Annotated in this window: 49 protein-coding genes and 1 pseudogene (1 of these 50 only partly in view); 32 read left to right on the top strand and 18 right to left on the bottom strand. The window is 63.8% G+C overall.

The annotated features are described in order from the left end of the window. On the bottom strand, positions 1-43 hold the start of the coding sequence (locus ACVWY3_RS25955; protein WP_456840997.1) for a DUF2231 domain-containing protein. The gene continues 476 nt to the left of window position 1, outside the view; only the first 43 of its 519 coding nucleotides appear in the window; its start codon is at positions 41-43; its stop codon lies beyond the left edge, outside the window. Between the two features lie 513 nt (positions 44-556). Between ACVWY3_RS25955 and tolQ the strand changes: the two genes are divergently transcribed. The 12 genes from tolQ (at position 557) to ACVWY3_RS25895 (ending at position 15927) form a co-directional block, all read left to right on the top strand. Then, positions 557-1273 carry a protein TolQ gene (gene tolQ, locus ACVWY3_RS25950; protein ID WP_027561063.1) on the top strand — a complete coding sequence of 239 codons (717 nt, stop codon included), beginning with the start codon at positions 557-559 and terminating at the stop codon, positions 1271-1273. A 43-nt stretch (positions 1274-1316) separates the two neighbouring features. After that, positions 1317-1769, top strand: coding sequence for a protein TolR (tolR, locus tag ACVWY3_RS25945; protein ID WP_456840996.1), 453 nt, complete (start codon positions 1317-1319; stop codon positions 1767-1769). 4 nt (positions 1770-1773) lie between these two features. Then, positions 1774-2733 (top strand): protein TolA, encoded by a 960-nt coding sequence (locus tag ACVWY3_RS25940; protein WP_456840995.1) that lies wholly within the window; start codon positions 1774-1776, stop codon positions 2731-2733. 41 nt (positions 2734-2774) lie between these two features. Beyond that, complete coding sequence (gene tolB, locus ACVWY3_RS25935; RefSeq protein WP_456843462.1) at positions 2775-4121, top strand: Tol-Pal system beta propeller repeat protein TolB; 1347 nt, start codon at positions 2775-2777, stop codon at positions 4119-4121. Between the two features lie 255 nt (positions 4122-4376). Continuing rightward, the gene (locus ACVWY3_RS25930) at positions 4377-6713 is read left to right on the top strand and encodes a putative bifunctional diguanylate cyclase/phosphodiesterase (RefSeq protein ID WP_456840994.1); all 2337 of its coding nucleotides are present in this window, start codon (positions 4377-4379) and stop codon (positions 6711-6713) included. A 180-nt stretch (positions 6714-6893) separates the two neighbouring features. After that, positions 6894-7625, top strand: a complete 732-nt coding sequence (locus ACVWY3_RS25925; RefSeq protein ID WP_456840993.1) for an N-acyl amino acid synthase FeeM domain-containing protein — start codon at positions 6894-6896, stop codon at positions 7623-7625. A gap of 280 nt (positions 7626-7905) precedes the next feature. Further along, on the top strand, positions 7906-8394 hold the full coding sequence (pal, locus tag ACVWY3_RS25920; protein WP_271672528.1) for a peptidoglycan-associated lipoprotein Pal: 489 nt from the start codon (positions 7906-7908) through the stop codon (positions 8392-8394). A 186-nt stretch (positions 8395-8580) separates the two neighbouring features. Beyond that, a complete protein-coding gene (ybgF, locus tag ACVWY3_RS25915) occupies positions 8581-9648 on the top strand; it encodes a tol-pal system protein YbgF (protein ID WP_456840992.1) in 1068 nt (355 codons plus the stop codon). Positions 9649-9791: 143 nt separating this feature from the next. Continuing rightward, positions 9792-10862 (top strand): tRNA lysidine(34) synthetase TilS, encoded by a 1071-nt coding sequence (gene tilS / locus ACVWY3_RS25910; RefSeq protein ID WP_456840991.1) that lies wholly within the window; start codon positions 9792-9794, stop codon positions 10860-10862. A gap of 293 nt (positions 10863-11155) precedes the next feature. Then, positions 11156-13078 carry an ATP-dependent zinc metalloprotease FtsH gene (gene ftsH, locus ACVWY3_RS25905; protein ID WP_456840990.1) on the top strand — a complete coding sequence of 641 codons (1923 nt, stop codon included), beginning with the start codon at positions 11156-11158 and terminating at the stop codon, positions 13076-13078. A gap of 304 nt (positions 13079-13382) precedes the next feature. Next, entirely contained in the window at positions 13383-14588 is a 1206-nt protein-coding gene (locus ACVWY3_RS25900; protein ID WP_456840989.1) for an ABC transporter substrate-binding protein, read from the top strand. Positions 14589-14829: 241 nt separating this feature from the next. Then, positions 14830-15927 carry a trypsin-like serine peptidase gene (locus ACVWY3_RS25895; protein ID WP_456840988.1) on the top strand — a complete coding sequence of 366 codons (1098 nt, stop codon included), beginning with the start codon at positions 14830-14832 and terminating at the stop codon, positions 15925-15927. A gap of 220 nt (positions 15928-16147) precedes the next feature. Here the strand turns inward: ACVWY3_RS25895 and ACVWY3_RS25890 are convergent, their stop codons facing one another. After that, complete coding sequence (locus tag ACVWY3_RS25890; RefSeq protein ID WP_456840987.1) at positions 16148-17569, bottom strand: DUF5939 domain-containing protein; 1422 nt, start codon at positions 17567-17569, stop codon at positions 16148-16150. Positions 17570-17909: 340 nt separating this feature from the next. On the opposite strand from ACVWY3_RS25890, the gene ACVWY3_RS25885 reads away from it, so the two are divergent. Together ACVWY3_RS25885 and ACVWY3_RS25880 are read left to right on the top strand one after the other, a co-directional pair. After that, complete coding sequence (locus ACVWY3_RS25885) at positions 17910-18365, top strand: cupin domain-containing protein (protein WP_456840986.1); 456 nt, start codon at positions 17910-17912, stop codon at positions 18363-18365. A gap of 313 nt (positions 18366-18678) precedes the next feature. Further along, positions 18679-20139, top strand: coding sequence for a DUF5939 domain-containing protein (locus ACVWY3_RS25880; protein WP_456840985.1), 1461 nt, complete (start codon positions 18679-18681; stop codon positions 20137-20139). Between the two features lie 346 nt (positions 20140-20485). Here the strand turns inward: ACVWY3_RS25880 and ACVWY3_RS25875 are convergent, their stop codons facing one another. Beyond that, positions 20486-21970, bottom strand: coding sequence for a hypothetical protein (locus ACVWY3_RS25875; RefSeq protein WP_456840984.1), 1485 nt, complete (start codon positions 21968-21970; stop codon positions 20486-20488). A gap of 407 nt (positions 21971-22377) precedes the next feature. Between ACVWY3_RS25875 and ACVWY3_RS25870 the strand changes: the two genes are divergently transcribed. Then, the gene (locus ACVWY3_RS25870) at positions 22378-22542 is read left to right on the top strand and encodes a Flp family type IVb pilin (RefSeq protein ID WP_014492421.1); all 165 of its coding nucleotides are present in this window, start codon (positions 22378-22380) and stop codon (positions 22540-22542) included. A 235-nt stretch (positions 22543-22777) separates the two neighbouring features. On the opposite strand, the gene ACVWY3_RS25865 is transcribed toward ACVWY3_RS25870, so the two are convergent. Beyond that, entirely contained in the window at positions 22778-23935 is a 1158-nt protein-coding gene (locus ACVWY3_RS25865; protein ID WP_456840983.1) for a hypothetical protein, read from the bottom strand. Between the two features lie 605 nt (positions 23936-24540). Here ACVWY3_RS25865 and ACVWY3_RS25860 point away from each other — a divergent pair. Continuing rightward, positions 24541-25227: a helix-turn-helix domain-containing protein gene (locus ACVWY3_RS25860; protein WP_456840982.1), complete on the top strand. Its 687-nt coding sequence runs from the start codon at positions 24541-24543 to the stop codon at positions 25225-25227. Between the two features lie 20 nt (positions 25228-25247). Here ACVWY3_RS25860 and ACVWY3_RS25855 read toward each other — a convergent pair whose 3' ends face one another. Then, positions 25248-26597, bottom strand: coding sequence for a SagB/ThcOx family dehydrogenase (locus ACVWY3_RS25855; protein WP_456840981.1), 1350 nt, complete (start codon positions 26595-26597; stop codon positions 25248-25250). A gap of 120 nt (positions 26598-26717) precedes the next feature. Then, positions 26718-28958, bottom strand: coding sequence for a TOMM precursor leader peptide-binding protein (locus tag ACVWY3_RS25850; RefSeq protein WP_456840980.1), 2241 nt, complete (start codon positions 28956-28958; stop codon positions 26718-26720). Positions 28959-29418: 460 nt separating this feature from the next. Here ACVWY3_RS25850 and ACVWY3_RS25845 point away from each other — a divergent pair, with 460 nt between their 5' ends. Both ACVWY3_RS25845 and ACVWY3_RS25840 read left to right on the top strand, forming a co-directional pair. Beyond that, the gene (locus ACVWY3_RS25845; RefSeq protein WP_456840979.1) at positions 29419-29790 is read left to right on the top strand and encodes a hypothetical protein; all 372 of its coding nucleotides are present in this window, start codon (positions 29419-29421) and stop codon (positions 29788-29790) included. Next, complete coding sequence (locus tag ACVWY3_RS25840) at positions 29787-30746, top strand: VOC family protein (protein WP_456840978.1); 960 nt, start codon at positions 29787-29789, stop codon at positions 30744-30746. The genes ACVWY3_RS25845 and ACVWY3_RS25840 overlap by 4 nt, the downstream gene beginning before the upstream one ends. A 68-nt stretch (positions 30747-30814) precedes the next feature. Here ACVWY3_RS25840 and pyk read toward each other — a convergent pair whose 3' ends face one another. Together pyk and ACVWY3_RS25830 are read right to left on the bottom strand one after the other, a co-directional pair. Beyond that, a complete protein-coding gene (gene pyk, locus ACVWY3_RS25835; protein WP_456840977.1) occupies positions 30815-32251 on the bottom strand; it encodes a pyruvate kinase in 1437 nt (478 codons plus the stop codon). After that, complete coding sequence (locus ACVWY3_RS25830) at positions 32248-32844, bottom strand: DUF1036 domain-containing protein (protein WP_456840976.1); 597 nt, start codon at positions 32842-32844, stop codon at positions 32248-32250. The genes pyk and ACVWY3_RS25830 overlap by 4 nt, the downstream gene beginning before the upstream one ends. Before the next feature lie 170 nt (positions 32845-33014). Between ACVWY3_RS25830 and ACVWY3_RS25825 the strand changes: the two genes are divergently transcribed. Together ACVWY3_RS25825 and ACVWY3_RS25820 are read left to right on the top strand one after the other, a co-directional pair. Continuing rightward, positions 33015-33320: a DUF1244 domain-containing protein gene (locus ACVWY3_RS25825; RefSeq protein ID WP_456840975.1), complete on the top strand. Its 306-nt coding sequence runs from the start codon at positions 33015-33017 to the stop codon at positions 33318-33320. A 229-nt stretch (positions 33321-33549) separates the two neighbouring features. After that, positions 33550-33822, top strand: coding sequence for a DUF2312 domain-containing protein (locus ACVWY3_RS25820; RefSeq protein WP_018641571.1), 273 nt, complete (start codon positions 33550-33552; stop codon positions 33820-33822). 146 nt (positions 33823-33968) lie between these two features. On the opposite strand, the gene ACVWY3_RS25815 is transcribed toward ACVWY3_RS25820, so the two are convergent. The 3 genes from ACVWY3_RS25815 to ACVWY3_RS25805 all read right to left on the bottom strand — a co-directional run bounded on the left by ACVWY3_RS25815 (position 33969) and on the right by ACVWY3_RS25805 (position 39935). After that, entirely contained in the window at positions 33969-35600 is a 1632-nt protein-coding gene (locus ACVWY3_RS25815) for a DUF882 domain-containing protein (RefSeq protein WP_456840974.1), read from the bottom strand. 273 nt (positions 35601-35873) lie between these two features. Further along, positions 35874-38078, bottom strand: coding sequence for a L,D-transpeptidase family protein (locus ACVWY3_RS25810; RefSeq protein ID WP_456840973.1), 2205 nt, complete (start codon positions 38076-38078; stop codon positions 35874-35876). Between the two features lie 360 nt (positions 38079-38438). After that, complete coding sequence (locus tag ACVWY3_RS25805) at positions 38439-39935, bottom strand: sigma-54-dependent transcriptional regulator (RefSeq protein ID WP_456840972.1); 1497 nt, start codon at positions 39933-39935, stop codon at positions 38439-38441. A 128-nt stretch (positions 39936-40063) separates the two neighbouring features. Between ACVWY3_RS25805 and ACVWY3_RS25800 the strand changes: the two genes are divergently transcribed. From ACVWY3_RS25800 to ACVWY3_RS25755, 10 genes and pseudogenes are all read left to right on the top strand, one after another. Beyond that, on the top strand, positions 40064-41968 hold the full coding sequence (locus tag ACVWY3_RS25800) for a M3 family oligoendopeptidase (protein WP_456840971.1): 1905 nt from the start codon (positions 40064-40066) through the stop codon (positions 41966-41968). Positions 41969-42151: 183 nt separating this feature from the next. Continuing rightward, a complete protein-coding gene (locus tag ACVWY3_RS25795) occupies positions 42152-45139 on the top strand; it encodes a cell division protein (protein WP_456840970.1) in 2988 nt (995 codons plus the stop codon). 140 nt (positions 45140-45279) lie between these two features. After that, positions 45280-45432 carry an aa3-type cytochrome c oxidase subunit IV gene (locus ACVWY3_RS25790; protein WP_008136857.1) on the top strand — a complete coding sequence of 51 codons (153 nt, stop codon included), beginning with the start codon at positions 45280-45282 and terminating at the stop codon, positions 45430-45432. A 145-nt stretch (positions 45433-45577) separates the two neighbouring features. Further along, the gene (locus ACVWY3_RS25785; RefSeq protein WP_456840969.1) at positions 45578-46705 is read left to right on the top strand and encodes a Re/Si-specific NAD(P)(+) transhydrogenase subunit alpha; all 1128 of its coding nucleotides are present in this window, start codon (positions 45578-45580) and stop codon (positions 46703-46705) included. Positions 46706-46716: 11 nt separating this feature from the next. Next, positions 46717-47034 (top strand): proton-translocating transhydrogenase family protein, encoded by a 318-nt coding sequence (locus ACVWY3_RS25780; protein ID WP_014492434.1) that lies wholly within the window; start codon positions 46717-46719, stop codon positions 47032-47034. 39 nt (positions 47035-47073) lie between these two features. Then, a complete protein-coding gene (locus ACVWY3_RS25775; protein ID WP_456840968.1) occupies positions 47074-48471 on the top strand; it encodes an NAD(P)(+) transhydrogenase (Re/Si-specific) subunit beta in 1398 nt (465 codons plus the stop codon). 223 nt (positions 48472-48694) lie between these two features. Further along, a pseudogene (locus tag ACVWY3_RS25770) lies at positions 48695-49500 on the top strand (alpha/beta hydrolase). A 55-nt stretch (positions 49501-49555) separates the two neighbouring features. After that, on the top strand, positions 49556-50653 hold the full coding sequence (locus ACVWY3_RS25765) for a calcium:proton antiporter (protein ID WP_456840967.1): 1098 nt from the start codon (positions 49556-49558) through the stop codon (positions 50651-50653). 27 nt (positions 50654-50680) lie between these two features. Next, positions 50681-50965, top strand: coding sequence for a cupin domain-containing protein (locus ACVWY3_RS25760; protein WP_456840966.1), 285 nt, complete (start codon positions 50681-50683; stop codon positions 50963-50965). A 94-nt stretch (positions 50966-51059) separates the two neighbouring features. After that, complete coding sequence (locus ACVWY3_RS25755; protein WP_456840965.1) at positions 51060-51959, top strand: hypothetical protein; 900 nt, start codon at positions 51060-51062, stop codon at positions 51957-51959. Between the two features lie 27 nt (positions 51960-51986). Here ACVWY3_RS25755 and ACVWY3_RS25750 read toward each other — a convergent pair whose 3' ends face one another. Next, a complete protein-coding gene (locus ACVWY3_RS25750) occupies positions 51987-52637 on the bottom strand; it encodes a tetratricopeptide repeat protein (protein WP_456840964.1) in 651 nt (216 codons plus the stop codon). Between the two features lie 226 nt (positions 52638-52863). Then, a complete protein-coding gene (gene rpsU / locus ACVWY3_RS25745) occupies positions 52864-53160 on the bottom strand; it encodes a 30S ribosomal protein S21 (protein WP_027545547.1) in 297 nt (98 codons plus the stop codon). Positions 53161-53421: 261 nt separating this feature from the next. On the opposite strand from rpsU, the gene aqpZ reads away from it, so the two are divergent. After that, positions 53422-54144 (top strand): aquaporin Z, encoded by a 723-nt coding sequence (aqpZ, locus tag ACVWY3_RS25740; RefSeq protein ID WP_456840963.1) that lies wholly within the window; start codon positions 53422-53424, stop codon positions 54142-54144. 49 nt (positions 54145-54193) lie between these two features. Here aqpZ and ACVWY3_RS25735 read toward each other — a convergent pair whose 3' ends face one another. After that, entirely contained in the window at positions 54194-55300 is a 1107-nt protein-coding gene (locus tag ACVWY3_RS25735) for a 5-(carboxyamino)imidazole ribonucleotide synthase (RefSeq protein ID WP_456840962.1), read from the bottom strand. Continuing rightward, positions 55297-55785 (bottom strand): 5-(carboxyamino)imidazole ribonucleotide mutase, encoded by a 489-nt coding sequence (gene purE / locus ACVWY3_RS25730; protein WP_456840961.1) that lies wholly within the window; start codon positions 55783-55785, stop codon positions 55297-55299. The genes ACVWY3_RS25735 and purE overlap by 4 nt, the downstream gene beginning before the upstream one ends. Before the next feature lie 141 nt (positions 55786-55926). Between purE and ACVWY3_RS25725 the strand changes: the two genes are divergently transcribed. Continuing rightward, positions 55927-56643, top strand: coding sequence for a GGDEF domain-containing protein (locus tag ACVWY3_RS25725; protein WP_456840960.1), 717 nt, complete (start codon positions 55927-55929; stop codon positions 56641-56643). A 2-nt stretch (positions 56644-56645) separates the two neighbouring features. On the opposite strand, the gene ACVWY3_RS25720 is transcribed toward ACVWY3_RS25725, so the two are convergent. The 3 genes from ACVWY3_RS25720 to ACVWY3_RS25710 all read right to left on the bottom strand — a co-directional run bounded on the left by ACVWY3_RS25720 (position 56646) and on the right by ACVWY3_RS25710 (position 57485). Then, positions 56646-56897, bottom strand: a complete 252-nt coding sequence (locus ACVWY3_RS25720; protein WP_456840959.1) for a hypothetical protein — start codon at positions 56895-56897, stop codon at positions 56646-56648. A gap of 22 nt (positions 56898-56919) precedes the next feature. Further along, positions 56920-57138 carry a hypothetical protein gene (locus tag ACVWY3_RS25715; protein ID WP_456843461.1) on the bottom strand — a complete coding sequence of 73 codons (219 nt, stop codon included), beginning with the start codon at positions 57136-57138 and terminating at the stop codon, positions 56920-56922. 140 nt (positions 57139-57278) lie between these two features. Beyond that, on the bottom strand, positions 57279-57485 hold the full coding sequence (locus tag ACVWY3_RS25710; RefSeq protein WP_456840958.1) for a YdcH family protein: 207 nt from the start codon (positions 57483-57485) through the stop codon (positions 57279-57281). Positions 57486-57671 lie beyond the last annotated feature (186 nt).

The following is a 57671-nucleotide window of genomic DNA, read 5'->3' as shown; positions in this document are numbered from 1 at the left end:
GATGATCGCCGATCGCGGCGGTCGTCTTGGGATTGATGCTCATGGCAATGACTCGCTGAAAGTGATTTTCGGGACAATTTTTTGGGGCGAGCGCTAGTTCCCTCAGGTCAACGCGGCAGACCCGATGCTCGCCTTGCAAGGAAGTCCAGGGTGAGGCTGCGCGGCCGACTGCGCTCCCTCTCCCCTTGCGGGGGTCCGCCGGGCCGGCCTGGCCCCAGGGAGCCGCCGCACAATGCCTCCGCCGCGGCAAGACGGCCATCCCCCTGCGCTACCGACCTTTCCCGCAGCCAAATTTGCTCCTGGTAACCCGGCGTTAACCATCGGCGGGCTCTGGTATTTATGGACAATCGCGCCCAAAGCCCGAGGTCGAGGCCCATAGTTTTGACATCTTGGCAGGGAAATGCAGGCAGCCGGCTTTGGACCAGCCCTTGCACCCCAGAAAGATGAGGCTTTGAGCGGGCTTGCCGCTGCACCGGTTCCGGCGCGGCAGTTGGGAACCGGCAGCCATTTGCTGTCACGGACATCAGGTAACGATCGCCTTGAGAGGATACTGCTTATGAATCCGGCCGACGTGGCTCAGTCAGCCCTTCCGGTTGCCGCTTCCGCGGACGTGTCGCTGATCGCGCTGTTCTGGCAGGCTCACTGGATCGTGAAAGGGGTCATGCTGGGGCTTCTGTCCTGCTCTGTCTGGGTCTGGGCGATCGCCATCGACAAGATCTTCCTGTTTTCCCGCACCCGCCGTTCGATGGACCGCTTCGAGCAGGCTTTCTGGTCCGGCGAATCGATCGAGGAGCTCTACCGCACCCTCTCGGCCAAGCCGACGCATTCGATGGCCGCCTGCTTCGTCGCCGCGATGCGCGAGTGGAAGCGCTCGTTCGAAAGCCACGCCCGCTCGGTCGCCGGCCTTCAAATGCGCATCGACAAGGTCATGAACGTCTCGATCGCGCGCGAGGTCGAGCGGCTGGAACGCCGGCTCCTGGTGCTCGCCACCGTCGGCTCCGCCGGCCCCTTCGTCGGCCTGTTCGGCACGGTCTGGGGCATCATGTCGAGCTTCCAGTCCATCGCGGCGTCGAAAAATACCTCTTTGGCGGTGGTGGCCCCCGGTATCGCGGAAGCGCTGTTCGCGACCGCGGTCGGCCTTATCGCCGCCATTCCTGCCACTATTTTCTACAATAAGTTCACGTCCGAGGTGAACCGGCAGGCGCAGCGGCTCGAGGGCTTCGCCGATGAATTTTCAGCCATCCTGTCGCGTCAGATCGACGAGCGGGGCTGACGGACGGCATGTATAGTGTGAAGGGCAATTTGGGCACCAGACCATGGGCATGAACGTCGCGAGTTCGTCCGGAGGCGGCGGCCGCCGCAGCCGGCGCAAGCCGGTCATGGCCGAGATCAACGTCACCCCGATGGTCGACGTGATGCTGGTGCTGCTCATCATCTTCATGGTGTCGGCACCGCTGCTCACCGTCGGCGTGCCGCTCGATCTGCCGCAGACCCAGGCCAAGAGCCTCGAGCAGAACGACCAGAAGCCGATCCAGATGTCGGTCGACGTCAAGGGCAAGGTGTTCATCAACGACCAGGAGATCGCGATCAACGAGCTGGTGCCGAAGCTGAAGGCAATCACGGATGCGCGCGGCGGGCTCGAGGAGCGGATTTATCTCCGCGCCGACAAGAAGGCGGATTACGGCACGGTAGCCAAGGTGATGGGGCTGTTGTCGGGAGCCGGATTCAAGAAGCTGGCGCTCGTCACGGAAGCGGATCAGGGGTCTTAAGGCCGTGAAGGTGAAGGTCGACAAGACACTCGTTGCGTCGATTGCCCTCCATGTCCTGGTGCTGGGATGGGGTCTCGTCACCTTTAGCAGCAGGGCCTTCGTCGCGCCGGAAGAGTCGCTTCCGATCGACATCATCTCCTCCGATCAGCTCGCCAAGATGATGGCGGGGCAGAAGACCGGCAAGAAGGAAGAGCTGAAGCCCAAGGTCGAGAAGATCGCGGAAGCCAAGCCGGAAGAAGATGCCGTCGGCAAGGTCACCGAGAAGAAAGAGCTGATCAAGACCAACTCGACGCCGGAGCCGCCGCCGAAACCCGTCGAGAAGCCGGTCGAGAAGAAGCCCGAGCCGCCGAAGCCGGTTGCCGAGACGAAGCCGAAGGAGGAACCGAAGCCGCAGGAGAAGAAGCCTGATCCGGCCAAGGAAGATCCGATCGCCGAGCTGCAGAAGAAGTTGGAAACGAAGAAGCCGCCGCCCAAGCCCGTGGAGCAGAAGATCGCCGCGGTGCAGCCGCAGCAGCAGCCCAAGCCCAAGGAGCGCACCTTCGATCCTGCGCAGATCCAGCGCGATCTCGACAAGCGCGCCGCGACCCGGCACGAGCTTGCCGGCGCGGCGCTGAACGCGTCGGCATCTCTGGGAGCGGCCACCGGGACCGCCGCCAACAATGTCGCGACCTGGCGCGGCGCGTTCCAGGGTGCGGTCAAGCGCTGCTTTACACCCACCTATAACGGGCAGGATGCGGATCTGTACGAAGCCGACATCGACATCCCGATGAAGATCGACGGATCGCTCGCGTCCGAGCCTATCGTCGTCGCGGTGAGGGGACCGTCGCGGTCGATCGCCCAGGCGGTGGCCGAGAGCGCCAAGCGCGCCATCGTGCAGTGCCAGGTATATTCCTTCATGCCGAAGCAGCAATACGAGAGCTGGAAGCTCATTCCGATGACTTTCGGCCTGAAAGACATGTTGTGACATCCGAACAAAAGAATTTTGCAATGAATGACGCTCGATCGATGAACCGCCGCCGCTTCATGACCCTGACCGGGTCGACGCTCGCGATGCTCGGCGGCGGACACGCCTTCGCGCAAGGCCAGCCGCGCATCCGCATCGATCCCACCGAATTCCAGCCGATCCCGATCGCGATCTCCAATTTCCTGCCGGGTTCGCCGTCCGACGGCGACGTCGGCAACGGCGTGACGCAGGTCATCACCAACAATCTGAAGCGCTCCGGCCTGTTTGCTCCGATCGACCAGGCCGCTTTCGTCGAGCGCATCAGCAACATCGACGTCGCGCCGCAATTCCAGAACTGGAAAACCATCAACGCGCAGGCCCTCGTCACCGGCCGCATGACGCGGCAGCCGGACGGCCGGCTCAAGGCCGAATTCCGCCTGTGGGACGTGGTCTCCGGCCAGCAGCTCACGGGCCAGCAATATTTCACGTCGCCGGAATACTGGCGCCGCATCGCCCACATCATCTCCGACCAGATCTATGAGCGGATGACCGGCGAGAAGGGCTATTTCGACAGCCGCGTCGTGTTCGTCGACGAGACCGGCCCGAAGGAGCGCCGCGTCAAGCGGCTCGCGATGATGGACCAGGACGGCGCCAATGTGCGCTACCTGACCCGCGGCTCCGATCTCGTGCTGACACCGCGCTTCTCGCCGAACTCGCAAGAGATCACCTATATGGAGTTCGGCCAGGGCGATCCGAAGGTCTATCTCTTCAACATCGAGACCGGCCAGCGCGAGATCGTCGGCAACTTCCCCGGCATGACTTTCGCGCCGCGGTTCTCGCCGGATGGCCAGCGCGTCATCATGAGCCTGCAGCAGGGTGGCAATTCCAACCTGTTCGTGATGGATCTGCGCTCGCGTTCGACCACGCGCCTCACCGACACGCCGGCGATCGACACGTCGCCTTCTTACTCGCCGGACGGCACCCGCATCTGCTTCGAATCCGATCGTGGCGGCCGGTCGCAGATCTATGTGATGGGCGCGGGCGGAGGAGCGGCGCAGCGCATATCCTTCTCCAAGGACGACACCAACGCCAGCTATTCGACGCCGGTGTGGTCGCCGAAGGGCGATTACATCGCCTTCACCCGGCAGGGCGGCGGACAGTTCTCGATCGGCGTCATGAAGCCGGACGGCAGCGGCGAGCGGCTGCTCACCTCCGGCTTCCACAATGAAGGTCCGACGTTCTCGCCGAACGGCCGCGTTTTGATGTTCTTCCGCGATCCCGGCGGCAATGCCGGACCGTCGCTGTACTCCGTCGACATTTCCGGCCGCAACGAGCTGAAGGTGCCGACGCCGGGCTTCGCCTCCGATCCGGCATGGTCGCCGCTGCTGTCCTCGACCGCGGGCCAATGAGGACACGCGGCTAAAACATCGCGCGTTCAGACGCGCGATGTTTTCGAAAAAAAACGCCGATTTTTTCGCGCCCGGCGTGCAAGGCAAGTGTTCCTTTACCTTGTACCCGGCAAGGCTTGCCTAGCTGATTGATATATAAGCGGAAATCGGTTCGTTATTGCCGAAAAACAACTCGACTTTAACGATGTTCCCTCAGAAAGGCTTCACCTGGTCTGGGTAAAAGTACGCGTCAAACAGGACGCGCGTACAAACCAGATGCAATTCGCAAGCCAGACCGGAGAACCCGATCGGGGACAGGCCGCGCCGAAGGCGTCGACCGCGCAGATCGATTCTCTCTTCGAGGCGCCCGGTCCGCTGCTTGCTGGAATCGTCTTCGTCGCCATCGGAGCGGCCATCACCGCGTTGAGGACCGGGCAGATCCTGACCTGGGCAACGGTGGGACTGATCATCCTCGCCGGAGCGATCCGGTTGTTCGATCTGCGACGATTCCTGCCTCGCAAATCGAACCTGACCGCCGAAGAGGCTGCGATTTGGCAGCGGCGCTATCTGATCGGCGCGCTGATCCAGGCTGCCGCGATCGGGATATGGTGCTCGCTGGCTCTGGTGAGCACCAACGACGCCGTGGTTCACATGATCGCCCTGTCCGTCACGACGGGCATCGTGGGGGGTGGTGCGGGCAGGGCTTACGGCCGGCCGTCGATCTATCATCTGCAGGCCGCGCTGATGTTCGTCCCGTCGGTTATCGCGCTGGCATCGCACGGCACGCCCTACTACGTGGCGATGTCGGTCTTGAGCGCCGCATTCCTGCTGGCGATCATGCAGCTCTCCGCCAATCTGCACAAAATCTTCATGCGGGCGGTCATCGCGCGCGAACGCGAGGCGGCACTCGCCGGCCAGTTCGATACCGCGCTGAACAACATGCCGCACGGCCTGTGCATGTTCGGCGTCGACAGGCAGCTCGCGGTGATGAATCACCGGTTCGGCGAAATGCTGGACCTGCCCGACACGCTCGTTCGCAGCGGCGTCAGCGCGCGCGACATCGTGGCGGCGTGCGTCTCCTCCGGCTCCATCTCGGCTGCGAGCGGCGAGACCATCGTCGCCGAGATCGAGAGTTCGCGGGCGAAGGAGATCGTCACCGTCGATCCCGACGCGCAGAGAAACCGGTCGTTGTCCTGGACCGTGCAGCCGATGGCGGACGGAGGCGCGGTTGTGCTGCTCGAGGACGTCACCGAGCGGCGCAACGCCGAGGCCAAGATCACCCATCTCGCCCGCTATGATGAGCTGACGGCGCTGCCCAACCGCGTTCATTTCCGCAACGAGATCGAGTGCCTGCTGGCGGCTTCGCATTCGGCCGAGCGTCTGTCGGCGCTGCTGTTCATCGATCTCGACCAGTTCAAGCAGGTCAACGACACGCTCGGCCATCCCTGCGGCGACCAGCTGCTCTGCGCCGTCGCCAATCGCCTGCGCGAGATGCTGCGTCCGGAGGATTTCGTCGCGCGCTTCGGCGGCGACGAGTTCGTCGTGTTCCAGCAGAACCTCAATGCGCCCGAGGACGCGGCGGCGCTCGCGCGCCGTATCGTCGAGCGCCTGAGCGAGCGCTACCGCATCGACAATCATCTGGTCGAGATCGGCGCGAGCGTCGGCATCGCGCTGACCTCGCCGGAGGGGGCCAGCGCGGATACGCTGCTGAAGAACGCCGACATGGCGCTCTACCGCGCCAAGGCCGACGGCCGCGGCACCTTCTGCTTCTTCCGCGACGAGATGGCGGCCACCGTCGAGGCGCGCCGCATCCTCGAACTCGACCTGCGCAAGGCGCTCGCCAACGAGGAGTTCGAGCTGTTCTACCAGCCGCTGGTCAACCTCAAGTCCGGCAAGATCACCACCTGCGAGGCGCTGCTGCGCTGGAATCATCCGGTGCGCGGCACGGTCTCGCCGGTCGACATCATCCCTGTCGCCGAGGACATGGGGCTGATCGTCGATCTCGGCCGCTGGATCCTGCGCCGCGCCTGCATGGAATGCATGAAGTGGCCGGACGGCGTCAGCGTCGCCGTCAACTTCTCGCCGCAGCAATTCCACCAGCGCGACGTGCTGAGCGAAATCCGCTATGCGCTGGAGGTCTCAGGGCTTCCGGCGCATCGCCTCGAGATCGAGATCACCGAATCCTCGCTGCTGCGCAACACCCAGCTCACCCACGACATCCTGTCGCAATTGCATGCGCTCGGCGTGCGCATCTCGCTCGACGATTTCGGCACCGGCTATTCCAGCCTCAGCTATCTGCATAATTTCCCGATGCAGAAGGTCAAGATCGACCGCTCCTTCCTGGAAGGAATCGACACCGACCGTCCGCTGACGCTGCTGCGCGGCGTGGCGCGGCTGTCCGCCGATCTCGGCATGTCGGTCGTTGTCGAGGGCATCGAGACCAACGAGCAGCTCGAGTTGATCAGCGCCGATGGCACCGTCTCCGAAGGGCAGGGCTACCTGTTCAGCCGGCCGGTGCCCGCGATCCGGATCCGTCAGCTGCTCGACGCCTCGCATGGCCGCCGCATCGCGGACGCCCAGATCGTTTCGATCTCCTCGCGCTCCTTCGCCTAGCGGCGCGCACGCAGCCCCTCCTTTTTTCTCCTCTCCTTCCAGGATGTTTCTGGCGCTCCCCCGGAGTCTTGCGGGCCCCCGAAGTTAACCGTAAAGGGCCTAATCCTTTGCAATTTTATTAAGGAGTCATTAATCTTCCCTTGCACTCGCGGAAGTTGTTTGCAGTGTCGGGAGTACCAGATGAAGTCAGGAGCCGAACCGCGAGCACCGCAGGACATGCGGGGGGCAGGGCTGTTCGACCGCGTCGACTACCGTCTCATCGAGACTCCCGAGGAACGAGATGCCGTCTATGAGATGCGCTACCGGGCCTATCTCCACGGCGGATTGATCTCGCCGTCGCAATCGCAGCGGATCGTCGACGTCTACGATGAATCGCCCAACGCCTGGATCTTCGGAATCTATCTCGACGGCGAACTCTGTAGTTCTCTTCGCCTTCACGTCCTGACGTCGGAGCAGCGGATGTCCTACACATCCGAATTGTTCGGCGACGTTCTTCATCCGCGCCTCGATCGCGGCGAGGTTTTCGTCGATCCGGCGCGCTTTGCCGCGGACCCCGAAAAGAGCCAGCGCTTTCACGAACTGCCCTATTTGACGCTGCGACTGGCCTATCTGGCCTGCGATCATTTCAAGGCCGATCTCGGCCTCGCGATGGTGCGTACGGACCACCAGGCGTTCTATCGCCGCGTCTTCCTGCACGAGACCCTCACGGAGCCGCGGCCGTTCCCGGGCTGGCATTCGCGACAGGTGGTCCTGATGGCCTCCGATTTCGCCAAGCTCCGCGAGCGGGTCCTGACCCGCTTTCCGATCATGCGCTCGAGCGCTTTCGAGCGCAGGATGCTGTTCGACCGTGCCAGCCAGCGCCAGGCCGTGTCCCGGCCGATGCTCGTTTCAGCGCCGCTCAGCCCGGCTTAAGCCCAGGTCGCTGGGCCAACTTGGGGGCCTCACGGCATTCCGTGGCCGCGTGGCCTCTGCTGTCCAAAATTCCAGCAAAACCCGGCATTTTGGCTCCGGCGCGGCTTGCCTTCACCCTCGCGCCACATTTACAACCCATTAACCATGATGGGTGCTTTTCGCGGGTTGGGGGCATTTGACGGTGTGAGGCAAGGTTCCGTCAAGGTTGACGGAACGTTCGCTTAACCAACCCCCTGTAGACCGGACAGCAGTGGACGAACGTGAGCGTGGAGGCTCCGGAATGAAATATCCTATGCGTATCCTCCAGGGATTGAAGCTGGCCGCGGTGGTGGCAATCGCGCTGTCGATGGGCGCCTGCGCCAAGCAGAACGGGGGCCTGGATGCAAATGCGAGCGCGGCGACGCCGGGCAGTCAGCAGGACTTCGTCGTCAACGTCGGCGACCGCGTGTTCTTCGAGAGCGACCAGACCGATCTGACCCCGCAGGCGATCGTGACCCTGGAGAAGCAGGCGCAGTGGCTCCAGACCTATCCGCGCTACTCCTTCACCATCGAGGGCCATGCCGACGAGCGCGGCACCCGCGAATACAACATCGCCCTCGGCGCCCGCCGCGCCCAGTCGGTGCGCTCGTTCCTCGCCTCGCGCGGCATCGATCCGAACCGCATGCGCACGATCTCCTACGGCAAGGAGCGGCCCGTCGCCGTCTGCAACGACATCTCCTGCTGGTCGCAGAACCGGCGCGCCGTCACCGTCCTGAACGCGAGCTCGTAACGACCAGTCAGCGGCCGTTCAGCTTCGGAAACAGATGATCCGGCGCCCTCCTGGGCGCCGGTTTCGTTTCAGCGATCTGTGACAGAAACCCCTTTGTAGCAGTCACATTTTTGGCGTACTCCACTTCAATGTGTGGCGCGTCGAAGGTTCCGTCGCAGGCCATTTCGCTTTTGTCGTCAGGGCAAGATGTCATCCAGATTTAAGGCTTTTACCGGCACCGCGGCGACCGCCGCGCTGCTCTCCTTGTGCTCGCCGATGGTCTTGAGCTCGCCCGCCTTGGCGCAGTCGATCCTGGCGCAGTCGGATGACGATCCCGAGATGCGGATCGAACGGCTGGAGAACCAGCTGCGCCAGCTCACCGGCCAGAATGAAGAGCTGCAATATCGCAACCGCCAACTCGAAGAGCGCCTGCGCGCGCTCGAGGGCGGCGCGCAAGCCGCGCCCGGACAGGTGCCGGTCCAGCCCAATGTCTCAGCCGCGCCGCCCGCGCCGGCCTATCGCCAGCCGCAGCATGCCGCGCAGCCGGGTTACGAGCAGCCGCAGATCGCATCGCCCGCGCCGATCGTCCAGGAGCAGCCGGCGCCCGGTGCCCCCGGCACGCGCCGCCGCGGCGATGCCTTCGACCCGAGCCAGAACCCCAATGCGCCCGGCGCGCCGCGCGCGCTCGGCGGCGGCCAGCAGCCGGTGCCGGCCACCGGTCAGGTCGGTGCCCCCGGCGGCCGCAACGCCGGCGAGCCGCTCGATCTCGCCAACACCAGCCCGCGCTACCAGCAGGGCGTGCCGCCGGCCGCACAGCCGGGCTATCCTCCGGCACAACAGGGCTATCCCGCGCCATCGGGCGGCACCGGCCTGACGACGCTGCCGCCCTCGGCAACGCCGCGCGACGAGTTCGACCTCGGCATCGGCTACATGCAGCGCAAGGACTACGCGCTCGCCGAGCAGACCATGAAGAACTTTGCGCAGAAATATCCGAACGACCCGCTGCTCGGCGATGCGCAATACTGGCTCGGCGAAAGCTACTACCAGCGCCAGCAATATCGCGATTCCGCAGAGGCCTTCCTCGCCGTCACCACAAAATACGACAAATCGGCCAAGGCGCCCGATGCGCTGCTGCGGCTCGGCCAGTCGCTCGCGGCGCTGAAGGAGAAGGAGGCCGCCTGCGCCGCGTTCGGTGAGGTCGGCCGCAAATATCCGCGCGCCTCGGCCGGCGTCAAGGCCGCGGTCGATCGCGAGCAGAAGCGGGTGAAGTGCTAGAGCATGATCCGGACCCGAAGGGCCGCGTTAGCGCAAATTGTGCAGCGGTTTTCCGAAAGATCATGCTCGAACAAGCGCGGTCGCTGACAAGGCGGACGGCGTTGCGCTAAACAGTCGATCCATCCGCGGACGATTGCAGCGTCATGTCAGACGACGACGATTCACCGATCTCGGCGCGCGAGGCGAAGCAGCTCTTCGCAGAGCTGAAAAGCGCCCCCGCGCTGGTGCTCGCGGTCTCCGGCGGGCCCGACTCCGTTGCCCTGATGTGGCTCGCGGCGCGCTGGCAGCGAAGCCTCGCACGCGGGCCGCAGCTCACCGTCGTCACCGTCGATCATGGTCTGCGTCCCGAAGCCGCGCGCGAGGCGCGCGAGGTCAAGCGGCTCGCGACCGAGCTCGGCCTGCCGCACCGGACCCTGCGCTGGCGCGGCGAAAAGCCGAAGACGGGTCTGGCCGCGGCGGCGCGCGAGGCCCGCTACCGCCTCCTCGCAGAGGCCGCGCGCAAGGCGGGCGCGAGCCATGTGCTGACCGCCCACACCCGTGACGACCAGGCGGAGACGCTGCTGATGCGGATGCTGCGCGGCAGCGGATTGGCCGGATTGTCGGCGATGGCGCGGCTCTCGAGGCGCGACGGCATCGTGCTGGCCCGCCCGCTGCTCGACGTCCCGAAGTCAAAGCTGATCGCGACGTTGCGGCGGGCGAAGATCGGCTTCGCCGACGATCCCACCAACCGTGATGTGAATTTCACCCGGCCGCGGCTGCGCGCGCTGCTGCCGCAGCTCGCGGCCGAGGGCGGCGATGCCCGCAGCCTGGCGCGGCTTGCAGGCAGGCTCGCCCGCGCCAATGCGGCGGTCGAGGTGCTCGCCGACGGCGCCGAGCGCTTCCTTCGGCTGAGGGATCGCGGCGATGCGTCGCAGGCAGCGGGTCGAAGCTTCGAGGCGTCGGCCTTTGCCCTGCTTCCAGAGGAAGTTCGGCTGCGGCTCCTGCTGCGGGCCATCGACGCGCACGGCCATGAAGGGCCGGCGGAACTCGGCAAGGTCGAGACCCTTCTGGCCGCGCTCGATCGGGCCATCGCCGCCGGTCTGGCGGCCAATCGCCGTGCCCCCGCAAATGGCCGTGCGATCCTGAAGCAAACCCTCGCGGGAGCCTTGATCAGCCTTGCCGGGGGGCGTATCCACATCGCGCCGGCGCCGGCCCGGCGATCCAAAGGCGGGTGAGAGCGGATCATGACACCGGCCGTTTCCGCCGTGCCGCGTCAGGACACCTTAACCAGGCAGGAGAAACCCCGGCCAGCTCGCCATTATTTCAGCGGGAATCGCTCTAAGATGGGATAAATAGTCCCATCTCGTTCCCTTGGCAGCGACGGGGGCGGCACCTAAATTGTAGACGTCTAACGACGGGGATTCCTTGAGGATTTCCTCGCATTGCCCACGATAACTGGGCCAGATAAATGGGCAAATAGCTCCCGAAGGACCAGGGCCGCGATCCGCGCGACCACGAAGGAAGATCGATGAACGCCAATCTGCGCAATTTCGCCCTCTGGGTCATCATTGTCTTGCTGCTGTTGGCGTTGTTCACGCTCTTCCAGAATCCGGGCCAGCGCGCCTCCTCGCAGGACATCGCCTTCTCCCAGCTCCTGAGCGAAGTTGACCGCGGCAATGTGCGCGATGTCGTGATCCAGGGGCCGGAGATCCACGGCACCTTTACCAACGGCTCCAGCTTCCAGACCTATGCGCCGAACGACCCGACGCTGGTGAAGCGCCTCTATGACAGCAAGGTCCAGATCACCGCGAAGCCGCCCGGCGACAACGTGCCATGGTTCGTCTCGCTGCTGGTCTCCTGGCTGCCCTTCATCGCGCTGATCGGTGTCTGGATCTTCCTGTCGCGGCAGATGCAGGGCGGCGCCGGCAAGGCCATGGGCTTTGGCAAGTCGCGCGCCAAGATGCTGACCGAGGCGCATGGCCGCGTCACCTTCGAGGACGTTGCGGGCGTCGACGAGGCCAAGCAGGACCTGCAGGAGATCGTCGAATTCCTCCGCGACCCCGGCAAATTCCAGCGCCTCGGCGGCCGGATTCCGCGCGGCGTGCTGCTGGTCGGACCTCCCGGTACCGGCAAGACGCTGATCGCCCGCGCGGTGGCTGGTGAGGCTAACGTTCCCTTCTTCACCATCTCGGGATCTGACTTCGTCGAGATGTTCGTCGGCGTCGGCGCCAGCCGCGTCCGCGACATGTTCGAGCAGGCCAAGAAGAACGCGCCCTGCATCATCTTCATCGACGAAATCGACGCGGTCGGCCGTCACCGTGGCGCCGGTCTCGGCGGCGGCAATGACGAGCGTGAGCAGACGCTGAACCAGCTGCTGGTCGAGATGGACGGCTTCGAGGCCAACGAGGGCGTGATCCTGATCGCCGCCACCAACCGCCCCGACGTGCTCGATCCCGCGCTGCTGCGTCCCGGCCGCTTCGACCGTCAGGTCGTGGTGCCCAATCCCGACGTCGTTGGCCGCGAGCAGATCCTCAAGGTTCACGTCCGCAAGGTGCCGCTGGCCCCCGATATCAACCTCAAGACCATCGCGCGCGGCACCCCGGGCTTCTCCGGCGCCGACCTGATGAACCTCGTCAACGAAGCTGCGCTGACCGCTGCGCGCCGTAACAAGCGCATGGTGACCCAGGCCGAGTTCGAGGAAGCCAAGGACAAGGTGATGATGGGCGCCGAGCGCAAGTCGCTCGTCATGACCGAGGAAGAGAAGCTGCTGACGGCCTATCACGAGGGCGGCCACGCCATCGTCGGCCTCAACGTGCCGGCGACCGATCCGATCCACAAGGCGACCATCATCCCGCGCGGCCGTGCGCTCGGCATGGTCATGCAGCTGCCGGAGCGCGACAAGCTGTCGATGTCGCTGGAGCAGATGACCTCGCGCCTTGCCATCATGATGGGTGGCCGCGTCGCCGAAGAGCTGATCTTCGGCCGCGAGAAGGTGACCTCGGGTGCTGCCTCCGACATCGAGCAGGCCACGCGCCTGGCCCGCATGATGGTGACGCGTTGGGGCCTGTCCGAAGAGCTCGGCACCGTCTCCTACGGCGAAAACCAGGACGAGGTCTTCCTCGGCATGTCGGTCTCGCGCACGCAGAACGCCTCCGAGGCCACGGTCCAGAAGATCGACTCCGAGATCAAGCGCCTGGTCGAGGAAGGCTATCAGGAAGCGACCCGCATCCTCACGGAGAAGCGCGCCGATCTCGAAGCCTTGGCCAAGGGCCTCTTGGAGTTCGAGACGCTGACCGGCGACGAGATCGTCGACCTGCTCAAGGGCAAGAAGCCGAACCGGGAGTCCGTGCTCGAGCCGACCACCCCGCGCGCCTCCGCCGTGCCGCCGGCCGGCAAGTCGCGCCCGCGCCCCGATCCGGATCCCGGCCTGGAGCCGCAGCCGCAGGCGTAACGCACGGCAGGACAAATTGAAAAACGCGGCGGAGCGCCGCGTTTTTTTGTTGCCAGGGTTGACGCAGTTGCGCCCGAAACTCAGGTCTCGTGCCCCGGACGCGGTGCGGTGCGAAGTGCCGCTCCGCAGAGCGGGGGCCCATGCCCCCGCATCCTCCACGTCGCTTTGTGGGGCCCGGCTCTGCGCGCTTTACCCACCCGACAATCTGGCGCCATAATGATTGGAGTTCGCCGCGATGTCATGGCATGCTGCCTTCAAATAAGGGTGCGGCGCGATCGCACGAACAGAACGGGAGGGGAGGCGGATGCGCTTTGCGAGAGCATTGGGCGTGCTGTGCGCCGTTGCATTTGTAACATTGTCTGCCCCGTCCATCGCTGCCGAGATGCGCGGCGTCACCGCATCCGAAATCAGAATCGGCCAGACCATGCCCTATAGCGGGCCGGTGTCGGCCTTTGGCGCGCTCGGCAGGGGCGAGGTGGGCTATTTCAAGATGCTGAACGAGAAGGGCGGCATCAACGGCCGCAAGGTCAACCTGATCTCGCTGGACGACAGCTATGCGCCGCCGAAATCGGTCGAGCAGACCCGCAGGCTGGTCGAGAGCGACGAGGTCGCGCTGATCTTCTCCTCGATTGGCACCGCCCACAACACAGCGATCGCGAAATATCTTCAGTCCAAGAACGTGCCGCAGCTGTTCATCGGCTCCGGCGCCTCCAAATTCGCCGACATCACGCAATATCCGCAGGCCACGATGGGCGTGCAGGCGCCGTTCCGTTACGAGGCGCGGCTCTATGCGCGCTATGCGCTGGCGAAGAACCCGAATGCGAAATTCGCGGTGATCTCGCAGAACGACGATTTCGGCCGCGATTATCTCGCCGGCCTGAAGGACGTGCTCGGCGAGAAATACGATGTTGTCGTCACCAATGCGACCTACGAGATTCAGGATCCGACCATCGATTCCCAGATCGTGAAATTGAAAGCGTCAGGCGCCGACGTGTTCGTGATCGCGGCAACGCCGAAATTCGCCGCGCAAGCGATCCGAAAGTCCTTTGAGATCGGCTGGCGTCCGATGACGTTCCTCTCCAACGTCGCAGTATGGATTTCGACGGTGATGGAGCCCGCAGGGCTCGAAGCCGGCACCGGCATCCTCTCCACCGCCTACGTGAAGGACCCCGACGATCCCGCCTGGAAGGACGATCCCGGCGTAAAAGGCTGGCGGGAGTTCATGACCAAGTATGTGCCGGACGCCGACCAGCACGATACCAACTACGTCAATTCCTACAACAGCGCGATGGCGCTGGAGGCGGTGCTGAAAGCCTGCGGCGACGATCTGTCGACCGAGAACATCCTGAAGCAGGCCTATGCGATTCGCGATCTCGAATTGCCGATGCTGCTGCCGGGCATCAAGGTCAACACCAGCCCGACCGATCATGTCCCGGTCGACCAGATGCAGTTCATGCGTTTCAACGGCAAGAGCTGGGAACGTTTTGGCGAGTTGCAGACGGGGAATTGAGGGTAGGGCGTGTACTCAAAAATCCGAGCGTCCGCTTTTGGGCCATGAGGCGACCAAGCTCGGGTCAGTCCGGGATGCCTGATCGTAACCCAAAGCGGACGAGTTGTCCGAAAGACAATCGCGTGGTCAGTCGAAGTATTTTGAGACATTTAGATGTGAGCTACTTCACGTCTCTGAATGCCGAAGAAATGTACTTTGGTCCTCTGGTCATGTCCCTGGGAGACATCATGAGGAGAGCGACATGTCGAACCAGTATCGTCCTATGACAAGGGAAGAACTTGAATCGTTGCGTCCCATCAAGGCGACCAAAGAAAACCCCTATTTGCAGTCAAAGCGCGTTTTCGAGGGGGCGTATGTTTATGCTCCGGCAGGCACCGAATTCACTTCGAAAGTGAGCCGCCAGCGTATCGGCGAACGAGCCGATGGACAGATTTTGTGGAAGGTCGGAATCGAGATTGCCGGTGGGGCCGCTCCTGCATTTCCTTTGGGCAATACGGTCCAGAGACATGAGCGAACCAGGACAGCGGGGAAGATTACAGGCCATTCATCGTACCGGCCTGAGTGGATGGATGTGAATTTTTCCCCCAAGACTGGCGTGCGCCCGCCGAAGCCCAAAATTCGCGATAAAAAAGGCCGCAAGGTCACACCGCTCACCGTGTTCCCCGGGGACGGGCGCCACATTCTATTTGACACGAGTTGGCCGTGGCTCCTGACCGGAAAAATCATCACGAGTGACAATGACACGGGTTCCGGCGTGCTGATCGGCGATCGGCTTGTCCTTACCGCCCGTCATCTCCTGCCCTGGAATAGCATTTCGACCGGGAGCTGGTGGATGAAATTTACGCCGCACTACTTCGATGGGACAGAGCCGTTCGGTTCTTCGTTCGTTAGTGACGCGCGCCACTACGGAACTGACGACACCGAATTCAATCTATCGCACGATTACGCGGTTCTGAGGTTGTTCGAACCTCTCGGGCATCAGCTCGGCTATATCGGCACGACCTCCTTCGATGACGATTGGCGAAATCTCAACGTCTGGTCCAACATTGGCTATCCTTTTGACGTCGGCGGTGGGGAACGCCCCGCTGTACAAAACTTCCAGCCAATGGAAGACGACTACGAAGATGATGATGGGCAGACCCTCGAAACGGAGGCCAGTCTGAACCATGGCAATTCCGGCGGGCCGTTTTTTGCATGGTTCGAAAATGGGACGCAGGTGCGCGCGTGTGGAGTGGTATCAGGCGAAGTGAGTTTCAATGGCGACGTCGACAATTCTGTATCCGGTGGCGACAACCTGGTGAACATAGTGGACTGGGCACGAGCGAACTGGCCGTTATAAGGGATGGCAGAATACTTGCGCGCTTAGTTCTTGTATCTCCGAGTCGGTTGAGCGAGATACGCACTTCGCCATCGCGACAAACTCGGCATGGCGTGTCGATGTCGGCGATGAGGGGCAAGGGCGATGCGGCGTCGACAAGCCGACGCGATTGACCGAAGCGCTCAGTCCAACGGCGCGGCTTGGTTCGCAGTGGCCGAGACGACTAGTTGTTTCATTCCCGTTACGGAATCTCAAAGACCGTCATCTCCTCAGCGATGCCGCGCAACGCCGCTCCCTTAGCGACTGGTTTGAGATTGTTGGCTTCCAGCAGCATGGACGTCTGCAGATTCTCGACCACGCGTCCAGTGACTACAATCGAGCGAGAGACTGCCAGCTCCTGCACGCGAGCGGCGATATTGACCGTTTGACCAAAGTAATCCTGGCGACCGTTCTGGATGACTGCGAGGCATGGCCCTTCATGAATCCCTATTTTGAGAACGAGATCCTCCCTCTTATGCTCTACATTAAGGCTCAGCATAGCCTCGCGCATGCGGAGCGCCGCAGCGACCGCCCGATCGGCGGTCGGAAAAGTCGCCATCACTGCGTCACCGATGGTCCGTACGATTGCGCCGCCGTGGGCGGCGACGATTTCTGTTAGGACGTGGAAGTGCTCGCGGACTAGATGAAATGCAGCCAAATCGCCAAGGCGTTTGTAGAGCGCCGTGGATCCCTTGAGATCGGTGAACAAAAACGTGAGGTTGGTAATTTGTAGTTGCTGGTCGGCGTCAAGCGTTTCGGTACCGTAAAGGTCTCGGAAGGTCTGGTTACACAGCAGACGCTTTCCAGTTAAAAAGGGTTTCCGGTGGGCAAGGAGATTGTGGACCGCGGTACCCATAACCCACACTGTGGGCAATATCCGGAAATTGGTGCGATTCTCCAGCAAAAGATGCAATGGCCCTGGACGAAGTTGTATAACCTCGGTTGGGGCTCTCACATTGTTGTAAACGACCGAAACGTTCTGGCGCTCGCTCGTGGGCTCGCCGCTCACGTCAAGGAATTGGGCTGCATGTATCACCGGCTCAAAGACAACCACATATGCCGCTGGGATCGGCAAGGATAGCTGAGCCCTTTCGCCAGCCGGCAGCTCGACTGAATCAAGTATAGCGTTCTCCATTACCTGCTCAAAAGCTTCGGGGAGATCGACTCCCGAACTCCAAAGAACCTGTCGGTAATACTCCCAAATGGGAAGTGTTTCCGGACTGTGCCCCGCAATCCTGCGCACGCGCGCGGACACCGTGAACGCCACCTCGACCAATTCATCGAGTGTGAGCTTGAATCCCGCCGCACACAGTTCACATGCGTATTCTTCACGGCGCACGGTCCTCAGCGTGGCGTGGGTGTTGAGAACCCCTCCGCAGGCGGGGCAGAGCACGTTCCAAGATAGCTCGAATATGCCCATCTGCGTGGCATGCAGAAATGCTGCAATGGCACGCTCCTCATCGAGGCCGGCCTTCGACGCAAAATCCAGCACGTTGATGTGGCATAGCTTGTGGTCAGGAGCCTCACGGATGAGCCGCTCAATAGCATCCATCGCGTTGCCATCAACCGACTGCCGCAGCTCGTTAAGCAGTGCATGAGTTTCGCACGCCATCAGCACGTCCATCAGACGGAGACACTAGCGACATCTATCTCGTTGAGTCCGGTGATAATGCCGCCGGCGAGGTATTTGCCTTGCTATTCGATCGAACAAACGTAAGGAGAGTGTAACATGGAACTCTCCGTTACCAGACGCGTCCTGCGGACTACCTCGTCTGCTTGTACTACATTGTGAATTAGGCCCCACCGCCGCGGCCCAGCCGAATGCCCGTTGGGGCGTCGGCTGTCGGGCGTCGAGCAGAAGCTGATCGCGGCAGTCTGGAGCTCGTAGGTGTTCAAACTAGACTCCGGTAGCGCGCAGGAGTTCTAATGGTGCCTTGATCTACTTCACAATGGGAGGAACTCACATGAGGGAACTCTTGGTGATGGCAGGCTTGGTCGCATTCTCACTGCCGGCGACGGCACAAGACACGCCGATGCGGGTCACGCCAGAGGCAATTACGTGGGCCGAGAACCCGATCTTCCCGAAGGGCGTCCAGACTGCAACTCTCGTGGGCGACCCGACGAAAGCAGGGGATGTGGTCGTCATACGGATCAAGTTTCCCCCAAACTTTCAAATGCCGCCGCACACTCACCCCTATTCCGAAGTTGTGACTATCATCAGCGGCAACGTCGGGACTAGCCACGGTGAAAAATTTGAGAGGAAAGGCGAGCCGTTAAAGCCGGGCTCGTTGTGGGTCTATCCGGCAAAACACGCTCACTACGCTTGGACCGGAAATGAGGAGGGGATTCTCCAAGTTCAATTCGTCGGTCCTGGAGGCATCGATTACATCAACCCAGCGGACGATCCGCGCAAGAAGTAATGGCAGACGCAGCGTCTGGTGCGACTCGGCGCTTCCGAAATAGAGGGTGTGCAAACAGCGGGCTCACGTCGGTTCGGGACCCTTCTGCGAAGTTGCCCCGCGTTTGCCGGAGGTCGGCTCACCGCTCCAGAGCGGACCATATTTGCTCAACCTGAGTTCTTCGCATTTTGACCCATGGGCGATATGGGCCGGATTGAATCATGCAGTGCAGCAGGAGAAGCTCCCATTGTGCTATAAGTAGCCCGGCAAGGGCGGCGGATAGCTCGCGACACCCGGCGGAAGCTGGTAGGTTGTTGCCGTCAGGAGCTTGGCGATGACATCCATCGACGAACGCCTTCTCGAAAACAAGATGACCCAGATCGAGCAGGCCCGTACGTGGAGCCCGCGCGTCATCTCCAAGTTTGAAACGCTTATCCGCAGCGGCGACGAGGTCAGCCTCTACCGTGCCAACCCCCTGGCCTTCGCACGTGATCGCGGTGTGACCGAGCCGGAATCGATCGATCTCTTCCTCCACGCTGCGCGCGCCGGGCTGGTCGACATGCATTGGGACATTCTCTGCCCTCATTCGGGCCTGGTGCTGGAAAGCTTCGGCAGGCTGCGCGCGCTCCGGAGCCATTTCGTCTGTGGGCTGTGCGATATCGACGGTCAGACAGACCTGGACGACTTCATCGAGGTTTCCTTCTCCGTCTCGCCGCAAGTCCGACGCCTTGCCTTGCACGACGTGGACAATCTCTCGATCGAGGACCTGCACTGGAAGCTGAAATTCGCCAGCGGCGGTCGGCTGCCCGGCGGACAAACCCGGTTTGTCGATGTCCTGCGCGGCCTCGTCCGCGGAATGACCTATCTGCCATCCGGCGTGGTGACCACTGTGCAGGCCGAAATTGGGCCCGGCGCGCTATCAGGCGTCAACGTCCAGACGCAGGCCGGCTTCACGATTTCAGTCGTGGACCCCGCTGCCGTAGCGATGCCCAACGCTCCGACGATTGTCCGGATCGCCTATGATGGGCAGCGTTTCGCGCCCGCGGTTTCGATCGTGCCATCGGGGCCTGTGGTCTTCGAGATCAGCAACACCGGCCCCAAGCGCGGTTCGCTGCTCCTGATCAACTGGCCACCCGAGATCGTGGCCATGCCGGAGAAGCCGACGCTCGAATTCGACCCCTACGTCTCCGGCGGCATGCTGCTGACGCGTCAGACCTTCCGCAAACTCTTCCGCTCCGAGCGAGTGGATGAGGAGGAAGGTCTCGGGATCAGGCAGGTGACGTTTCTCTTCACCGACTTGAAGGGTTCAACCGCGCTGTACGAGCGACTCGGAGACCTCAATGCCTATGCCCTGGTCCGGCAACATTTCGCGCTTCTCGACACGGTCGCCCATCGGCATGCCGGTGCCATCGTGAAGACAATCGGCGACGCCGTAATGGCGGCGTTCTCCCGGCCGATCGACGCCGTGGCAGCGTCGCTCGACATCCTGCAGGAAATCGGCCAGTTCAACCGCGAGCACGGCCAGCCCGCCATCATTCTCAAGATGGGCGCCCACTGCGGCCCGTCCATCGCCGTCACTCTCAACGAGAATCTCGACTATTTCGGCCAGACCGTCAACATTGCAGCGCGGGTGCAGTCATTCGCCGGCGCCGGCGAAATCTGTCTGACGGAAGCGCTCTACACGGCGCCCGGCGTTCGCCAACTGCTGGCAGGCCACGATGTCGAGGAGTTCGACGCCCCCCTGCGCGGCGTCGAGGGCGACGCGCGAGTCTATCGCACTACTGGCCGATCGTAGCATTGGCTTGCGTGGAGGAGCACCGGCGGTTTCAATCGTGAATGTCAGCCTTTGTGCCCTTAGCGGTCCTCAGTCTTCGAGGACGTGATGTCTCCCTTCAGAGATGGAACAGTCTCGTGCTGGAATGATAAGGACAAACCTAGCTCGTCGTGCCCGGGGTTGTCCCGGGCATCCACGTTCTCTGTGCTGCATCTTAAGGCGCGAATGACCGGGGACAAGCCCGGCCATGACGACGTATTCCAGCTTGCTATGGCGGGCAAAGGTGCGTAGGCGCCGTGCCCACCATCTCTCTCGGCAATCCCGCTGGAAGTGGTGGGCACGCTTGCGCTTTGCCCGCCCTACGATCTCACTTCGCCGCCGCTGCCTCGTCCGCCTTCTCCCTTACATGCACCACCGCGACATCGTCCGCATAGATCCGCTTCCAGCCCCTGAGCTGGTCGAGGATCTGCGGACCCGGCGCATCGGCGACCAGGATCGTCGCGTCGATCTTGGATTCATCGAGCAGGCGCGGCAGCAGCTCGGGCTTCTTGCCTTCGGTCGCCTTGAAGAAATCCATGATGAACTTCTCGCCATAGAGCTCGGCGCGGCCGTCGACATAGACGGGGATGTCGCGCGAGATCAGATAGCCGCCGAATTGATAGGCGTTGAAGATGCGCTTGGCGCCCACCTTCTCGATCAGATCCGCTGCCGCAACCGGTGTCTGCGTCATAGTGAAGATGAAGCGATGGTGGTCTATGTAGAGCGCGGTCGTGGTCCAGCTCGCGGCCGCGATCATCAACGCGCCTGCTACAGTGACATAGCGGGCCGGCCAGCGGGCGGCGCCGGCAGCATCGGCGGGCGGGCGCGGGAACATCTCGCCGAGCGGTTTTGCCAGCACCAGCGGTACCAGAAAGGCGAAAGCCTCGATGCTCCTGACATGGCTCAGCGCGCTCCAGGTCAGGAACAGGATCAGGAAGATGCGCGGCGCCGAGAGCACGAGGCCGCGGTAATAGCCGAGCGCGATGAGGCCGAGCAGGGCGCCTTCGAACGCGGTGAAAGTGGCAAAGTTCGCCGGCATCCATTCGAAGATCACGGTGAGCAGCTCGCCGAGGCTGAGGATGTTGGTCGCGCCCATCAGTGTGCGCCAGCCATAGGGCGTGGCACAGCTCGCGATCAGCGCGGCGATGCCGAACAGCACCCAGCGCATGAACAGTGAAAGCCGCTGTCCCTTCTCGGCATGCTCGACCGCCTCGAGCGAGATCGGGCCGATCAGCGCGAGGCCGAGCACGAAGCCGCCATGCAGATTGGCCCACAGCGCTATCAGCGGCAGCCAGGTCCACGACGGCGCGCTCCTGCGGTCGGCAGCGGCCATCAACAGGCCGACCCACGCCACCATGACCGGCAGCGCCAGGATATGCGGCCGCGCCAGCACGTGATGGATCGACAGCATCAGCGCCAGCATCGCGAACAGCACCGCGCGTGGCGCCGCGATCTGCGCGTCGAGCAGATGGACGAACACGGCGACCGTCAGCGCCATCCCGATCGCTGTCAGCATCACCGGGCCGGCCCAGTCCCATTGCGCATAGGAGAAGGCGAACAGGACCTGCGACAGCCACGACGTCGAAATCCACGGCGCACCGGTCCGCGTGAAGGAATAGAAGTCGGTGTACGGCACCGCGCCGTGATCGAGGATCCATTGCCCGATCTTGATCTGCCAGAACGAGTCGGAGTCCTGAAGCAGCGTGTCGCCGACATAGAGGAAGAACAGATAGGCTCCGGCGCCGGCGCACAGCGGCACCAGGGCGCGCGCGCGGCTCTGCACCGCGATGCTGTTGGCGAAGGAAAGGGACATGCCGCCTCGTCGTCCTGCTTGTTCTTGTCGGCTGGAGCATGATCCGGCCCCGACGGGCCGCGTTAGCGCAAAGTGCGTAGCGGTTTTCCGGGAAGATCATGCTCGAACAATAACCTGAAGCGCGATGAGCGATTAATCCATCGCGCGCCAGGCGGCATTGGACCACGGCCGGTCATAACTTGGGGTAAATCTGTGAGGCTGGCTTCGCTGCGAATGCGGACAATTTAACCGATCGTTTTCAATTCCCCTTTACCATCCGCGAATACGCGCAAACCGCTCCGTGTTTACGCAGCCGAGTTAACTGCGACGCAAGTCTTTGCCTCTACGTTCGGTTCCATGGTCGGGCGGCGCTGGGAAGCCGGGAAGACCAGATCAGTTGTAGCCTCGTGTACTCTTTGGAGCAGTCTATGAAGAACCTCGTTTCGCGTTTCGTGAAGGACGAATCCGGCGCCACCGCGATTGAATACGGCCTGATCGCTGCTGGCATCGCGCTGGCGATCATCACCGTCGTCAACAATCTCGGCAGCTCGCTGAACACCAAGTTCGGCTCGATCTCGTCCAGCCTGAAGTAAGATTGGACGACCTGGGAATTTGAGAGCCCCGCCCTGGCGGGGCTCTCTTCTTCTGGAGCTGTTGCACTCGAACGATCTCGACCCGCACGGTGCGCCGGCGATGCAGGGCATCGCCCTTGGCGACCTCTTCACCATGAGGGGCTTATCTCGCCGCAAAACACGACCTCGTCCAGAGGCGGCATTTTTCTTCGTATGCGTGTCCGGGGTCCGCGAGAGCTGGCGGCCTCGTGTTGACTCACCGTGACTGAGAAGGAAGCTGCGCCGGTGCGTCGTCGCGGACGTGAACCACAGCGATATCGTCCCCATAGAGCCGCTTCCAGCCTGGCAGATGGTCCATGATTCTGGCGACGGGGGCGGTGGTGTTCAGCAGCGTCGCGTCGATCCGGTAGGTCTCGAACAGACGCAGCAGAGTCTCCACGTTCTTGCCCTCGACGGCGTCGAAATAGTCGAGCACGAACTGCTCTCCATACAGCTCGGCCCGGCCATCGATGAACGTCTTGATGTTGCGGGTAATCAGATAGCCGCCGATCGGAGCCGTGCTGAATATGCGTTGCGCGTGCCGCCGTTCGAGCAGGTCGACTGCGGCCGCAGGAATGTTAGTGCCGGAGAAGGCATACCGGTACGGCGTGGCATAGGAGCGTGTGATACCCCAGCCGGCCGCGACGACCGCGAGCGCCGCGATTGCGGTCATTGACAGGGAGGACCGCGCTTGTTGCGCCACGGCTCTCGTCAATCGCAATTGTTCTGCGATCGGCTTCGCGACCACGAGCGGGGTCAAGAGTGCAAAGACCTCGATGTTTCTGACGTGGGTGAGTGCCGCCCACGTCAGGCCGAGCAGCAGGAGAATGCGGGTCCATGGCAGCACCAGCCCGCTGTAATAGCCGATGGCGATCAAACCCAGCAGTGCGGCTTCAAACATGCTGAACGAGCTGAAGTCGGCTGGCGTCCACTCCGAGATCAACGAAAGCACCTTGCCGAGGCTGAGGATTTTCGTGGCTCCGAGGAGTGTTTCCCAGCCGTACGGCGTGCAGCAGCTCGCGGCAACCGCAGCAAGCCCGAACAAGGCCCAGCGCGCTGCCAGTGCAAAACGGTCCTTGCGATCGGTGGACGCGATCGCATCGAGGCCAATGGGTCCAATCAATACCAGCCCGAGGACGAAGCCGCCGTGAAAATTGGCCCATAACATCATCAAAGGCAGCAACAGCCAAGAAGGCGCGGCGCGCCGATCGGCGGCCGCCAGCAGCCCGCCGACAAAGGCCAGCATGACGGGCAGGGCCAGCATGTGCGGGCGGGCAAGAAAGTGGCCCACCGACATCCAGAGGATCGGGATGACGAGCAGAAAGGCGCGCACGGGCTCCAGATAGGGCTCGAGCAGGTAGACAAAAATCGCCACGGTCGCACCGATCGCGAGCGATGTCAGGATGACTGCGCCCGACCAGTTCGATTTCTCGTAAACAAAGCGCGAACAGGACTTGCGAGAGCCACGAACTCGAGATCCAGGCCTCACCGGCTCGCGTGAACGAATAGATATCGTTGTAGGGAAGTGCGCGGTGTTCGAGAATCCACTGGCCGATCTTGATCTGCCACCACGTGTCGGTATCGCGCAGCATGACGTCGCCGATGCCCAGAAAGAACGCGTAGACAATGGCACCGATGCAGAACGGCATGAGCCAGCGTGCAACTCCACGGACGGGAACGCTGCTTGTAGCGGAAATCGACATGGGACTCTCGGGAGTTGAACGGCCACGCGGAACAGTGCGACAGCACGTGAGCATGCTCTCCTTTAAGTTGTAGTAAACCGGGCCGGTTCGCCGTGGCACGCGGTGCAAGGTTTCGTTTACGCGTTGCTCGCGGAATCGCGTGGCGCCCGTATGCTCATTTGCATCTTGTCATTCATCCTGAATAGTTGTTCAGTCTTTGCGGGGCGATTTGCATCTTTGCGTGACGAAGCGTTTGGCCGCAGGGCGTGCGGCCGGCGTGTGGGACAGGAAGCGCGCCATGGTTTATCGGCGGACGCATCAAGTGGTTAAGCGCCTGGCGGCGCGACGCAGCGCGATACTGGCCGCAGCGCGCGAGGCGGCGGCGGAAGGCGGCATGGCGGCAGTGCAGATCGCGCCGGTCGCGGTCCGGGCCAATGTCGCGGCCGGGACCGTCTACCGCTACTTCCCCTCCAAGGCCGAGCTGATCTCCGAACTGATCGCCGAGGTCTCCCGGGACGAGCTGGCGGCGATTCGCCGGGCGGCTGACGCCGCGCCGGGCCCGTCCTCGGCGTTGGCCGCGGCCGTCACCACCGTGGCAGTCCACACCCTGTCGCAGCGCCGCCTGGCCTGGGGCATCCTCGCCGAGCCGGTCGATGTCGATGTCAGCGCCTCGCGCCTTGCCAGCCGGCGCGAGATCGCGGGCGAGATTGCCGCCAGGATCGATGCCGCCGTCCGCGCCGGTCATTTGCCGGCGCAGGATACCGCGCTCGCCGCAACAGCCCTGCTCGGCGCGCTGCATGAGGCCCTGGTCGGGCCGCTCGCGCCCGACAATCTCGAAGATCCCGTGAAGATGCGCGATGCGGTGCAGACCGTGACGCTGCTGGCGCTGCGCGCGGTCGGCGTCATGGACGCCCGGGCCCGGGGTCTGGTGGTGCAGCAGACGCTGCTGCCGACAACCAAGGCACTGGTCGGGGCTGCCGGCTGAGCCGATCGATCGGAAGTGCTCTAATCTCGGATCGGCAGTTTTGCGCCGCGTCCCAGCGCGAATTGACCGACCGGCCCCTCGACGTGGAATTCGAGCCCCGTCATTCTTGCAAACAGGTCAATATTGCTGGTGCCGATGGCGCAGCCGCCAAGGCCCATGTCAGCCGCCGCAAGGTAGAACGTCTGGATCATGCAGCCGACATCCTTCAGAACCAGCGAATATGCGATCGAGCTGTATTTCCAGGAGATCCGCCCGAAACGCGCGGCGATCGTCATCAGGACCTGCGGCGGCCCGGATGCGTCCATGGAAAACTCGGCCGCCGCGAGAAGCTCCCGGAGCTGCTCGGGGGAGGCGTCGAGCGTGACCAGCGCGTGGCCCCCGGCGTCGTAATGGTAAAATCCGCGTGCCAGGCCCTCGCAGTTGGAGACCGCCAGATACAACTCCAGCTCATACGCACTGCCGGCCGCTGGATACGGCCGTGAGGTGTAGGTGACCTCGGAGCCACCGCCGGAATCGTCCCCGCTCTTCCATTCCGACAGCACGCGGGCGGTCGTGCCGAGAAACTGCGCGAGCTCGGGAAGCGTGACGGGATTCTGGTCGTCGAAATCCCGTGTCGAACGGCGGGCGCGCAGCAGCTTGGCGAGCGGTGACACTGGCGCGACCGAGGCGAATTTGTCGAGGGAGATCATCTTGCCGGGCCAAGGCGGGCGCAGCGCGGGCAGGGACGGAACGGCGGCGGCATAGGCGTATGCACCGCCAACGGGTTCGGTATGCCGGCCCTCCGTGCTCCGCGTGTGAAACAAAAGATCATGGAAATCCCAGAGAACGAGATTGCCGTCGCCTTCGTTCACCCGGAGGCCGTCTGCGTCTTTCGTATCGAGCTTGATCAACATCCCGCCGTTGAGCAGCAATCCGAGCAGATCGAGATCCAGCGCAGCTGCCTGCCTGCGCAGATTGCCGATCTTCTGAGGACGTGACAGGGCAGCGAGCGTGGCGGCGATGGCAGGATCGCAAATCCGGAACAGCGCGCCAGCGCGCGGCGATTCCAGCACCATTTCGTTGCCGCGCCGGCGCAGATAGGCAAAGCGCGACAAGGCGAGGGTATCGCCATTCGACAGCTTTGCCGGCTCCGGCCAGTATTCGGCAATCTGTGGCTCGATGATCACCACGTCTTGCATGTTACGCGGCGAGAACAGGCGATAGTCGAGGAGCCTGTGCCGCGCCAGCCGCTGCACCAGAGCATGAACCTGCCTCGCGACGATGCTCCTGTCGGCAAGTGAGGCGAGCGGCAGGCCGGTGGCGAGGGAGCCTGCGCGTTCGATCGCCGCGCGACTGTATTGTCCAAGGTTGAGCGACGTATCGCCGGACACGGCGGGCAACGCTTCCGTCGGCCTGCATGTGCAGGGAGAAGCGGCCGTTCAGCCGGGCGGCGATGACAGGTGGGTCTTTCCTGGCCAACTTTTTCCGCGAGGTGCGCACGGAGGCAGCCTTCAAGTGTGTGGCAGGAACGGGGTCAGCTCGCTTTCCAGGCGCGGGCGATCCAGTAGCCCAAGCTTCACCGGCACATCGTAGAGCCGGCCGGGTCCGAAGCGACGATAGAAATGCCGCAAGCCCGGGACGAGCACTCTGACGACGGGGACCTCGACGTCCGGCCGTGTCTGGTCGAGCACGAGGAAGTCGTATCCGGCGCGGACCGCGATCTCGACGCAGGCATTGACCTGGTCGCGCGTATTGTCGTGAAGCTGGATGTCGGGCGCCGGCGGGACGACCGGGTTGTCGCTCGGGATCAGAAACGGATAGTCCTCGAGCCGCAGGGGCGTGATACCGTCGAGCGACGGCTTCTCGCCGCTTCCGCCGCCCATCAAGCCAATCGACATGAATTGGGTCAGCTCGGTGAGCGAGCGCAGCAGGGCGATGCGGCGATCGAAATGCGCGCCGGACCCGAACTCGATGTTCTCGTGCCCATTTTGCATCCAGTGCATGATCGCAACATAGGAGGGAATGCCGAGATCGCTGGTGATGTCGAGGACCCAGAGCCGGCGTCCAGCATCGGCAAACTGGCGCTGCAGATCCCGTACGTAGGAATCCTCGAATTGCGTGAGATCGACTGCCGCACGTTGCACGCGATTGTACCACCAGATCGCATAGGCATCGCGTTCGACCAGCTCAAGAAAGCCCTGAACGATGGCTTCCTCGCGCGTGTTACCGGCCGCGCATCCGTTCGAATCCGTGTGGAAGCCGCCATAGAAGAAATACAAGAGGCCAGTCGGAAGATATTTGAAACGCTTGTCGCGCAGCGACCAGACCGGTGACCATTCGGTCCTCGTCGAGGGATCGAACGGCTCGGGGACCGGATGTGAATCGTCAGGCAGAGGGACATGCCTGTTCTGGAACTGCAGGTCGCTGAAGAATTGGACGTCGTTGGGCAGCAGCGCGTCGCCAGGAGCGAAGTCGGCGAAGCGTCGCGTCGCCCTGATCTCGTCACCCTGGAAAATACCGGAGTAGCGCTCGATCGCTTCCATCAGCGCGCTGGCCTCGCCCTGCTCGGCCGTGGAGCCCTTGCCAAAACTGCCGCCGCTCAGGCCGGACCTGAGTTGGTCGACATTCCACGCCGGCGCAGAGAAATTGTGGTAGGCGAAGAAATTGGTGTTCATCGGCAGATCGACCTCGATCCGCTCGAGCCTGGACACCACGCCGGTCAACGGACTGACGTGTTTGCGGAATCGCGCCACAGTGGCTCGCGACGTCACGGTCCGGTATCCGCCGCTGGTCATGACGAGACGTTTGCCTTCGGCAATCTCGATCGGCGCTGCTGCTCGCCGCGGATTCCTCAGTTTCTTGCTGCCACAGGTCCGGCATTGCGGACGTTTCGCAACGTAGTGCTTGGCGATCGCGGCCCCGGTGAGGTCGACGCTTGCAATGTGGTCGCTGAGATCAGTACGAAATCCGGTGGCGATCGCCTTCGCGATTTCAATGGCAGCGAAGTGGACCGCGGTCTGCCCGACACTGTTGTTGACCAGGGGCGATGTTGCAATCGCTTGCGCCGCTCCACGGTCGAGAAATCCCTTGATCTCGCGATTGCGGATCATGCGATCGTGCAGGCAGGTCCAGCAGGCGCTTTCGCCCGGCTTGAACACCGGTCCCACCAATGGAAACACGCCGGAGGGCTGGACCAGCAGCCAGGGCGTCCCGTCAGCCACGCGTTCCTCGTTCAACTCGGCGAGCCTCGGTTCGAGGTAGTCGTTCACAAGCGTGACGATGAGCTTGGGCGACCGCCTGGTGATTTGGACGCCAAGCTTGGTCAACGCCGCGCTCAGTTCGCTGGCACCGCTGACGTCGACCGATTCCACCCGCACTGGCCAGTTGCGCAGGTTCTGTTCGGCGATTTCGGCGGGCAAGCCGATGCTTGCCCAGTATCCATCAATGGGGCTCGCGCGCGATGCTTCGCTGACGACGTAGCGGCGCTCCAGCAGGCGCCTGATCGCTTCCTCGATCTCGGTCACGGGAAAATTCTTCGAGAGCTGGCGGATGATATCCTGGCCAGCACGGCCATTCTTTCCGATCGCGCTCGCGATTGCGCAATAGAGATCTCCGTGCAGGAAGAACTTGCGGTTCTCTGAATAGAGACAGACCACATTGGGAGGAAGCAGATAGGCGGTGAAGTTTGGCGCGAAACGCAAGATGTTCTTGCGCGGCGGCTTCGCGGTGCGGCTCTTTCGCTTGACTGTCATCGGGGCCGTACGCTGATCCTGTTTCCGCCATGTTCGATCGTCGGTGTACGACGAACGCCTTGCTGGCCCGACTTGTGTCGAGCACCACCGGATTGCTTGATATGAGTTGGAACACACTCGCTCGCCATGGGCAAGCCGAGCAGGGAGGCGAAGCGAACGCGGTCGCCGCAAAAGCAAATTGGCCGGGTCGCGTGCGAGCCCGGCCAACGAAATTGCATCATGCCGATGTTGAGTCAGATGCTCAAGCCTAGCACCAGCGGCAGCGCCCCCATGATGCGCAGCATCCTGTGCAAGCTACCACTGGCCACGGCAGGCCGATCCAGCCAATGCCGCAGCCGCCACAACCACCACAACCGATGCCGCAGCGACAGGCTCGGCAACCTGCGCAACCTCTGCAGCCACCACATCCTCTGCAGCCTCCGCAGCCGTGACAACCGCCGCATCCTCGGGCCAGCAGCACATGGCTCAATTCTTTTTTGTCGTAGGCCAGATGAAAAGTGGCGAGGCTGACATCGGCGAGTTCTTCCTCGCTGAGCGCCGTGTACCGACCGGAATTGGAGTTCGGGCTTTGTTGAACCTCGCCTGTCGGCAAAGCGGACGCTGCCGCGCTTCCCGCCAGCGAAAACGTCAGTCCGGCGAGGCCCAGCGCCGGCATTGCGGATTTGGTCTTTCTGTTCTTTTTCGAAGCCTGTCTCGTCCGCCGCATGGCCGCATCCTCCAGGGCTTCAAGTCCGTTCTTCGCGGAATGATCCTACGCCGAGCAAAAGGGGCGAGCAAGATTCGCGGATACACAAAATGGTATGAGCCCATTCGCACGCATTCATCTTCATGAACGACATCGCGGCAGTTTTTCGTCGATATCGATGGACGGCCGTGATGCGGTGCGCAATCGTGAGCGTGCTCAACGGAGAAGCGAACTTGGCCGATCAATTTGGACGCTTCGTTTGGTATGAGCTTCTGACGACGGATGTGCCGTCGGCAGCTGCTTTCTACGCGGAAATTGTCGGCTGGACCGTGAAGGATGCGTCGAGTCCGGAACTTGCCTACACGCTGCTGACCGCGGGTGCTGCTCCGATCGTCGGGCTCATGGGTCTTCCCGAGGAGGGGTTGCGGATGGGGGCAACGCCGAGATGGCTAGGCTATGTCGGCGTGGATGACATGGATGCGACGGTCGCGCAGATCCTCCAACTGGGAGGCGCCATCCTGGTATCTCCGACCGACAGCAATATCGGCCGCATTTCGGTGGTCGCCGATCCGCAAGGGGCAACGTTTGCGTTGGTCACCCGGCTGGCATTTGGCCGGGCGCAAACAAGCGGGTCGGATCAGCCCGGGCGCGTGGGCTGGCATGAGTTGCTGGCCGAAGACCGACGCACGGTCTTTCCATTCTACGGCAAGCTGCTCGGCTGGCGACAAGTCGCATCCGACGTGGATCCGGCAAGCGTGTATGATTTGTTTTCGGCGGCCGGGCAGACGATCGGCGGCATGCTCACCAAGCTACCGAGCGTATCGCACGCCTGTTGGCTTCATTACTTCAATGTCGAGGACATCGGCGCCGCGGCCCGGCGGGTCATGACCGGCGGCGGGCGGGTCCTTCAGCAGCCGATCGAGTTGCCCGATGGCGGCTGGATCGTGCGATGTGTCGATCCCCAAGGCGCCCTGTTTGCGCTGCAGGGCGCTTGGGATCAAAAGGGCGTCGAGAGATCCTCCAGCTCGGAAGTCAGCTGGTCCTCCCAATGGGGCAGCATTGCTTCGCGGGGCAGGATGGTGATCCCCAAGACCAAGCGCTGAAGCGCGACCAGCCGGCTACTGTGCATGGGGTTGTTTTCACGGTTTTTGTCGGCAGCCGGCCGGCCGCCTCAGATATTGGCCTCGCCCTCGGGCCCGACCGAGGCGATGCGGACCATGTTGGTGGTGCCAGGAATGCCAAGCGGCACGCCGGCGACGATGATGACGCGCTGGCCGCCGCGGACGAACCCGTCGCGGAACGCGATCTGACCGGCGCGGCTCACCATGTCGTCCTGGTCGCGCGCGTCCTCCGCCACCACGCAGTGCACGCCCCAGACCACGGCAAGCCGGCGGCCGGCGGTGATGTTGGGCGTGATCGCCACGATCGGGGGCTTCGGCCGCTCGCGCGCCACGCGCACCGCGGTCGAGCCCGAGCTGGTCCAGCAGATCAGGGCCGGCAGGTCGAGCGTCTCGGCGATTTGCCGGGCGGCGTCCGCAATGGCATCGCCCGCGGTGGCTTCGGGGGAGGGGCGCTGGGCGGCGACCACGGAGCGATAGGTCGGGTCGCGCTCGACCTCCTCGCCGATGCGGTTCATGGTCGAGACCGCCTCGACCGGGAATTTGCCGGCGGCCGATTCCGCCGACAGCATGATGGCGTCGGCGCCCTCATAGACGGCGGTGGCGACGTCGGAGACTTCGGCGCGGGTCGGCACCGGCGCCTGGATCATCGATTCCAGCATCTGGGTCGCGATCACCACCGGCTTGCCGGCGCGGCGCGCCATCCGCGTCATCTGCTTCTGCAGGCTCGGCACGCGCTCCAGCGGCAGTTCGACGCCGAGATCGCCGCGCGCCACCATCAGCGCGTCGGAGGCCTCGATGATGTCGGCGAGGCGATCGATCGCCTGCGGCTTCTCGATCTTGGCCATCACCGCGGCGCGGCCGCGAATCATCTTCTTGGCCTCGATCACGTCGTCGGCGCGCTGCACGAAGGACAGCGCGATCCAGTCGACGCCGGTGACCAAAGCGGCCTCCAGGTCGGCCTTGTCCTTCGAGGTCATCGCCGAGACCGGTAGGTCGGTGTCGGGCAGGCTGACGCCCTTGCGGTCGGACATCTTGCCGCCGACCACGACACGCGTCACCGCGTGCTCCTTCGAGGTCTCCTCCGCGATCAGGCGCACCTTGCCGTCGTCGAGCAGCAGCGCATGGCCGGGCCGCAGCGCCGCCAGGATCTCGGGGTGGGGAAGGTTGACGCGTGTCGCATCGCCCGGCGTCTTGTCGGAATCGAGCGTGAAGGTCTGGCCGTTCTGGAGCTGCACCGCGCCTTCGGCGAAGGCGCCGAGCCGCAGTTTGGGTCCCTGCAGGTCGACCAGGATGCCGATCGGCCGGCCGTAGCTGCTCTCGACCTTGCGGATCGTCGCCACGAGCTCGCGCATCTTGTCATGCGGGGTGTGGCTCATGTTGATGCGGAAGATGTCGGCGCCGGCCTCGAACAGGCGGCGGATCATCGCGAGGTCCGACGAGGCAGGTCCGAGGGTTGCGAGAATCTTGATACGGCGAAGACGCCTCATGGCTTATTTCCAGATGGGGGCGGGGGAGCTGGCGGGAGGCCAGGCGCGGCGGGGGGCGTACCACCGGGCGGACTATTGGGTAAACCGGGCACCCCGCCCGGGCCGACCGGGCCTGGCAGGCCGGGCACGCGCTGCTGCTGTGACGGCTGCTCGTTGGCGTCGGTGAGCTGCACCGTCCAGGCCCGCTGCTCGCCGGTATCGACCTCGAAATAGCCGGTCCTGTCATAGCCCCGTGCGAGGCAATCCTCGGTGCCGCGGATGGTGAATTCCTTGTCCCGCGAGCACATGAAGGCCTGGCCCGACCATTCGCCGCCGCGGTCATAGTCGATGGCGTAGATGTAATAGTAGCGGGCGACCAGCGTGCCCCGCAGCAGGGTCTCGCAGGAGCGGGAGGAGATGTTCCACCAACCCTCAGTGGTCCAGCCCTCGGCATCCTTGTAGCCGAGCGCAATGCCAACCCGGCTCGAAGTGTTGTTGCAGAGGCGGAAATCAGCGGCGGCCGGGCTTGCCGAAAGACACAATAGGCCAACCGCCAGCACCGGGACCAACCGGGCGAGCAGGCGAAGGGGGGAGCGGGAAGATTCGGCGATCATTGTCGCGGAACGTATACCAGATGATTGACGATTTGGCGTAGGGCCGGGGGAACCGCCCGTCAGGCCGCTGGGCTCGTGTGAGCCGCGATATGGCAAAATCTGTGACAGGACCCACCTGATCCCGTAAGGGTGACCCGATCAGGGGTCAGAGCCAATTCAGGGATCCAGCCATGGCCATCGACGACAAAACCAGAACGGAGCTCGAGGCGGCCGCTTTCCGCCGCCTGATCGGTCATTTGCGTGAACGGACCGACGTCCAGAACATCGACCTGATGAATCTGGCCGGCTTCTGCCGCAACTGCCTGTCGAACTGGCTCAAGGACGCCGCCGACGCCCAAGGCGTCGCGATGAGCAAGGACGAGAGCCGTGAGGCCGTCTACGGCATGTCCTATGAGACCTGGAAGTCGAAGTACCAGGGGACGGCCACGCCCGAGCAGATCGACGCGATGAAGAAGGTTCATCCCCACGGCCACTGACTCTGTGTCCGTCATTCCGGAGCGGTCCGCAGGACCAAACCCGGAATCTCGAACTTCCGGGTTCGATGCTTCGCATCGCCCCGGAATGACCGTGTCATCTCCTGTGGGCGCGCTGTGGACGAGCGCGATGCTTGCTTGAACGCTGGGAGTGCGAACCCTAAGGGTTTTGCCAGCACGCGCGGTGGATGCCGGCGTCCCTCGTTTTGCCAGTTCCATTGGGAGTACCAAGATGGCCACCTCCGCCGCCGTCCGCGACGACGAACCCGCGACGAAATTTGCCAAGGACCAGCTCAAATCCATCATCGAGCGCATCGAGCGGCTGGAGGAAGAGAAGAAGGCGATCTCCGACGATATCCGCGACGTCTATGCCGAGAGCAAGGGCAACGGCTACGACGTCAAGGCGCTGCGTACCATCGTGCGCCTGCGCAAGCAGGACCCGAACGAGCGCGCCGAGGCCGAGACCATTCTCGAGACCTACATGCAGGCGTTGGGCATGCTCTGAGGCGTTTCGCCTCGAGTACGAACTGCCCTAGCCCCGGATGGAGCGCAGCGAAATCCGGGGTCTCGCGCAGCACCGCATCATCGTCCCGGATTGCGCTTCGCACCATCCGGGCTAGGAAACCGAGCTCTTGGAAATCGTCGTGACGCTCAGCGCAGCGCCGCCGTGCGCACGACGAACGACGTCGTCTCGAGCTTGGCGGTGGCGCTGCCGGTAAAGCTGTCGCAGGACAGGCCCTGCATCGGGTCGTCGACAAAGCCCATCGCGATCACGGTCTGCGGCTTGACGAAATAGCTGCGCAGCGCGGCCATATCGAGCTCGCCCATCAGCGTCACCGACATCGCGCGGCTGGCGCTCGGCGACAGCATCACGATCTTGAGCCAGATGCTCTCGCCCTTTGCCGCGGAGAGCCGGGTCGCGGTGGCGACCAGGCCGTCGACGCTCTTGCCGACCACACTGTTGATCTCGGTGGCGGGCGCGGCGCTGCGCGAGGCGGGACGGGTGGAGCGCGGGATCGGCGCCGAGGCGGCAACCACGTTGGCGCGATCGACCGGGGAGGCCGCCGGCGCGTAAGCCAGCGCCTGAAGCGTTGTGTTGGAGACGCTCGCGGTTGGCTGCGGATCGGTCGCAGCCGCAAGCGCCTGGCGGGCCTTCAACGCCGCCACTTGCGCCGGGGTTGCCTGCTGCGGCGTAGCCGGGATGTCATCCCAGAAGCCGCGGGCATTGATGATATCGGCCGGCGTCTCGGGCTTGACGTCGGCAGATTTGCCGGCCGCGGGCTTGTCAGCCACCGGCGCGGGCTTCGGCTTGGGCGGCGCGACCAGCTGCGCATCGGCAGAGGCGAGCTGGAGGGTGGCTGCGACCTGCGGCGGCTTGGCGCGCGGCGTCGGCACCGGATCGGCGGGCTTGGCTGCGGCGGCGACCACGGTCGGTGCCGCGGACTTAGCGGTCGGGGCGGGTGCGCCCTCGTCGTCCTCTTCGGTGCTGGTGGCGGCAGGCGCCGATTTGCTCTTGAACAGGGCGGCAAAGAAGTTCGGCTTGCTGCCGGACTCATCGCCGCTGCCGCGGCGCTCGATCTCGGCCTTGGCGAGCTCATAGCCCTTCAGCGGCACGCCGTCGGTCGGCAAATGCACCGTCTTTCCGTCCGGGAAGACGCGGGCGAGCTGGTCATGCGTCATGCGCGGCCAGTGCCGGATGCTGCCGGTGTCCAGATGCACGAAGGGCGAGCCGGAGGTCGGATAGAAGCCGACGCCGCCGCGCTGCAGGCGCAGGCCGGCGAAGCGGATCTGCTCCAGCGGCACGCCGGGGATGTAGAAGTCCATCGCATGCCCCAGCATGTGCTGGCTGAAGCGCGCCACGCCGGAGGAGCGGCGGCGGAGCATGGCGTTGGTGGCGGGGGAGCGGTAGGAGGAGATGATCTGGATCGGCTGCTTGCCGTCGACGTCGCGATACACTTCCCAGAGGATGTCGAAGAGGTGACGGTCCATCACCGTCTCGTCCTGGGTGCGCCAGTCGCGCAGGAAATGGTTGAGCGTCTTCAGCGCCGCTTCGTCGTAGCGGCCGTCGCGCTTGAAGGTGATGGTGAGGTCTTCGCCGGAATGAGTGTGGTGGAACGAGAGCGTCTTGGTCTCGTTCAGCGCGGTGGCGTTGTGGACCGAGCCCGCGGCGGCAAGCAGCAGCACGGAAGCGAGGCCGATCCGGGATCCGGCCTTCACTCCCGCATGGGACAACGACAGCACAGCGAATTGGCGTGCGAGACCAGTCAGCACGTATGAGCCCACCCAGTCGACGAGCGTTCAAAATGGACTCTCCCGCCAACCCCGTTAGCGCGCGAAAGAGGATGAACGCTTTCTTAAAGCGAGAAGGTTAATTCGAGGTTGACCTTCCCGCCCCCAAACCAAGTCAGAATACGAACCTAAACGGTTGACTGTGGCAAAAAAACGCCCGGTGCCCGCATGCAGGTTGCACAAGGGTTAACGCTAAGCGGCCCCGTCTCTGAGACGGGGCCGCTGATTTCATTGCAGAATTTCTGGAAGTGAGGCGCCGGGCCGGGCTCAGCGGGTAAACACTCGCTGCGGCCGGCGGCCGACCGGAGCCGGCGGCGGGGTCGGTGGACCGAACAGACGCTCGAAGAAGTTCGGACCCGACGAGCCGAACCCGCCGCCATTGTTGGCGACCGCCACGCCCGAGGGCAGCGTGGTCGCCGGGCGCGAATAGCTCGGCTGGGAGTGCGCGACGACGTTCTCAAGATCCTTGCCGCGGCCGTTCTTCAGGATGTTGAGCATGGTCGCGTCGCGGCCATAGACGTCCTTGCGGAATTGCAGCTTGCCGGCCTCGTCCACGAACGCGGTCTGATAGGTGATGTTGACCGGGATCGGGATGGGGAATTTCAGGTCGATCTCGCTCTTTCCGTACATGCTGCGCACGCGCTCGGGCGTGTACTTCTCATTGGGCATGGCGATGTTGAGCAGCACGGAGGCGTACTGATCCGGGTACTGCACGCGCATGCAGCCATGGCTGAAGGCGCGGTCTTCCTTGGCGAACAGGTGCTTGTCTGGCGTGTCGTGCTGATACACCAGGAACTTGTTTGGGAAGTTGAAGCGGATGCGGCCGAGCGCATTGGCTTCACCGGGCGGCTGCGAGATGTGCACCGAGCCGTCGCGGTTCTGTTCGAGCTTGAGGCCCATGCGCTGGAGCACGGTCGGGTCCTGCTGAAGCGCCGGCAGATATTCGTTGTAGACGATCGACGGCGGCACGTTCCAGGTCGGGTTGACCGTGATGTACTTCATCGTCTCGGTCAGCAGCGGCGTTGCGTGCTGGCCCGGCTTGCCGGTGACGACGCGGGTGGTCCAGATCTGCTGGCCGTGCTGCATCACCTTCAGCGTGTAGTCGGGGATGTTGAGGATGACATAGGCGTCGCCCAGCGCGGGCACGCCAAGGTCGCGCGGCAGCCAGCGCCAGCGCTCCATGTTCACCAGCACCACGTCGATCTGCTTGTCGCGCTTCGGCGTGTTGAGCGCCTTGACCGTCTTGTCATCGAGGATGCCGGTCGGCTTCATCTCGGCGCCGTTCTGGAATTTGCGCACGGCTTCGGCGACGGTGGCGTCGTAGCGGGTGTCGCTGGCGTTCTCGGTGATGCCGAGCTTGGCGCGCAGCTGCGGCACGCGCGGATCTTCCACGACGATCTCGGCCTGCTTCTTGCCGGCCGGGGTGTATTTCAGGGCCGGACCGTCGGCGATCTCGATCACAGGGCCGTTGCCCTGGCCGCGCAGCTCCGCGAGCTTGGCCTTCAGCTCCTTGTAGAGCTTCTGCGGTGGGTTGTAGCTGTCGAGCGCCGCGGACGCGTCCGCCGCGGTCGTGACCTTCGTGAGCACCTCGCCCGGGTCGACCGGATGCTCGGGATAAAGGATGTCGGCGCTGACCTGCGACCAATGCATGCGGCCGCTCTGCGCCTGGCGCGCATAGTCGAACATGCTGGCGGTGAGCTTCAGCTCGGCATCGGCGAGCGCATCGGGCGTCGTCGCGGCAGCGAAATCCGGCACCGGATAGTCGGCTGGATTGAGGCCGTCGGACGCCGCGTCCTTCAGCCGCGCGATCACCCCCTTGGCCGCAGCGGTCAGGCTGCCGCCTTGCGTCCATACCGGCGCGAAGTCGCGCGCGCCGTAGAACTTCTCGACGGCTGCGCGCTCGTTCTTGCGATCGAAATGGCGCGAGGCCTTGGCGCCGATGAGGTCCTTGAGCCTGTCGGCGACCGGCTGGTCGGCGGCGGGCACGTTGCTGGCGGCCTTCACGGGCTCGGGGGCCGGAGCCGCTGCGGCAGCGGGCGCGGCCGGCGTTGCCGTCGCGGTATCGGCCTTGGCAGGTTCGGTCTTCGCAGGCTCGCTCTGCGCAGGTTCTGTTTTTGCGGTCTCGCTCTTCGGCGCCTCGGGCGCGGGCGTGGTGGCGAGGTCGGCAGGTTTGGTCTCGACCTTCTCCGCGGCGGGTGCGGGAGCGGCTTCGGCCTTCATTGGCTCCTTGCCTGGCTCCTTCGCGGAGTCCTGAACCGTGGCCGTGGTATCGAGCTTGATGTCGGCGGCGGTCGGGGGTGGGACGTTTGCGGGCTCGGGACGCGGGATCGCGGCTTCGATCGCGAGCTCGGCAGCGCTGCTGCGCGCCTGATCCTGCGCCAAGGCCGAGCTGGCCGACACCGTGAGGAATGTCGCCGCGACCGTGATCAAGACACGGTCAAAGCCTGCACGGTGGTTCAAACAGTCACGCATTGTGTCGCACCCTCGGGTGAACTGTTCCGCGTGGAACAGCTTCGTTGTCGTCCAAATGAGCTTCGGCTAGACCGCGCCGGCCTCGCGAAAGTTGCACGCCTGCACGCAACGACTCCTGAGCAGAGACTCCTACGCAGACGATACACAGGCCCCGGTTTTGCAGCCAGCGCTCCCCGGGGGCAACTCACCACAAACTGACTTCAGGGAGGCCTGTTTGCAACGGATTGTGCGCCCCCGCGGCGCGCTTTTCCCTGTGTCTGTCACTTCCAGGTCACGGTTCGGATCGCTGGCGAATTTTGACATATTTCAACGGCTTGCGGCGGCCTCGCCAGCTCAGGCGAACCTCCGTTCGCATCAGGTTCAATGCGTCTCCTCGCCGCTTTTGCCGCCATGACCGGGAACCCCGGCCTCGTCGAGTTTGCGGTAGAGGGTGGAGCGGCCGATTTTGAGGCGGCGGGCCACCTCGGACATCTGCCCGCGGTAATGCGAGATCGCGAAGCGGATGATCTCGCTCTCCATGTCCTCCAGCGCGCGGACGTCCCCGGTCGCGGTCAACATGGAGAGCGAACCAGCCAAGGGCAGCGGCGCGATCGGTATTTCGCTACCCGATACCACTGGGGCCGCCGCCACCGGCTCCAGCATCAGCGGGGCGGTCGGGATCTCCGTTGCGGGATGCGGCTGCGTGCTGAGCAGCGGAAAGTCGCCAAGGCCGAGCTGGTCGCCGTCGCTCATCACCACGGCGCGGTAGACCGCGTTTTCGAGCTGGCGGATGTTGCCGGGCCAATCGAGCTGGGAGAGGTGGGCCACGGTCTCGCCGCTGATGCCGGTGATCGGGCGGTTCTCCTCGGCCGCAAAGCGCGCCAGGAAATGCCGAAGCAGATGCGGAATGTCCTCGCGCCGGGCGCGCAGCGAAGGGATCGTCAGCGGCAGCACGTGGAGGCGGTAGAACAGGTCTTCGCGGAAATGGCCCTGCTTCACCCGCTCCAGCAGCTTGCGGTTGGTCGCCGAGATGATGCGGACGTCCACCTTCAGCGGCTTGCGGCCGCCGACCGCCTCGACCGCGCCTTCCTGCAGCGCGCGCAGCAGCTTGACCTGCGCGGTCAGCGGCAGCTCGCTGACCTCGTCCAGGAACAGCGTGCCGCCATGGGCTTCGACGAACTTGCCGGTGTGCCGTTCGGTGGCGCCGGTGAAGGCGCCCTTCTCGTGGCCGAACAGGATGGACTCGACGAGATTGTCGGGGATCGCGCCGCAATTGACCGCGACGAACGGCTTGGCCTTGCGCTCGCCGCTGCCATGGATGGCGCGCGCGAACATTTCCTTGCCGACGCCGGATTCGCCCTCGATCAGCACTGGGATCGAGGAGCCTGCCGCCTTCTGGGCGGCGCGCATAACCGGTGCCATTGCTTCGGCGCGGGTGATGATGTCGGAGAAGGTTAGCCGGCCCTCGCGGCTGTGGCGGATGCGCTGCAATTCGCCTTTGAGCGCGCTGGTGTTGAGCGCGTTGCGAAGTGAGACCTGGAGCCGCTCCACGCCGACGGGCTTGACGACGAAATCGGCCGCGCCGGCGCGCATCGCCGAGATGACGTTGTCGATGCCGCCATGGGCGGTCTGCACGATGACGGGGATGCTGAGGCCGGCGTCGCGAATCTTCGCCAGTACGCCCATGCCGTCGAGGCCGGGCATCACGAGATCGAGGATGACGGCGTCGATGGGCGGCGCGTCGGGGGCGGTGAGGGTGGCGATCGCGGCGTCGCCGGAATCGACGACCACCGTTTCGTAGCCGCATTTCTGCACCATGTTCTCGACCAGACGGCGGGCTACAGCGTCGTCGTCGGCGATCAAAATACAGGCAGCCATGGTGTTCCCCGCACGCTACTACTATTTGTCTCGAATCGGGTCACTCTGGCCGAAGCCGATTAACGCACTCTTAAACCTTGATGCCCCCCGCTCGCCGTCGCGATTGTTGAACACAGGTTTCCCTCACAATGAATTCGCGCTCCAAATCCGCCTCGAAGAAGTCTGCTCTCAAAAAGCCCGCCGCCAAGCCAGCACTCCGCAAGCCAAGCACCAAGAAATCTGCCGCCAAGGCAAAACCCTCCAAAGCCGCGAGCAAGACCGGCAGGCTTCCCGAGTGGAACCTCGCCGATCTCTATTCCGGGATCGATGCGCCGGAAGTGGCGCGCGATCTCGAAAAGATGGATGCCGATTGCGTCGCGTTCGAGACCGACTACAAGGGCAGGCTCGCGACAGGGACAGCAAACGAAGATGGCGGAAAATGGCTCGCCGAAGCCGTCCGACGCTATGAGGCGATCGACGATCTCGCCGGCCGGCTCGGCTCTTATGCCGGCCTCGTGCACGCCGGCGACAGCGTTGATCCCAAGATTTCAAAGTTTTACGGCGATGTGTCGGAGCGGCTGACGGCGGCGTCCACGCATCTGCTGTTCTTCGCGCTCGAGCTCAATCGTATCGATGACGATATTTTGAACCGCGCGATGCAAGCGCCGGAGCTGGCGCATTACCGTCCCTGGATCGAGGATCTGCGCAAGGAGAAGCCGTATCAGCTCGACGACAAGCTCGAGCAGCTGTTCCTGGAGAAGGCGCAGACCGGCTATTCCGCCTTCAACCGGCTGTTCGACCAGACCATCTCCGGCCTGCGCTTCAAGGTCGGCGCCAAAGAGCTCGCGATCGAGCCGACGCTCAATCTGTTGCAGGACCGCGACGGCTTAAAGCGCAAGGCTGCCGCGGAAGCGCTGGCAAAGACCTTCAAGGCCAATGAGCGCACCTTTGCGCTGATCACCAACACGCTCGCCAAGGACAAGGACATCTCCGATCGCTGGCGCGGCTTTCAGGACGTTGCGGATTCCCGCCACCTGAACAACCGCGTCGAGCGCGAGGTGGTGGATGCGCTGGTCGCCTCGGTGCGCGCGGCCTATCCGAAGCTGTCGCATCGCTATTACGCGCTGAAGGCGAAGTGGTTCGGCAAGAAGCGGCTCGCCTATTGGGACCGCAACGCTCCGCTGCCCTTTGCCGCAACCGACGTGATCGGCTGGCCCGATGCGCGCAAGATGGTGCTGACGGCCTATCGGGGCTTCTCGCCGAAAATGGCCGATATCGCTGAGCGCTTTTTCACCGACCGCTGGATCGATGCGCCGGTGCGCCCGGGCAAGGTGCCGGGCGCGTTCTCGCATCCGACCACGCCGTCGGCGCATCCTTACGTGCTCATGAACTACCAGGGCAAGCCGCGCGACGTGATGACGCTCGCCCATGAGCTCGGCCATGGCGTGCACCAGGTGCTGGCGGCCAAGAACGGCGCGCTGATGGCGCCGACGCCGCTGACGCTGGCGGAGACCGCGAGCGTGTTTGGCGAGATGCTGACCTTCCGGCGGCTGCTCGCGCAGACCAAGAGCGCAAAGCAGCGCCAGGCCCTGCTCGCCGGCAAGGTCGAGGACATGATCAACACGGTGGTGCGGCAGATCGCGTTCTATTCCTTCGAGCGCGCGGTCCACACCGAGCGCAAGAACGGCGAGCTCACCGCGACGCGGCTCGGCGAGATCTGGCTGTCGGTGCAGGGCGAGAGCCTCGGGCCCGCCATCGAGATCAAGGCGGGCTACGAGAACTACTGGATGTACATCCCGCACTTCATCCATTCGCCGTTCTACGTCTACGCCTACGCCTTCGGGGATTGCCTGGTGAATTCGCTCTACGCCGTCTACGAGCACGCGGCCGAAGGTTTTGCCGAGCGGTATCTCGACATGCTCGCTGCCGGCGGCACCAAGCATTATTCCGAGCTGCTGCGGCCATTCGGGCTAGATGCCAAGGATCCCAAATTCTGGGACGGCGGCCTCTCGGTCATCGCCGGCATGATCGACGAGCTGGAGGCGATGGGCTGAGGCGGCGGCGTTGCCGCGGGTTCCAACGGCCTGGGCCGAGACCTGGTCTCGCGGCTTCCCCCAACATTTTGCTACGTGGGATTGAACGTTGGCGCAAACCGCCAGACTAACTCAAGAGATATTGCGAAATTGCTTTTCAACTATTGATTGTCGATTGGTCGATTTTTGCCTGGTGAGGCACCCATGCTCGATCAAGGACCTGCCGCGCCGACTCCGGAGTCGAAAAACGCTGCCGCGATCGAGCAGGAAATTCCCTGGTGCGAGAAGCACCATCAGATCGTCCGCGACGAAATTGCGGCGATAAACACCCGGCGTGAGCCAGATCGGCGAATCGATCCCGATCGCCTTGAAAGCTGCCAGTTGCTCGACGTTACCGGGCTCGCATTGTCCGGCGGCGGCATCCGCTCGTCGGCCCTGTGCCTCGGCGTGCTGCAGGCGTTGAACCACCACAATTTGATCGGGCGGATCGACTATCTCTCCACGGTATCGGGCGGCGGCTATATCGGCACCTCTCTCAGCGCCACCATGACGGCTGCGCGGCGATTTGTATTCGGCGAGAGGCCGGTCGGTGGAACCGTCACGGCCGCCGAGATCAGCGACACGCCTTCGGTCGGACATCTCCGCAACTATTCCAACTATCTGATCCCGGCCGGGGCCCGCGATCTTCTCACTGGAATTGCAATCGTCGTGCGCGGGCTGGTCGCCAATGTCGGCCTGACGTTACCCGTCGTGCTGCTCTTGGCCGCCGTGACCGTGTGGTCGACGCCGCTGCGGAGCTGCCTGACGGATGCCAATGTCTTTGGTGTCAGCCTCAGCAACAGAAAGCTGTGCGAGTTGTACAATTTCGGCAGCGTCGATCGCTATGGTTTCAGCACGTTCGGCGCCGCGATTGCCCTGGTCATGTTCCTTTGCAGCGGGCTTGCCTATTTCGCATTGCGCTCTGTCCGCGGCAGCGGGCCCAGCGTCGTGCTCGCTTACGTTGGCGGGATCGCGTTGTTGCTGGGTGTTGCCTGCGATTTCGCGCGCTTCCTCCAGGTCCGACATTTTGCGCTGACGCTCGCGATCGCCATCCTCGGGGCCGTGCTGTTTTTCGGATGGGCTCTCAAGCAGTCACTCGCAAGCCCGCAGAATCGGCAGGAGTTCCGTTCCCATTGGCCGAGCGTGGGGGCGACCTTCCTGGTGCTGCTGGCAGTGATCGCCTTCTTCGAATTTCAGCCCTTCATGCTGGAGCAGATGTTCGATGTCGCCGAGAGCGCCGCAATCGGTGGACCGGCCGCCGGTGTTGCGATCGTCTGGATCAAGTCGCTGGCGGCCGCGGCTGCGCCAATTGGTGTTTTCGTCACCGCATTCAGGCAGCAATTCGCAGAACTGTTGAAGGGAAACGGCGCATCCTCGCAGCGCAGCTCGCTGATCCTCAAGATCGTCGCCAAGGTCGCGCTATGGATTGCGGGCCTCGCGCTTCCGCTCGTCGTCTGGGTCGCATACCTCTATCTGTCCTATTGGGGCATCTCCAACGACTTGTTCGAGAAATGTCCGGCGGGTCTGGGGGCAGCCTCGCAAAGAGAATGCCTGGCGAATGCCAAGTCGAACGTTCCCTCCGGCAACCTCGCCGGCAGGATCCAGTTCGATGCCGGCAAGGGCACATTGTCCGCCGAGATTACGCCGAAGGCCGCGCCGCCGGTCGTCGACGACACCGAGCGGTTGACGCCGACCTGGCACACGCCTGCTTGGCTTGAATTCCTGGCCGAAAAAGTCGGACCCGTGGTCCAGGTCCGTTTTCCCGATCTGTTCAAGGGCGAGGCTTCGGAACTCGCCTATTCCTACAGTCTGCCGAAGGTGATCCTCTACACGTTTGCCGGCATCGTCCTGTTCGCCATCTCGTTCCTCCTGACGCCAAATGCGAATTCGCTGCACCGGCTCTATCGCGATCGTCTGAGCAAGGCGTTCCTGTTCGACCCGACACGGTCGGCCGACGGGGGCGTCGCGCGCGCCGAAGCGAGCCTCGATCAGGGGCGCGATTTCCGGGCGCTCGATCGCATGAAGCTGACGGATCTCTATGCAGTTCCGGCCGAGGCGGCGCGAATTCCGGGGCTGCCGGCCACGCCGAAGCTGCACGCGCCCTATCAGCTCATCAACACGGCACTCAATATCCAGGGTTCGGACTTTGCCAACCGGCGTGGCCGCAACGCGGACTTCTTCCTGTTCTCCGCGCTGAATGTCGGCAGCGAGGCCACAGGCTATGCGCCCACCCGTCTCGTCCAGGACGATGAGCAAAGTCTCGACCTCGCGACCGCAATGGCGATTTCCGGCGCCGCGGCTTCCTCGAACATGGGGTCGAGTTCGATCAAGTCACTGACGCCGACGCTTGCGCTCCTCAACGTACGGCTCGGCTACTGGCTGAAGAATCCGCGCTACGTCGACGAGCGTGTGCGGCCGCAACGCCGTTCCACGCCGCTCTATTTCTGGTCCGAAATCTCAGGGCGCCTGTACGAGAACAGCGACAGCGTCTACCTCACGGATGGCGGCCACATCGAAAATCTCGGCGTCTACGAACTGCTGCGCCGGCGCTGCAGGCTGATCATCGCGGTCGACGCAGAAGCCGATGCGCCGATGAATTTCGGCTCCCTGATGACGTTGCAGCGCTATGCCCGCATCGATCTCGGGGTGCGGATCGACCTGCCGTGGATGCCGATTCGCGAGCGCACGCGTAAGCTCATGGCCCGCAATGCCGCCAAGGCAGGCGATCCCGCGGCGGCCGACGATCATGACGAGATGGTGCAAGACCACGTGCACGTCGCCATCGGCACCATCGACTATGGAGGCGATGAAAGAGGCTATCTCGTCTACATCAAGTCCTCGCTCAATGGCGACGAGAACGACTATATTCGCGATTACGCGCGCCGAAACGACCGTTTCCCCCACGAGACCACGGGCGACCAGTTCTTCTCTGAAGAGCAGTTCGAGGTCTACCGCGCGCTCGGTTTCCACATGGCTCATGGTTTCCTCTCCGGTGACAATCCGGTGGCGGTCGGGTCCGGCGTCGCGCCGCGGACGGCCCGGTTCACCGCGGCGGGCGAGCCCGCCGTCGATGCGGTGCGCGAGGCGCTTGGTCTCGCGGTGCTGCAGCGGCGTACGGCGAGCGTCGCCGCCACGATGATCGATCAGGGTTGAGCCGCACGAGAGCCGGATTCGCGGCAATCGGAATTCCAAATGACCTGATTTGCGGCAAAACCGCGCCTGCCTGCCGTTGCCCTGCCGGAAGGTTTGCGGTATCCCAGCCCAATATTTCGGCTCTCGACTGGGGACAATCCATGGCTGACCATAGCGAAGTGGCGTACACCACCGCCGACGGCAACGACTACGTTGCCCACGAGCAGACCTATGAGGGCTTCATCAAGCTCGTGAAATACGGCACGGCGTCGGTCGCGCTCATCGTGATCCTGATGGCGATCTTCCTGACCTGATCTGATCGATCTGGCGGCTGCCTGCGTCTGCGGCGGCAGCTGCCTACAATATTTGCATCCAAGCCGGTTCTAAAACCGGTAACGAACGTTGCGGGAGTAACGCTGTTTTTTTGTGCGTGCGCTGTCCCGCGCCGCCGGAGGGACTATGAAGATCGCCGTTGCCAAGGAAATCGATCCGTCGGAGCCGCGCGTCGCCGCTTCGCCTGATACGGTGAAGAAATTCAAGGCGCTGGGCGCCGAGGTCGCGGTCGAGCCAGGTGCCGGCCTCAAATCGGGCCTCCCGGATTCCGAATTCACCGCCGTCGGCGCCACCGTCAGCGCTGATGCGCTGAAGGATGCCGACATCATCATCAAGGTGAAGCGCCCTGAGGCGTCCGAGCTTGCGCAGTACAAGCGCGGCGCGCTCGTCATCGCCATCATGGATCCCTATGGCAACGAGGCTGCACTGAAGGCGATGGCCGATGCCGGCGTCGCCGCCTTCGCCATGGAATTGATGCCGCGCATCACCCGGGCGCAGGTGATGGATGTGCTGTCCTCGCAGGCGAACCTTGCCGGCTACCGCGCCGTCATCGAGGGCGCCGAAGCCTTCGGCCGCGCCTTTCCCATGATGATGACCGCGGCCGGCACCGTGCCTGCCGCAAAAGTATTCGTGATGGGCGTCGGCGTCGCCGGCCTCCAGGCGATCGCGACCGCGCGCCGTCTCGGTGCCGTCGTGACCGCGACCGACGTTCGTCCCGCGACGAAGGAGCAGGTGGAATCGCTTGGCGCGAAGTTCCTCGCCGTCGAGGACGAGGAGTTCAAGAACGCGCAGACCGCCGGCGGCTACGCCAAGGAAATGTCGAAAGAGTATCAGGCCAAGCAGGCCGCGCTCACCGCCGAGCACATCAAGAAGCAGGACATCGTGATCACCACCGCGCTGATCCCAGGCCGGCCGGCGCCGAAGCTCGTCAGTGCCGACATGGTCAAGTCGATGAAGCCCGGCTCGGTGCTGGTCGACCTCGCCGTCGAGCGCGGCGGCAATGTCGAGGGCGCCAAGCCCGGCGAGGTCGTCGACCTCGATGGCATCAAGATCGTCGGCTACACCAACGTCGCCGGCCGCGTCGCGGCCTCGGCCTCCAGCCTCTATGCCCGCAATCTGTTCTCCTTCATCGAGACCATGGTCGACAAGAAGGAGAAGAAGCTCGCCGTCAACTGGGACGACGAGCTCGTCAAGGCCACCGCCCTCACCAAGGACGGCGCGGTGATCCACCCGAACTTCCAGCCGAAGGTTTAAGGAGACCCGTCATGGAGCATGCAGCACAGGTCGTCGACCCCTTCATCTTCCGGCTGTCGATCTTCGTCCTCGCCGTCTTCGTCGGCTATTTCGTGGTCTGGTCGGTGACGCCGGCGCTGCACACGCCGCTGATGAGCGTCACCAACGCGATCTCCTCGGTGATCGTGGTCGGTGCGCTGCTCGCCGGCGGCGTCGCCAATGTTTCGAGCGGTTCGGGCTGGGCACGCGCCTTCGGCTTCGTGGCGCTGATCTTTGCCTGCATCAACATCTTCGGCGGCTTCCTTGTCACCCAGCGCATGCTGGCGATGTACAAGAAGAAGTCGAAGTAAGCGGCCACCTCGGGCTGATGGGATCAATGGGGACCTGAGATGAGCGCCAACCTCTCTGCATTTCTGTATCTCGTGGCGGGAGTGCTGTTCATCCTGTCGCTGCGCGGGCTGTCGAGCCCGGCTTCGTCGCGCCAGGGCAATCTGTTCGGCATGATCGGCATGGCGATCGCGGTCGCCACCACGCTTGCCAATCATCCGCCGGCAGACGGCCTCGCCTGGGTGCTGGTGATCGTCGGCATCGCGATCGGCGCCGCGATCGGCGCGGTGATCGCCCGTCGCGTGCCGATGACCTCGATGCCGGAGCTGGTCGCCGCGTTCCACTCGCTGGTCGGCATGGCCGCGGTGCTGGTCGCCGCCGGCGCGTTCTATGCGCCCGAGGCTTTCGATATAGGTACGCCCGGCAATATCCATACCCAGAGCCTCGTCGAAATGTCGCTCGGCGTTGCCATCGGCGCGCTGACATTCACCGGCTCGGTCATCGCGTTCCTGAAACTGTCGGCGCGGATGAGCGGCGCTCCGATCATCCTGCCGGCCCGCCACGTGATCAACGTCGTGCTCGCGGTGGCGCTGGTCGCCTGTATCGTCGGCCTCGTCGTCACCGGCAGCGCCGTGTTCTTCTGGCTCAACGTCATCCTGGCGCTTCTGCTCGGCGTGCTCATGATCATCCCGATCGGCGGCGCCGACATGCCGGTCGTGATCTCGATGCTGAACTCCTACTCGGGCTGGGCGGCGGCCGGCATCGGCTTCACGCTGGGCAATTCCGCGCTGATCATCACCGGCGCGCTGGTGGGCTCAAGCGGCGCGATCCTGTCCTACATCATGTGCCACGCGATGAACCGGTCCTTCATCTCGGTCATCCTCGGCGGCTTCGGTGGCGAGACGGCCGCTGCTGGCGGCGGCACGGGCGAGCAGAAGCCCGCCAAGCTCGGCTCGGCGGATGATGCCGCCTTCATCATGAAGAACGCCTCCAAGGTCATTATCGTGCCCGGCTACGGCATGGCGGTGGCGCAGGCCCAGCACGCGCTGCGCGAGATGGCCGACATCCTGAAGAAGGAAGGCGTCGAGGTGAAATACGCCATTCACCCGGTCGCAGGCCGCATGCCCGGCCACATGAACGTGCTGCTGGCCGAAGCCAACGTTCCCTACGACGAGGTGTTCGAGCTCGAGGACATCAACTCCGAGTTCGCACAGGCCGACATCGCCTTCGTGATCGGCGCCAACGACGTCACCAACCCGGCGGCCGAGGAGGACAAGTCCTCGCCGATCTACGGCATGCCCGTGCTTCAGGTCTGGAAGGCCGGCACCGTGATGTTCATCAAGCGCTCGCTGGCGTCGGGCTATGCCGGCATCGACAATCCGCTGTTTTATCGCGACAACACCATGATGCTGCTCGGCGACGCCAAGAAGGTCACCGAGAACATCGTCAAGGCGATGTAAGGCAAGAGGATGTGAGGCTGCGGCGATGGCCTTGAACCGGGAGTGGCATCGCCTTCATCGCATGCCGCTCCGGGCGAGGCGCGAGCAGCGGATCCGGTGGCACGTCGCGCACGCACAAGCCTGTGCGTGTCGCGGCATTCCCGCCAGCATCAAGTCCGACGTCGAGAAGCTGGTCGAGCCTCGGCGCGGCAAATAGTAGGGCAGGTCTGGATTGCGCATCGCGATGACAATCCTGAAATGGATCCTGATCGTCAGCGCCGTTCTCTATCTGATCGGACTGGCCGTGCTGTTCTTCAGGCAGCGCGAGATGCTGTTTCCGATCCCGCCGGTCGGCCGCACCGCGCCTGCCGCCGCCGGCCTCCCCGAGGCCGAGGAGCATGTTCTGACCACCGCCGATGGCGAGAAGGTCATCGTCTGGCACGTGCCGGCCAAACCCGGACGTCCCGTCGTGCTGTTCTTCCACGGCAATGGCGATTTCCTTGCCGGCCGCGTCGCCCGCTTCAAGGCGATCACCGCTGACGGTACCGGCCTCGTGGCGCTTTCGTTTCGCGGTTACGCCGGCTCGACGGGATCTCCGAGCGAGCAGGGCCTGCTGCAGGACGCCGCAGCCGCTTACGCGTTCACCGCGCAGCGTTACAGCGCGATCGTATCATCGCCTGGGGCTTTTCGCTCGGCAGCGGCGTGGCGGTGCCCATCGCGGCCGAACATCCCGTCAGCAAGCTGATCCTGGAGGCGCCCTACAGCTCGACGATGGATGTCGCCGGCTCGATGTTCCGCTTCGTGCCAGTCAGTCTGCTCATGCGGGATCAGTTCCGTTCCGACCAGCACATCGCACATGTCACGGCGCCTCTGCTGATCATGCATGGCACTAACGATCCCGCGATCCCGATCGCCTTCGGCGAGCGTCTGTTCGCGCTGGCCCAGGAGCCGAAAAAATTCGTCCGCTTTCCGGGGGGCGGCCACGAAAACCTGGATGACTTCGGCGCGATGCAGACGGCGCGGCAATTCATCAACGCTCCCGGAGGCTGACGGCGGCGATTGCATGTCGCATAATCCTGTCGATGGACATGGGAGACACGACGACATGAGCGCACACGGACCGATGCCGCGGTCGGCCTGGCTGTTTCCCGCACTGGCGGTGCTGCTCTTCCTGATTGTCACCGCAACTGGCTACGGCTTCACCGTTTCGGTCGGCGGGATCGTGTTTGCGATCGTCCTGCTGGTGATCCTGTTCGGGACCGTGTTCGCAGCCGTGCATCACTCCGAAGTGATAGCGGAGCGGATCGGCGAGCCTTACGGGACGCTGCTCCTGACCCTTGCGGTGACCATCATCGAGGTCGCGCTGATCACCACGATCATGCTCGGCGACAAGCCTGCGCCGGAGCTCGCGCGCGACACCGTGTTCGCGGTGGTGATGATCGTCTGCAACGGGCTGGTCGGCCTCTGCGTTCTGATTGGGGGACTGCGCTACCGCGAGCAGGGGTTTCAGGTTTCCGGGGCCAACGTCTATCTCAGCGTCCTGTTCGTGCTGGCGACCATGACCCTGATCATGCCGAACTATACGCTGACGACGCCGGGACCGGTCTTTTCGGCGCTCCAGCTCGGCTTCGTCGACCTCGTGACGATCGTTCTCTATGGCGTGTTTCTCTACACCCAGATGGTGCTCCACCGGGACTATTTCGTGCACGAGTCAGAGGGCGGCGAGGGTGGCGCTGGCCATCTCTCGGCAAACATGCTGGCGCTCAGCATCGTGCTGCTGCTGATCTCTCTCGGCGCCGTGGTGTTGCTCGCCAAGAAGTTTTCGGTGGTGGTCGATGCCGTCGCCGCCATGATCGGCGCGCCGCCGGCCTTTGCCGGCCTCGTGGTCGCGCTCCTGATCCTGATGCCGGAGGGCGTCTCGGCGATCGCGGCGGCGCGCAAGAACGACCTCCAAAAGAGCATCAATCTGGCGCTCGGTTCCTCGCTTGCAACGATCGGCCTGACCATCCCGGCGGTCGGGATCGCCACCTATGTGCTCGACCAGCCGCTCGTGCTGGGCCTCAACCCCCAGAACACGGTGCTGCTGTTCCTGACATTCTTGTTGAGCATGCTGACCTTCGGCACCGGCAGGACCAACGTCCTGTTTGGGCTGGTCCATATGGTCGTATTTGCCGTCTACGTGTTCATGGTGTTCGTGCCCTGAAGCGCCACGCCCCAAAAAGAGGTTCCGATGCTACCCGCCAGCTCCGAGGTTCAGGTCGACAACGAAGAGGTCCGGGTGACCGAGTGGCGGCTTGCGCCTGGCACCGCCACCGGGCATCACACCCATGGCATGGACTACGTCATTGTTCCCGTCGTGGCGGGGGAGATGACCATCGTGGCGCCCAATGGCGAGCGGTCCAAGGCGCAGCTTGCGGCGGGAAAATCCTACTTTCGCAAGGCCGGCGTTCAACATGACGTACTTAACGAAACCTCAACCGAGATCGTGTTCCTTGAGATCGAGCTGAAGCCGTAAGGCTGGCATAACCATTTGCCATCGATCCGTCGCAGTTGATCCCTTACAATGCCCCAAAGTTCCCGCATCAGATCGCGCGGGGAGTGGCCGAGAAATGCTGAAATACCTCGCTAAAATCTCGATGGATATTTTCCCCTCGGTGCTCGCGACGATCATCGGGGCCTACATCGTTAATCATTACATCAATGCCAAGCCGGCCGACGCCCCTGCGGCCGTGGTCGCCCCCGCCGACGCCGCCAAGAGCGGCAAGCCCGCCGACGTCGCCAATGTCCCGGCGCCCGGTGTCAAGGCCAAGGGTGTCTCCGAGAAGAGCGTCTCCGACAAGGCCGCGGCCGAGAAGCCCGCCGACAAGTCCGAAACCAAGGCTGCGGACACCAAGGCTGCGGATGTTGCCCCCGCCGAGACCGCTTCGCACGCTCGCCCTCCCGCCCGTGAGAAAGCGGCCGCCAAGTTGCCGCCGGCAGCTTCTGCTCCGGCCGCACCGGTGGCGGAGGCCAATTCGGCACCGGCATCCCCGGCCGCGACGCCCGATGCCAACGATCTGGCGCGCGCCGCCATCGAGCGCCTGCGCAAGTCGCCTGAAGGCAGGGCTGCCGAGGCGAAGGCTGCCGAGACCAAGCCGGTCGAAAGAGCGCCGGAGCCTGCGATGCGAGACGCCGCCCGTGCCCCGGAGGCCCCCCGTGTCGTGACGGCGGAGCCGTCTGCGGTCCGTCCGTTGCCACCGCCGATCACGGTGTCCACGCCGTCCGCCGAGGCGTACGGCAATGGCACCTCGTCGCCGTCCTACACGGCCTCGGTCGGCAATGACGATCCGAATCGAATCACGCCCCCGGCTGACATTCCCGTTCCGGTGATCGCACCGCCGCTCGACCTGCGTGCCGACGCCGGCGCGTCCATGCCGCCGCAGAAGAAGACCAATGTCGCCGACGAGATGCTGTCCGGCATGAAGTCGATGTTCCACGCCGTTCTGCCGAAGAGCGGGACCCCCGATTAAGACGGCGCCTGCGCGGCGCCAAGAGCGTCAGCCGCCGACGCGGGCAAGACCGCTGCGGGCGGCATCGTCGCGCGGTCGAAGAGCAACCGCCTTGTTGTACGATGCCGCCGCCTTGGCTTTGTCGCCGAGCCGCTCATAGGCCTGACCCCGGGCGATCCAGACCTGGGCATTGTGCGGATCGGCCTCGGAGGCCTCGTCGAGGTCGGCCGCGGCCTCCTTGAATTTGCCGAGCGCGAGATAGCTGCTGGCGCGGCCGAGCAGCGGCTCGGCCTTCTGCGGGTTGAGCCCGCTCGCGGCGCTGAAATCGGCGATGGCGAAGTCGTGCTGGTTATTGCTCTGATAGATCAGGGCGCGGCCATAGAGCGCCTGCGCATTGTAGGGATCGAGCCCGACCGCGCGATTGAACTCGTCGAGCGCCGACGCCGTCTCGCCTGACTTGGCGAGGGATTGGGCCTTCGCCGTGTGGGCCTGAGCTTCGGTGACGTTGCCGGCGCTGACCGCGCTCTCGGCAGCGGCGGCCGCCTTGGGCGCCTCCTGCGGCTTGTCCTTCTCCGGCATCAACGATCCCAGGTCGAAAGAGCATCCGCACAGCGCAACTCCCATCAAAGTCAGCGCGAGCGGCTGCTGCCAGATCTGGCGGAGCCGCGCCAAGCCGCGCTCGGGGAAAGGGAAGGCCATCTACCGTTCGCTCGCGCTAGAACAGGATCCGGAAAAGTGTGCAGCACTCTTCCGAAAAGATCATGCTCGAACAACAATCCAAAGCGCGATGACGATTTATCCCGATCTCGTCGCGCGCCAGTGCCGCATCGGTAGCGCCCTGTCCCAGCAAGGCACCGCTCACAAAACAATAACGCGGGCCGGAGGCCCGCGTCATCGAAAACTGAGATCTTACACGTTCGGCAAATCAGCGCGGTCCGCGCGGACCAGCACCCGGACCGCCACGGCCACCGCGCTCACCACCGGGACCGGCGCCGAACACCGGCTTCGGCTTCATCGGCAGCAGGCCTTCGCGCTGCAGCTTCTTGCGGGCCAGCTTGCGCGCACGGCGCACGGCTTCGGCCTTTTCGCGGGCCTTCTTCTCGGAGGGCTTCTCGTAATGACCGCGGAGCTTCATCTCGCGGAAAATCCCCTCGCGCTGCATCTTCTTCTTCAGCGCCTTGAGGGCTTGATCGACGTTGTTATCGCGAACGAGAACCTGCACGCGGCATCCTCTTCAGTGGATCGGATTTGAATTCTGGTAAGTCAAAGGGGATGGCAAAACGCGCAAGCCCTTAACCTGAGGGCGCGGATGTATCAGACAAAACCCCTGATGTCCACCGGGCAAGCGGGTTTTCGGGCCAAGTTCAGCCATTAAATGCGGCGAAAATGCCCCATGCGGTCCTAATTTGGGGTGATTTGGTGCCCAACACGGGCCGTTTTCCGGAAGTTGATCCGGAGATCTTGCAATCAGGGGAGACGCCACATGGATATGAAGAAATACGCCGCCGAGGCCATCGGCACATTCTGGCTCACATTCGCAGGCTGCGGCAGCGCGGTGATCGCGGCCGGCTTCCCCCAGGTCGGCATCGGCCTCGTCGGTGTTTCCCTGGCGTTCGGCTTGAGCGTCGTCACCATGGCCTATGCGATCGGCCACATCTCGGGCTGCCACCTCAATCCGGCCGTCACGGTCGGCCTTACCGCCGGTGGGCGCTTTCCGGCCGGCCAGATCCTGCCTTACGTCATCGCGCAGGTTTGCGGTGCGATCGTCGCCGCCGAGCTGCTTTATGTGATCGCAAGCGGAGCTCCCGGTTTCGACGTCACCAAGGGCTTTGCGTCCAACGGCTATGATGCGCATTCGCCCGGCCAGTACAGCATGGTCGTTTGCTTCATCACCGAGGTGGTGATGACCATGATGTTCCTGTTCGTCATCATGGGCGCCACGCATGGGCGCGCGCCCGCGGGCTTTGCGCCGCTCGCGATCGGGCTTGCGCTGGTGATGATCCATCTCGTCAGCATCCCCGTCACCAACACTTCGGTGAACCCGGCGCGCAGCACGGGCCCGGCGCTGTTCGTCGGCGGCTGGGCGCTGGCGCAGCTCTGGCTGTTCTGGGTCGCACCGCTGATCGGCGGCGCGCTGGGCGGGGTGATCTATCGCTGGCTCAGCGAGGAGCCCACCGGCGTCGTCGCCGGCGTGAAGACGGCGTAGCGGAGAGGCGGGATCGCAGCCTCAAACAATAGTCGCGGCTGCGGTCCCGCTACTTGAATTTCGGCGGCCTGACTTCGGTGACATGGCCCATCTTGCGGCCGGGGCGCGGGGCGCCCTTACCGTAGATATGTACGGTCGCGCCCGGCACGCTCAGCCACTTCTCGTAATCGTGGATCTCGTCGCCGATCAGATTGGTCATGGTAACGACCTCGCCGTGACGCACGGGCTTACCGAGCGGCCAGCCTGCGATAGCGCGGATGTGCTGCTCGAATTGCGAGACCGAGGCGCCGTCGAGCGTCCAATGCCCTGAATTGTGCACGCGCGGAGCGATCTCGTTGACCAGCACCTTCGGCCCGGTGCCGTTGGCGAGCACGAACATCTCCACTGCGAGCACGCCGACATAGTCGAGCGCGGTTGCGATCTTGCCGGCGATGCTGCGCGCTTCCTCAGCGAGCGCATCCGGGATCGGCGCAGGCGCGCGCGAAATCTTCAGGATGTGGTCGCGGTGCTCGTTCTCGGTGACATCGAAGCATTCGACCTGGCCGGTCGCCGAGCGCGCGGCGATCACGGAGATCTCGCGCTCGTAGGGCACGAAGGCTTCCAGGATCGCCGATTTGGTGGCGAGGCTGGTCCACACCTTGGCGATGTCGTCGCCCTCGCGGATGATGGCCTGGCCCTTGCCGTCGTAGCCGAAGCGGCGGGTCTTCAGCACCGCCGGCAGGCCGATCCTCAGGATCGCCTCGCGCAGCGAGGAGACGGAGGTGACATCGGCATAGGCCGCAGTGCCGATGCCGAGCTTGGTCACGAAGTCCTTCTCGGCGAGCCGGTCCTGCGTGGTCTCGAGGATCTTGCGGTTCGGCAGCACCGGGCGGCGCGCGTCCAGCACCATTGCAGCCGCGGACGGCACGTTCTCGAATTCGTAGGTGATGACGTCGACGTCGCCCGCGAACAGCTCCAGCGCCTCGACGTCGGCATATTCGGCGCAGGTCGCGTTCAGCACGACGTCGAAGGCGGGCGAGTCCGGATCGGGCGAGAACACCTGGCAGCGCAAGCCGAGCCGCGCGGCGGCCATGGCCAGCATCCGCCCCAATTGTCCGCCGCCGAGGACTCCGATGGTGTCGCCGGGCTTCAGCTTCACCTGCTTTGCGTCGGTCACGCCTTGTCCTCCGGGCGCTCGGCAACCGCCTCGGTCTGCGCCTTGCGCCAGGCGGCGAGGCGGTCCGACAGAGCCGGGTCGGACAATGCCAGCACGGAAGCGGCAAGCAGCGCCGCGTTGATGGCGCCGGCCTTGCCGATGGCGAGGGTGCCGACCGGAATGCCTGCGGGCATCTGCACGATCGAATAGAGCGAATCGATGCCCTTGAGCGTCCGGGATTCGACGGGAACGCCAAACACCGGCAGCTCAGTCAGCGCCGCGGCCATGCCGGGCAGGTGGGCCGCGCCGCCGGCGCCAGCGATGATGACCTTGTGGCCGGCCGCCTTGGCGCCCTTGGCGAAGGCAAACAGCCGGTCGGGGGTGCGGTGCGCCGAGACGATGCGGGTGTCGGCGGCAATCCCGAGCGCTGCGAGCGTGTCGGCGGAGTGCCGCATCGTCTCCCAGTCCGACTGGCTTCCCATGATGATGGCGATCGGCGCGGTCATGACGTCAATTGTGCTCGGAAAACAGAAAGATAGGCCAGATTAACGGTTCCGGCCGGCGGCTCGCAAGGCGGTGGCAAGGAGAAGGGAATGCACTATCCTGTCTTGGTGAATCCCCGCAAGCCTTCATTGAGCAGGATGCCCATGAAGAAACCAAAAAGGGCGCATGCTGCGAAGGCCAAAAGGGGCCGGAAGACCAGCGTCAGCCGATCCAAAGCCGCCCCCAGGCGTCCGGCCAAGCATTCTGCCGAGCCGGCGCGGCGCGGAGCGCCTGACGGCAGCGCCAGGGAGAACGCAAACGCCATCCGCGATCTCAGGGGCAAGCTGAAGGCGGCGTTGCTGCGGGTTGCGGAACTCGAAGCCGCTGCCGATACCGATTTCTTGCTCGAGATTCCGAATCGGCGCGGCTTCGAGCGCGAGCTGGCACGCGCTATCGCCTACATGAAGCGCTACCGCGCCAGCGGCGCGCTGATCGTGCTCGATGTCGACCGCCTCAAACCGATCAACGATTCCTTTGGCCATGCGGCCGGCGACGAGGTGCTCAAGGCGATCGCGGCCACGCTGACGCGGCAGGTCCGCGCCTCTGACGTGGTCGGCCGGCTTGGCGGCGACGAGTTCGCGCTGCTGCTCTGGAATCTCAGCGAGACCGATGCCAAGGCGAAAGCTGCGGCCCTCGAGCAGGCGATCGACGAATTGACGTTCAGCTTTCGCGGCCAGAGCGTGACCGCGGGCGCATCCGCGGGCGTCACGCTGCTCGGAGCGCACTCCGAGGCAGGCCGCGCCCTGGAGGAGGCAGACGCTGCCATGTATGTGCGCAAGGCACGCCGGCGGCACGAGCAGATCAGGCTCGTCAGCAGCTGACTCTACAGCGTCGAGAGATCTTCCGGCACGTTGCCGAATTTCCGCAGCAGCGTGGCGTCGCCGAATTCGCCGGTCATGGGATCGCCGCTTCGGCTGAACGCGACCGCGCCGATGTGGCCTGCAACATGCGACATGATCTCGGCGCGCCGCAACGCGGCCGTCGAGCTCTGGCATTCCTCCGCGGTGCCTGCGACCGGCGACCCATCGGCATCGATCAGAAAGGGCATTGCAACGTAGTAGGTCACGTCGGACATGGCGTTGCTCCGGGACTAGAAATCAGGCGGCGCTGCTGTTGCTCCGCATCTTGCTGCGTGAGGTCTCTGGAATGCAGCCGGCCGAAATCGCCGCCTGCAATTCCTCGAGCTCGGCTTCGAGATATTCGTTGGCCATGATCAGCGCCTTGATGGTGCTGCGCAGATTGCCGTCGCACATCGCGATCGCCTGATCGCAGGCCTGTTCATAGTGGCTGTTGTCGAGAAGAGCGGTTGCCGACATCTGCGTTGTCCTCATGTGGGCTCCTTGCGGAGCCCTCTGGCTTTCCTGGGGGCGTTGAGCTCTCGAATGTTCCTATTTTGTTCTTTTGGAGTCAAGCGGATTTGGAAGGCGCTGAAGCTGCGGCGAAACGCCGGCGCGGGTCAGGCGATGATGTCGGGCGTGATCTGGTCTTCGATGAACGCGATGCGGTCGCGCAGCAACAGCTTGCGCTTCTTCAACCGCTGCAACCGCAACAGGTCGGGGGCGGGCGATTGATGCAGTGCATCGATCGCCGCATCGAGATCTCGGTGTTCCTGCTGCAACCGGGTGAGCTCGGCTTCGAGCTCACGCTCGTCTTGATTGGTCATGTCTGCGGTGGCCGAAAACCGATGGGCTTGAGATTAAGGCTGTGGATGCCCTGTGGAAATTATCGTCCTTGCGCGGCGTGATCGCAAGCGATCTCGGGCCGCTGCTCACCGATCTCCCGCGAGATGTTTCAGCGATTCGCGGCAGCGCTGCGCAAGCGCATTGATATCATGGATTTTTCCAGCGCG

It is taken from the genome of Bradyrhizobium sp. USDA 4486 (assembly GCF_054057995.1).
The sequence above is the reverse complement of the archived record's forward strand: the minus strand, read 5'-3'. Positions and strand labels throughout refer to the sequence as shown.

Coding starts and splice junctions, on each gene's coding strand:
- tolQ (WP_027561063.1), top strand. CDS start 557: ATGAATCCGGCCGACGTGGCTCAGTCAGCCCTTCCGGTTGCCGCTTCC.
- tolR (WP_456840996.1), top strand. CDS start 1,317: ATGGGCATGAACGTCGCGAGTTCGTCCGGAGGCGGCGGCCGCCGCAGC.
- tolB (WP_456843462.1), top strand. CDS start 2,775: ATGAACCGCCGCCGCTTCATGACCCTGACCGGGTCGACGCTCGCGATG.
- ACVWY3_RS25930 (WP_456840994.1), top strand. CDS start 4,377: ATGCAATTCGCAAGCCAGACCGGAGAACCCGATCGGGGACAGGCCGCG.
- ACVWY3_RS25925 (WP_456840993.1), top strand. CDS start 6,894: ATGAAGTCAGGAGCCGAACCGCGAGCACCGCAGGACATGCGGGGGGCA.
- pal (WP_271672528.1), top strand. CDS start 7,906: ATGAAATATCCTATGCGTATCCTCCAGGGATTGAAGCTGGCCGCGGTG.
- ybgF (WP_456840992.1), top strand. CDS start 8,581: ATGTCATCCAGATTTAAGGCTTTTACCGGCACCGCGGCGACCGCCGCG.
- tilS (WP_456840991.1), top strand. CDS start 9,792: ATGTCAGACGACGACGATTCACCGATCTCGGCGCGCGAGGCGAAGCAG.
- ftsH (WP_456840990.1), top strand. CDS start 11,156: ATGAACGCCAATCTGCGCAATTTCGCCCTCTGGGTCATCATTGTCTTG.
- ACVWY3_RS25900 (WP_456840989.1), top strand. CDS start 13,383: ATGCGCTTTGCGAGAGCATTGGGCGTGCTGTGCGCCGTTGCATTTGTA.
- ACVWY3_RS25895 (WP_456840988.1), top strand. CDS start 14,830: ATGTCGAACCAGTATCGTCCTATGACAAGGGAAGAACTTGAATCGTTG.
- ACVWY3_RS25890 (WP_456840987.1), bottom strand. CDS start 17,569: ATGGACGTGCTGATGGCGTGCGAAACTCATGCACTGCTTAACGAGCTG.
- ACVWY3_RS25885 (WP_456840986.1), top strand. CDS start 17,910: ATGAGGGAACTCTTGGTGATGGCAGGCTTGGTCGCATTCTCACTGCCG.
- ACVWY3_RS25880 (WP_456840985.1), top strand. CDS start 18,679: ATGACATCCATCGACGAACGCCTTCTCGAAAACAAGATGACCCAGATC.
- ACVWY3_RS25875 (WP_456840984.1), bottom strand. CDS start 21,970: ATGTCCCTTTCCTTCGCCAACAGCATCGCGGTGCAGAGCCGCGCGCGC.
- ACVWY3_RS25870 (WP_014492421.1), top strand. CDS start 22,378: ATGAAGAACCTCGTTTCGCGTTTCGTGAAGGACGAATCCGGCGCCACC.
- ACVWY3_RS25860 (WP_456840982.1), top strand. CDS start 24,541: ATGGTTTATCGGCGGACGCATCAAGTGGTTAAGCGCCTGGCGGCGCGA.
- ACVWY3_RS25850 (WP_456840980.1), bottom strand. CDS start 28,958: ATGACAGTCAAGCGAAAGAGCCGCACCGCGAAGCCGCCGCGCAAGAAC.
- ACVWY3_RS25845 (WP_456840979.1), top strand. CDS start 29,419: ATGGCTCAATTCTTTTTTGTCGTAGGCCAGATGAAAAGTGGCGAGGCT.
- ACVWY3_RS25840 (WP_456840978.1), top strand. CDS start 29,787: ATGAACGACATCGCGGCAGTTTTTCGTCGATATCGATGGACGGCCGTG.
- pyk (WP_456840977.1), bottom strand. CDS start 32,251: ATGAGGCGTCTTCGCCGTATCAAGATTCTCGCAACCCTCGGACCTGCC.
- ACVWY3_RS25830 (WP_456840976.1), bottom strand. CDS start 32,844: ATGATCGCCGAATCTTCCCGCTCCCCCCTTCGCCTGCTCGCCCGGTTG.
- ACVWY3_RS25825 (WP_456840975.1), top strand. CDS start 33,015: ATGGCCATCGACGACAAAACCAGAACGGAGCTCGAGGCGGCCGCTTTC.
- ACVWY3_RS25820 (WP_018641571.1), top strand. CDS start 33,550: ATGGCCACCTCCGCCGCCGTCCGCGACGACGAACCCGCGACGAAATTT.
- ACVWY3_RS25810 (WP_456840973.1), bottom strand. CDS start 38,078: ATGCGTGACTGTTTGAACCACCGTGCAGGCTTTGACCGTGTCTTGATC.
- ACVWY3_RS25805 (WP_456840972.1), bottom strand. CDS start 39,935: ATGGCTGCCTGTATTTTGATCGCCGACGACGACGCTGTAGCCCGCCGT.
- ACVWY3_RS25800 (WP_456840971.1), top strand. CDS start 40,064: ATGAATTCGCGCTCCAAATCCGCCTCGAAGAAGTCTGCTCTCAAAAAG.
- ACVWY3_RS25795 (WP_456840970.1), top strand. CDS start 42,152: ATGCTCGATCAAGGACCTGCCGCGCCGACTCCGGAGTCGAAAAACGCT.
- ACVWY3_RS25790 (WP_008136857.1), top strand. CDS start 45,280: ATGGCTGACCATAGCGAAGTGGCGTACACCACCGCCGACGGCAACGAC.
- ACVWY3_RS25785 (WP_456840969.1), top strand. CDS start 45,578: ATGAAGATCGCCGTTGCCAAGGAAATCGATCCGTCGGAGCCGCGCGTC.
- ACVWY3_RS25780 (WP_014492434.1), top strand. CDS start 46,717: ATGGAGCATGCAGCACAGGTCGTCGACCCCTTCATCTTCCGGCTGTCG.
- ACVWY3_RS25775 (WP_456840968.1), top strand. CDS start 47,074: ATGAGCGCCAACCTCTCTGCATTTCTGTATCTCGTGGCGGGAGTGCTG.
- ACVWY3_RS25765 (WP_456840967.1), top strand. CDS start 49,556: ATGAGCGCACACGGACCGATGCCGCGGTCGGCCTGGCTGTTTCCCGCA.
- ACVWY3_RS25760 (WP_456840966.1), top strand. CDS start 50,681: ATGCTACCCGCCAGCTCCGAGGTTCAGGTCGACAACGAAGAGGTCCGG.
- ACVWY3_RS25755 (WP_456840965.1), top strand. CDS start 51,060: ATGCTGAAATACCTCGCTAAAATCTCGATGGATATTTTCCCCTCGGTG.
- ACVWY3_RS25750 (WP_456840964.1), bottom strand. CDS start 52,637: ATGGCCTTCCCTTTCCCCGAGCGCGGCTTGGCGCGGCTCCGCCAGATC.
- aqpZ (WP_456840963.1), top strand. CDS start 53,422: ATGGATATGAAGAAATACGCCGCCGAGGCCATCGGCACATTCTGGCTC.
- purE (WP_456840961.1), bottom strand. CDS start 55,785: ATGACCGCGCCGATCGCCATCATCATGGGAAGCCAGTCGGACTGGGAG.
- ACVWY3_RS25725 (WP_456840960.1), top strand. CDS start 55,927: ATGAAGAAACCAAAAAGGGCGCATGCTGCGAAGGCCAAAAGGGGCCGG.
- ACVWY3_RS25720 (WP_456840959.1), bottom strand. CDS start 56,897: ATGTCCGACGTGACCTACTACGTTGCAATGCCCTTTCTGATCGATGCC.
- ACVWY3_RS25715 (WP_456843461.1), bottom strand. CDS start 57,138: ATGTCGGCAACCGCTCTTCTCGACAACAGCCACTATGAACAGGCCTGC.
- ACVWY3_RS25710 (WP_456840958.1), bottom strand. CDS start 57,485: ATGACCAATCAAGACGAGCGTGAGCTCGAAGCCGAGCTCACCCGGTTG.